Source organism: Trueperella pyogenes, assembly GCF_001070855.1.
In the GTDB taxonomy this organism is placed as follows: Bacteria; Actinomycetota; Actinomycetes; order Actinomycetales; family Actinomycetaceae; genus Pauljensenia; species Pauljensenia pyogenes_A.
On sequence record NZ_JVLH01000009.1, the window covers coordinates 57672 to 115342 of the forward strand.

The 57671-nt window shown below is 56.8% G+C and carries 40 protein-coding genes and 3 tRNA genes (2 of these 43 cut by a window edge); 13 read left to right on the forward strand and 30 right to left on the reverse strand.

The genetic code is table 11. The features are described 5' to 3' along the window. Positions 1 to 256, forward strand: partial view of a biotin transporter BioY gene (locus ADG72_RS03720; protein WP_048712351.1) — the 3' portion only. 359 nt of this gene lie to the left of the window's left edge; 256 of the gene's 615 nt are visible here — the last part of the coding sequence; its start codon lies beyond the left edge, outside the window; the stop codon is at positions 254 to 256. A gap of 101 nt (positions 257 to 357) precedes the next feature. Here ADG72_RS03720 and tadA read toward each other — a convergent pair whose 3' ends face one another. Next, on the reverse strand, positions 358 to 1218 hold the full coding sequence (tadA, locus tag ADG72_RS03725; RefSeq protein ID WP_048712353.1) for a tRNA adenosine(34) deaminase TadA: 861 nt from the start codon (positions 1216 to 1218) through the stop codon (positions 358 to 360). Positions 1219 to 1275: 57 nt separating this feature from the next. Between tadA and upp the strand changes: the two genes are divergently transcribed. After that, a complete protein-coding gene (gene upp / locus ADG72_RS03730; RefSeq protein ID WP_009407884.1) occupies positions 1276 to 1914 on the forward strand; it encodes a uracil phosphoribosyltransferase in 639 nt (212 codons plus the stop codon). A 143-nt stretch (positions 1915 to 2057) separates the two neighbouring features. On the opposite strand, the gene ADG72_RS03735 is transcribed toward upp, so the two are convergent. From ADG72_RS03735 to ADG72_RS03755, 5 genes are all read right to left on the reverse strand, one after another. Continuing rightward, positions 2058 to 2897 carry a MetQ/NlpA family ABC transporter substrate-binding protein gene (locus tag ADG72_RS03735; protein WP_009407882.1) on the reverse strand — a complete coding sequence of 280 codons (840 nt, stop codon included), beginning with the start codon at positions 2895 to 2897 and terminating at the stop codon, positions 2058 to 2060. 117 nt (positions 2898 to 3014) lie between these two features. Continuing rightward, the gene (locus tag ADG72_RS03740) at positions 3015 to 3737 is read right to left on the reverse strand and encodes a methionine ABC transporter permease (RefSeq protein WP_048712355.1); all 723 of its coding nucleotides are present in this window, start codon (positions 3735 to 3737) and stop codon (positions 3015 to 3017) included. Next, positions 3734 to 4819 (reverse strand): methionine ABC transporter ATP-binding protein, encoded by a 1086-nt coding sequence (locus ADG72_RS03745; RefSeq protein WP_048712358.1) that lies wholly within the window; start codon positions 4817 to 4819, stop codon positions 3734 to 3736. Before ADG72_RS03745 ends, ADG72_RS03740 begins: the two co-directional genes overlap by 4 nt. Positions 4820 to 4890: 71 nt before the next feature. Then, positions 4891 to 5268, reverse strand: a complete 378-nt coding sequence (locus ADG72_RS03750) for a fluoride efflux transporter FluC (RefSeq protein ID WP_048712360.1) — start codon at positions 5266 to 5268, stop codon at positions 4891 to 4893. After that, the gene (locus ADG72_RS03755; protein WP_048712361.1) at positions 5265 to 5843 is read right to left on the reverse strand and encodes a fluoride efflux transporter FluC; all 579 of its coding nucleotides are present in this window, start codon (positions 5841 to 5843) and stop codon (positions 5265 to 5267) included. The genes ADG72_RS03750 and ADG72_RS03755 overlap by 4 nt, the downstream gene beginning before the upstream one ends. Positions 5844 to 5866: 23 nt before the next feature. Here ADG72_RS03755 and gluQRS point away from each other — a divergent pair, with 23 nt between their 5' ends. After that, on the forward strand, positions 5867 to 6901 hold the full coding sequence (gene gluQRS, locus ADG72_RS03760) for a tRNA glutamyl-Q(34) synthetase GluQRS (RefSeq protein WP_192831727.1): 1035 nt from the start codon (positions 5867 to 5869) through the stop codon (positions 6899 to 6901). Between the two features lie 318 nt (positions 6902 to 7219). On the opposite strand, the gene ADG72_RS03765 is transcribed toward gluQRS, so the two are convergent. The 5 genes from ADG72_RS03765 to ADG72_RS03785 form a co-directional block, all read right to left on the reverse strand. After that, on the reverse strand, positions 7220 to 11200 hold the full coding sequence (locus ADG72_RS03765; RefSeq protein WP_048712364.1) for an endo-beta-N-acetylglucosaminidase: 3981 nt from the start codon (positions 11198 to 11200) through the stop codon (positions 7220 to 7222). A 512-nt stretch (positions 11201 to 11712) separates the two neighbouring features. Further along, a complete protein-coding gene (locus tag ADG72_RS03770; RefSeq protein WP_239667649.1) occupies positions 11713 to 13101 on the reverse strand; it encodes an extracellular solute-binding protein in 1389 nt (462 codons plus the stop codon). Positions 13102 to 13215: 114 nt separating this feature from the next. Next, positions 13216 to 14043 carry a carbohydrate ABC transporter permease gene (locus tag ADG72_RS03775; RefSeq protein ID WP_048712368.1) on the reverse strand — a complete coding sequence of 276 codons (828 nt, stop codon included), beginning with the start codon at positions 14041 to 14043 and terminating at the stop codon, positions 13216 to 13218. Between the two features lies 1 nt (position 14044). Then, entirely contained in the window at positions 14045 to 15115 is a 1071-nt protein-coding gene (locus ADG72_RS03780; protein WP_048712370.1) for a carbohydrate ABC transporter permease, read from the reverse strand. After that, positions 15108 to 17033, reverse strand: a complete 1926-nt coding sequence (locus ADG72_RS03785) for a sugar-binding domain-containing protein (protein WP_048712373.1) — start codon at positions 17031 to 17033, stop codon at positions 15108 to 15110. The genes ADG72_RS03780 and ADG72_RS03785 overlap by 8 nt, the downstream gene beginning before the upstream one ends. 141 nt (positions 17034 to 17174) lie before the next feature. Here ADG72_RS03785 and ADG72_RS03790 point away from each other — a divergent pair, with 141 nt between their 5' ends. Beyond that, a complete protein-coding gene (locus ADG72_RS03790; protein ID WP_239667650.1) occupies positions 17175 to 18278 on the forward strand; it encodes a LacI family DNA-binding transcriptional regulator in 1104 nt (367 codons plus the stop codon). Positions 18279 to 18372: 94 nt separating this feature from the next. Here ADG72_RS03790 and ADG72_RS03795 read toward each other — a convergent pair whose 3' ends face one another. The 10 genes from ADG72_RS03795 to pgm form a co-directional block, all read right to left on the reverse strand. Continuing rightward, entirely contained in the window at positions 18373 to 20214 is a 1842-nt protein-coding gene (locus ADG72_RS03795; protein WP_239667671.1) for a dipeptide ABC transporter ATP-binding protein, read from the reverse strand. 35 nt (positions 20215 to 20249) lie between these two features. Continuing rightward, positions 20250 to 21218: an ABC transporter permease gene (locus ADG72_RS03800; protein ID WP_048712376.1), complete on the reverse strand. Its 969-nt coding sequence runs from the start codon at positions 21216 to 21218 to the stop codon at positions 20250 to 20252. Beyond that, complete coding sequence (locus tag ADG72_RS03805; RefSeq protein WP_048712377.1) at positions 21211 to 22134, reverse strand: ABC transporter permease; 924 nt, start codon at positions 22132 to 22134, stop codon at positions 21211 to 21213. Before ADG72_RS03805 ends, ADG72_RS03800 begins: the two co-directional genes overlap by 8 nt. A 335-nt stretch (positions 22135 to 22469) precedes the next feature. Then, positions 22470 to 24056: a peptide ABC transporter substrate-binding protein gene (locus tag ADG72_RS03810; RefSeq protein ID WP_048712379.1), complete on the reverse strand. Its 1587-nt coding sequence runs from the start codon at positions 24054 to 24056 to the stop codon at positions 22470 to 22472. Between the two features lie 385 nt (positions 24057 to 24441). Then, positions 24442 to 25737 carry an App1 family protein gene (locus ADG72_RS03815; RefSeq protein WP_048712380.1) on the reverse strand — a complete coding sequence of 432 codons (1296 nt, stop codon included), beginning with the start codon at positions 25735 to 25737 and terminating at the stop codon, positions 24442 to 24444. Positions 25738 to 25742: 5 nt separating this feature from the next. Further along, positions 25743 to 27065, reverse strand: a complete 1323-nt coding sequence (locus ADG72_RS03820) for an MFS transporter (protein WP_048712381.1) — start codon at positions 27063 to 27065, stop codon at positions 25743 to 25745. Positions 27066 to 27140: 75 nt separating this feature from the next. After that, positions 27141 to 28562 (reverse strand): multicopper oxidase domain-containing protein, encoded by a 1422-nt coding sequence (locus ADG72_RS03825; protein WP_048712382.1) that lies wholly within the window; start codon positions 28560 to 28562, stop codon positions 27141 to 27143. Continuing rightward, on the reverse strand, positions 28559 to 29935 hold the full coding sequence (locus tag ADG72_RS03830; protein ID WP_048712383.1) for a hypothetical protein: 1377 nt from the start codon (positions 29933 to 29935) through the stop codon (positions 28559 to 28561). The genes ADG72_RS03825 and ADG72_RS03830 overlap by 4 nt, the downstream gene beginning before the upstream one ends. After that, positions 29928 to 31145, reverse strand: coding sequence for a hypothetical protein (locus ADG72_RS03835; RefSeq protein ID WP_048712385.1), 1218 nt, complete (start codon positions 31143 to 31145; stop codon positions 29928 to 29930). The genes ADG72_RS03830 and ADG72_RS03835 overlap by 8 nt, the downstream gene beginning before the upstream one ends. Before the next feature lie 153 nt (positions 31146 to 31298). Continuing rightward, on the reverse strand, positions 31299 to 32972 hold the full coding sequence (gene pgm / locus ADG72_RS03840) for a phosphoglucomutase (alpha-D-glucose-1,6-bisphosphate-dependent) (protein ID WP_048712386.1): 1674 nt from the start codon (positions 32970 to 32972) through the stop codon (positions 31299 to 31301). 176 nt (positions 32973 to 33148) lie between these two features. Here pgm and ADG72_RS03845 point away from each other — a divergent pair, with 176 nt between their 5' ends. The 4 genes from ADG72_RS03845 (at position 33149) to ADG72_RS03860 (ending at position 40945) form a co-directional block, all read left to right on the forward strand. Next, positions 33149 to 34513, forward strand: coding sequence for an AGE family epimerase/isomerase (locus ADG72_RS03845; protein WP_048712388.1), 1365 nt, complete (start codon positions 33149 to 33151; stop codon positions 34511 to 34513). Between the two features lie 76 nt (positions 34514 to 34589). Then, a tRNA-Ser gene (locus tag ADG72_RS03850) sits at positions 34590 to 34676 on the forward strand. A gap of 76 nt (positions 34677 to 34752) precedes the next feature. After that, positions 34753 to 34841 (forward strand) — tRNA-Ser (locus tag ADG72_RS03855). A 200-nt stretch (positions 34842 to 35041) separates the two neighbouring features. Next, on the forward strand, positions 35042 to 40945 hold the full coding sequence (locus tag ADG72_RS03860) for an SdrD B-like domain-containing protein (protein WP_048712389.1): 5904 nt from the start codon (positions 35042 to 35044) through the stop codon (positions 40943 to 40945). A 394-nt stretch (positions 40946 to 41339) separates the two neighbouring features. Here ADG72_RS03860 and ADG72_RS03865 read toward each other — a convergent pair whose 3' ends face one another. Continuing rightward, on the reverse strand, positions 41340 to 43265 hold the full coding sequence (locus ADG72_RS03865; protein ID WP_239667651.1) for a solute carrier family 23 protein: 1926 nt from the start codon (positions 43263 to 43265) through the stop codon (positions 41340 to 41342). 275 nt (positions 43266 to 43540) lie between these two features. Here ADG72_RS03865 and ADG72_RS03870 point away from each other — a divergent pair. After that, positions 43541 to 43613 (forward strand) — tRNA-Arg (locus ADG72_RS03870). 122 nt (positions 43614 to 43735) lie between these two features. Here ADG72_RS03870 and ADG72_RS03875 read toward each other — a convergent pair. The 5 genes from ADG72_RS03875 to ADG72_RS03895 form a co-directional block, all read right to left on the reverse strand. Further along, positions 43736 to 44416 carry an HNH endonuclease family protein gene (locus tag ADG72_RS03875; RefSeq protein ID WP_080978650.1) on the reverse strand — a complete coding sequence of 227 codons (681 nt, stop codon included), beginning with the start codon at positions 44414 to 44416 and terminating at the stop codon, positions 43736 to 43738. 194 nt (positions 44417 to 44610) lie between these two features. Continuing rightward, complete coding sequence (locus tag ADG72_RS03880) at positions 44611 to 46143, reverse strand: amino acid permease (protein ID WP_239667652.1); 1533 nt, start codon at positions 46141 to 46143, stop codon at positions 44611 to 44613. Then, positions 46140 to 46880: a trimeric intracellular cation channel family protein gene (locus ADG72_RS03885; protein ID WP_048712392.1), complete on the reverse strand. Its 741-nt coding sequence runs from the start codon at positions 46878 to 46880 to the stop codon at positions 46140 to 46142. The genes ADG72_RS03880 and ADG72_RS03885 overlap by 4 nt, the downstream gene beginning before the upstream one ends. A gap of 117 nt (positions 46881 to 46997) precedes the next feature. Continuing rightward, positions 46998 to 48146, reverse strand: a complete 1149-nt coding sequence (locus tag ADG72_RS03890) for a VIT1/CCC1 transporter family protein (RefSeq protein WP_048712393.1) — start codon at positions 48144 to 48146, stop codon at positions 46998 to 47000. An 18-nt stretch (positions 48147 to 48164) separates the two neighbouring features. Next, positions 48165 to 48455 carry a hypothetical protein gene (locus tag ADG72_RS03895; protein ID WP_048712395.1) on the reverse strand — a complete coding sequence of 97 codons (291 nt, stop codon included), beginning with the start codon at positions 48453 to 48455 and terminating at the stop codon, positions 48165 to 48167. 169 nt (positions 48456 to 48624) lie between these two features. Between ADG72_RS03895 and ADG72_RS03900 the strand changes: the two genes are divergently transcribed. The 4 genes from ADG72_RS03900 (at position 48625) to ADG72_RS03910 (ending at position 55424) form a co-directional block, all read left to right on the forward strand. After that, positions 48625 to 49404 (forward strand): alpha/beta hydrolase, encoded by a 780-nt coding sequence (locus ADG72_RS03900; RefSeq protein WP_048712397.1) that lies wholly within the window; start codon positions 48625 to 48627, stop codon positions 49402 to 49404. 45 nt (positions 49405 to 49449) lie between these two features. Beyond that, complete coding sequence (locus ADG72_RS03905) at positions 49450 to 54285, forward strand: DUF3418 domain-containing protein (RefSeq protein ID WP_342612637.1); 4836 nt, start codon at positions 49450 to 49452, stop codon at positions 54283 to 54285. After that, positions 54282 to 54803: a SprT-like domain-containing protein gene (locus tag ADG72_RS08530; RefSeq protein WP_080978651.1), complete on the forward strand. Its 522-nt coding sequence runs from the start codon at positions 54282 to 54284 to the stop codon at positions 54801 to 54803. Before ADG72_RS03905 ends, ADG72_RS08530 begins: the two co-directional genes overlap by 4 nt. A gap of 72 nt (positions 54804 to 54875) precedes the next feature. Next, complete coding sequence (locus ADG72_RS03910) at positions 54876 to 55424, forward strand: phosphoribosyltransferase (protein WP_009407838.1); 549 nt, start codon at positions 54876 to 54878, stop codon at positions 55422 to 55424. A gap of 86 nt (positions 55425 to 55510) precedes the next feature. On the opposite strand, the gene ADG72_RS03915 is transcribed toward ADG72_RS03910, so the two are convergent. The 3 genes from ADG72_RS03915 to ADG72_RS03925 form a co-directional block, all read right to left on the reverse strand. Continuing rightward, a complete protein-coding gene (locus ADG72_RS03915) occupies positions 55511 to 56569 on the reverse strand; it encodes an ROK family protein (protein WP_048712402.1) in 1059 nt (352 codons plus the stop codon). Positions 56570 to 56666: 97 nt separating this feature from the next. After that, complete coding sequence (locus tag ADG72_RS03920) at positions 56667 to 57515, reverse strand: hypothetical protein (RefSeq protein ID WP_048712407.1); 849 nt, start codon at positions 57513 to 57515, stop codon at positions 56667 to 56669. Next, positions 57512 to 57671: the final stretch of a low molecular weight protein-tyrosine-phosphatase gene (locus ADG72_RS03925; protein WP_048713011.1), read on the reverse strand. 311 nt of this gene lie beyond the right edge of the window; only the last 160 of its 471 coding nucleotides appear in the window; its start codon lies off the right edge, out of view; the stop codon is at positions 57512 to 57514. The genes ADG72_RS03920 and ADG72_RS03925 overlap by 4 nt, the downstream gene beginning before the upstream one ends.

The window sequence follows — 57671 nt, forward strand, 5'->3', positions numbered from 1 at the left end:
CTCTGAGCGCGCATGGGATCGTCACCTCTGGCTGTCTCTCGCGGCATTTGGTGGCGCAACACTAGTTCCCTTCCTGCTTGGCATCCCCTACATGTGGCTTATTGTCCGCATGGGTGGTGTCAGCATGTCTTTCGTGCAGACCATGAATGCAGGATTCACGCCCTTTATCGTGGGCGGAATCATTAAGGCGATCGCCGGGGCCGCTGTGATTGGAAGCCTGTGGAAGGCGGTCGGCCGGGTGGGACTCGATCGATAAAACCGACGTCGACAGTTTTGATGGGTGTGGCCCGCGCACAATGCGCGGGCCACACCCATATCGTTTAATGAGGAGCGCTCGGCGCTTTCCTCAAGGCCGAACTACTCCTGAGTGGCCCTTCCATGCTTTGACGCACGTGTACGAACAACGATCCCGGCCGTTCCGGGGACAAACTCAGCGGGCTTGAGCTGAGGAAGCACCAGAGGCTGCTTCGCTTGAGTAGCGGGCTGTGTAGCGCTTCGAGGAGCCTGCTGAGCCTGGGAGCTCGCCTGAGGGGCATCGTTCGTCGCCGCGTAAGAGCGCACTCGACGAGGCGGCACCGAGCTGTGGCCATTGTGCAGAGCTGCAGCGGTCGGGTCGGCGTCTGGGGTTTCCTGTGCGGCAGGGGCCTCGGGAATGGAAATTTCCGGCCGGGCATGGGAAGCGGCCCAGCCACTCAGGGTTTCAATTTCAGGTTCTTTAGATTCACGTTCACGCGGAGGGATTCCAACGAAGGGGTTGTCCGGGCGATCCCGACGCGTTTCGAAGAATGCACGAAGCTGGACGGTTGCTTCCTGAGCCAGAACTCCGGGAACGACCTCGACCTGGTGATTGAGGCGAGAATCACGAAGAACATCGCGCAGCGACCCAGCTGCTCCAGCCTTGGGGTCCCATGCGCCAAAGACGACGCGGTCAACACGAGATGAAACTATTGCGCCCGCACACATCGTGCAGGGCTCCAGGGTGACAACCAGCGTGCAACCGATGAGATTCCATCGATTCAAACGCTTTCCGGCCTCTCGCAGGGCCATGATCTCAGCGTGACCGCAGGGATCATGCTCGGCCTCGCGGCAGTTCCAGCCGCGGCCGATAATCCGTCCTACTGAGTCAATAACGACCGCACCCACGGGGACATCTCCCAATTCGCGTGCTTTATTCGCGAGGAAGAGTGCGCGAGCCATCGCTTCTTTGTACTGATCCATAGTTGCCACCCCTTCAGCCTATCGCGTAAACCCTACTTCGCGGGTTACTCTTGAACCATGCGCCTTCATATTGCTGATCACCCGCTCATTGCCCACAAGCTCACCGTTCTTCGTGACCGCGACACCCACTCGGCAACTTTCCGCCAACTGGTTGACGAATTGGTCACCCTTCTTGCGTACGAGGCCACACGCCACGTCTCAACCACTGAGATCGCAATCAACACTCCTGTTGCGCCTACCGTTGGCAAGCGCATCAGCGAGCCGCGCCCCATCGTAGTCCCCGTACTTCGTGCTGGGCTGGGAATGCTCGAAGGAATGACCCGTCTTCTTCCCACCGCCGAGGTTGGCTTCCTGGGAATGAAGCGCGATGAAAAGACTCTTGAGGTTGAGACCTACGCGAACCGTCTTCCCGAAGACCTTTCGGGCCGCCAGTGCTTCGTTCTGGATCCCATGCTCGCAACCGGTCACACCATGGTTGCCGCAACCAAGTACCTTTTCGACCGCGGAGCCAAGGACGTGACCTGCGTCTGCCTGCTGGCTGCTCCCGAGGGCCTGAAGGTTCTGGAAGACTTCGTGGGTGATCGTGCAGATGTGACCGTCGTTGTCGCTTCTGTTGACGAGCGCCTCAACGAAAAGTCCTACATCGTCCCCGGTCTGGGCGACGCCGGCGACCGCCTCTACGGCATCGTTGACTGAGTCTAACGACTGGTTTTAAACGCTCAAGGTGCCGCGTCCAAAAGGACGCGGCACCTTTATGCGTGTGGGACATGTGTGGGGGCGCGGCTTTGCCGCACCCCCACACATCAAAGTAGCGATCAGTTAATCGCCAGAAGCCTTGATCAGAAGGCCGGAATCACCGAGCCATCCTTCCAGGTGTCTTCGATGTACTTCTTCACCTGGTCAGAGTGCAGAAGCTCATCCAGCTTCTTCACGGCCTCAGCCTTATCGCCCGAAACACTGGTCTTCCACACCAGGACGTTCACCGAGGGGTTGTTCTCGGGGGACTCGACAGCCAGACCATCGCGCGAGGGTGCCAGGCCACCTTCCTGTGCGAAGTTACCGTTGATCACCGAGTAGTCAGTCTCGCCCAGGTTAGAGACCAGAACGGGTCCGTCAATTTCCTTGAAATCGAAGTTCTTCAGCTTCTTAACGGTGTAAACATTGACGTCACCGCTTGCGGGGATCTCAACAAAACCGTTTGCAGCAAGAAGGCGAAGTGCGCGCTCCTGGTTGGTGACATCGGAGATCACGCCAATGATTCCGCCCTTTTCGGGAAGCTCATCCAGGGACTTGTGCTTGGAGGAGTAGATAGCCAGGGGCTCGAGGTGAATGCCCTTACCGGGAGTGAAGTCGTAGTTGAACTGCTGCTTAGCCTTCTCCAAGTAGGGAACAGTCTGGTGGTAGGTGGCATCAACTTCACCCTGATCCAACGCACGGTTGGGCAAATCGTAGTCGGTGAATTCCTTGATGTTGATGTTGATTCCCGCGTCCTTTGCCAGGTTGTCCTGGATGTACTTGAGGATCTTCGCGTGAGGCGAGGGGCTGGCAGCAACGGTGATTGTGGTTGCACCGTTCGAAGATGATGAAGAGCCCGTGGAACCGCTGGAGCAGGCCGAGAGGACCAGTGCTGCTGCAACGCCAAGACCGGCAAGAGTACGAAGAGAACGAGAGTGACGCATGAGAGTAATTCCTTAGATTGTCTGTTTCCTACAAGCGGGGGGACTTGAGTGGCCCGCGATAATCCCGCGAATTTTTACTAATTACCAAGCAGAGTTCGCGACCCGGCTGGTGGATGCTCAGCGGTGATCCACCAGCCGGCTGAGCATGTCGCCAATCATTTGAATTAACTGAACGATGATGATGATCGCAACGACCGAGCAGACCATTGTGTCCGTCTGGAAGCGGTGATACCCGTATTCGATCGCCATCTTTCCAAGACCACCCGCACCAACGACGCTCGTCATTGCCGAGTAGCCCACCAGGGTAATCGCCAAAACCGTCACGGACTGGATGATGCCGGGCAGGGCCTCGCGAACCAAAATGCTCCAACGGATCCGGCGGTTTGAGGCTCCAGCCATGAGGGCGGCCTCGACCTTACCGTTTTCGACGGAAAGCAGGTTGGTTTCCACCAGGCGAGCAAAGAACGGAATCGCACCGATAACCAAGGGGAAGGTCGCTCCCTGCCACGTGATTGCACTGCGCATGACGAACTTGGTCACCGGAAGCAGCACGATGATGAGGATAAGGAAGGGGAAAGAACGGCCAACATTGACAATCAAACCAACGATCTGGTTGATGGTCTTGTTAGGGGTAAGTCCCGTCTTCGAGGTCTGGACAAGAAGCAGACCCAAAGGAAGGCCGATGAGCACGGTAAAGAGGGTGCCGAAGAAGACCATGAGCAGGGTCTCCCAGATTGCCGGGAGGAACTGCTGGGTGAGTGCGGGGTTGTCTCCCCACGTCGGGTCACCTTTACCCAGTGGAAGCAGCGTCAGGACTGTTGAAAGAGCCGAAAGGTTCACAGCGACCTCACCTCCACATGCGCGCCCTGGGCGCGAAGCTGCTCAATAATCGAAGAACGCTCGGCTGCGGGGATCGCCAGAGCCAGGCGACCAACTTGAACAGAACCCATCGATTCGAAAGTCCCTGCGGTCACATCCGCACCAAGCTTTGCGGCAAGGTTGAGCATATTCGAGCCAGTGGGAACACCCGGATGCGACGTGAAGATCACGTCCAGAAGGATATTTCCAGACTCCCAAGGCTGGGCTGAGGTTTTGGCCTCCGCTGAGTTGCTCTGTGCAGCGATTTCACGCGCGGTCAGCTCACGATTGAAGTCGGTGACATCCAGTTCGTCAACACTGGGTGCAGGAACCAATTCCTTTGCCAGAGGCGAACCCGGGTTAGCAAGAACTTCTTCGATCGTTCCGCTCTGCACGATTCCTCCGTCTTTCAGGAGTGTTACGGAATCACAGATTTCGCGAACGACCGACATTTCATGGGTGATGATGACAATGGTGACACCGGTTTCGTCGCGCACTTGACGCAGGAGTGACAGAATCGCGCGGGTTGATTCGGGGTCAAGGGCTGAGGTTGGCTCATCACAGAGCAAGACTCGAGGGGTATCTGAAAGTGCACGCGCAATACCGACGCGTTGGCGCTGGCCACCGGAAAGCTCTGAGGGGTAGGCACCGCCACGATGCTCAAGACCAACTAGCGCAAGAAGTTCACGAACGCGTCCTTTGCGTTGCTCGCGGGTGAACTCTTTCTTCGCGGCGACTTTCAGCGGGAATGCGATATTTTCTCCCGCGGTCTTGGCATCGAAAAGGTTGGCTGCTTGGAAGACCATGCCGATCTTGCGTCGCGCTTGGCGTAGTTCGCGCCCACGAAGCTGCGACAGATCAATGTCATCAACGATGATTGACCCAAAAGTGGGTTTTTCCAGAGCGGTCAGACAGCGAATGAGCGTTGACTTACCGGCACCCGATTGGCCCACGATTCCGTGAATGCTTCCTGCTTCAACGTGCAGATTCACGTGGTCAAGGGCAACGACATCATCACTTCCCTTCACGGGATAGATCTTCGAGACGTCGATCAGATCAATCACTGGGTCCTCCTTTCATGCACCCTTAGACTATGAGTCCATGACGGAGTGTCCAAATTTTTCGTTACACAACCTCACATTGCGAAACTAGACGTGAGAAGAAACGCGCAGATAGCCAGGACGCTTCCCCCCAACCAGACGCCGAAAACAAGACCGGCGGCAGACAAATACCGACGATGACTCAGAAGCATCACCGTGTCCAGCACAGCTGTGGAAAAGGTTGTAAATCCGCCTAAAAAGCCCGTTGAGAGCAGGAAGAAAACAGGAGCGTTAGGGGCAAGAAAACCCGCGAGCGCACCAGCGCATATGCATCCCAGTAGATTGACCATGCCGATCCCCCACTGGGGTGTTCGCTTTGCATGACACTTTTTGAGATAAAGATCCAGCTGCCAGCGACACAGAGCGCCCAGCGAACCGAAAAGGCACACGAGAAGAAAGAGCAGTGGGGTCATTTCTTTGCCCCCTGAGGGCCTGGCTCCTCATGTGGAGTAAGAGAGTACCCCAAAGCAGCAACCCCAATACCAACTACAAGCAATACAAGGCTTGCAAGCATTCCCTCGATAAGCAGAGGCAAGGAGGACAGCGCCGCAGCACTAAACGGAGAAGAGACAACTCCGGAAAGCTCACCCCCGGCAGCGGGGACTGCTGTCATTGCTTGGAGTGCATTATGGATACTGGCCATGACCATGGTGGCGTATGTGGTCAGAGCACCTGCGAAGCCACTTCCTGCGACAAGCATGACTTTTCTGCGTAGCGCATCCTCACGGAAATAGCTCTGTGCCCAGGCAGTGACAAAACCAAGAAAGAAGGCCCCAACAAGATTTACGACCACCGTGGACCAAGAAAAAACCGTAAGTTTCCCACTACCCGTAGCAGCAAGATCCAATCCCGCACGAATTGCAGTGCCAAGGAAAGCTCCGAAAGCAACACACAACCACGAGGGAATGCGCGTGAGCCAGCTCAGATGATGATGCGCCGATACGCCGACGTCCTGTTCATCACCATTCAGATGCGCTCGTGTCTCCATGCATCCAAGGTTAGTCTGGGGGTATGGCATTTGCGTCGACCTTGACATCCCAGGCACACGATGGGGCGGGAAACTCAGCTTCTTCCCCTGAGAACTCGGCCTCGGAAATCACAATCGGAGAAGGCCACCCTGAGCATGCCCTAGGCGCCGGACGCTTCGCGCCCTCCCCCAGCGGCGACCTCCACCTTGGTAATCTTCGCACCGCGCTGCTCGCGTGGATGTGGGCACGAGTGACCGGCCGAGGTTTCGTTTTGAGGATTGAAGATATCGACCGGGTGCGTTCGGGCTCCGCACAACGTCAGATTGACGAACTGAAAGCGCTGGGAATTGATTGGGATGGTGAAGTCCTGATCCAGTCCTCGCGCGCACACGTCCATGACGAGGCCGTCACCCGCCTATTCCACGAGGGTTACGCTTTCGAGTGTTTCTGCTCGCGTAAAGACATCCGTGAAGCTGCATCCGCGCCACACGTACCACCCGGCCATTACCCCGGGACTTGCTTGCACCTGAGCGCACCTGAGATCGCCCGAAAGCGGGAAGAATTCGCGGCCGAGGGACGCCGTCCCGCCTTGCGGTTGAAGGCTCCCGTATCGGAGTGGACGGTGCATGACGAATATTTTGGCCAATACACGGGTCCTGTCGATCACTTTGTCATCCAGCGTTCTGATGGAGCACCGGCATATAACCTTGCGGTCGTCATTGATGACGCATTCCAGGGAGTTGACCAAGTGGTTCGCGGCGACGATCTGCTCTCTCAATCGCCCGGACAAGCAATTCTGGCGCGTTTATTGGGCTATCCCACGGTCACCTACGCACATGTCCCCCTGGTTTTAGCGCAATCGGGAGCGCGGCTCGCTAAGCGCGATGGTGCGGTAACCATCGAGGAACTTGCGGAACGCGGGGTGACGATTGCCCAGATCATTGAGGTTTTAGCCCGCTCGATGGGGGTTGAAGGGGTTCATTCTGCCTCGCAGCTTCTTGAATCAATGGATGTTGAGAAACTGCGCGCGCTCCCCCAAAAGCCGTGGACACCAGACTTGGAAAGGCTCTTCGCTTGATCGATCGGCGTAACGCCTCAAGCCTCCCTCCTCCTCCGCCCGACCCCCACAAATGACACACGAAGTTGGCAAAAGACACAGGCCATAAGCTGTGTCATTTCACAACTTCGTGTGGAGGAGGCGCAAACGGGACGCAACGGGGGCGCAAACGGGACGCAACGGGGGCCGCAAACAGGGCTGCAACGGCAGCACAAACGCGAGCACGGATAGCCGCAACACTCACTCAGATATACGAGTGCCCGGGTTGGAGACCGCGTATGCAGCGGATGCGGTTTCCTTCCCGGGCACAAAGCTCTTCTCAATACTTAGAAGAGCCGCTCACCTTTCCTCGCGCTTGCGACGCAAAGCGGTGAGAGTCCCACCGGTCATCACCAGGATCAGTGCAATTGCGCCAATCACCGCGACAGTGACACCGGTGCCAGCGAGAGACGAGCCCGCCTTCTTGCTCGCGCTGTTCTTCGGGTTCGTCATCGCTGACTTGCCCTGATCATTCCCGGCTTGGCTCGCCTGATCCTTGCCGGGTTGCTGGCCGTTTGTTCCGGGGGCATTGCCCTGGGGATCATTCGGCACATTCCCAATACCAATCCCCGTATTTCCACCATTTCCAGCCTGGTTACCCTGGGTGCTTCCCTGGCCGTTGCCTTGGTCGCTATCGGACGAGGCCGAGGCGGAAGGCTGAGGTTGCGTGGTGGGCTGCTCGCTGGGCTGGCTTGGCTGAACAGTGGGCTGAGCACTGGGCTCAGCGGTGGCCTCGGCAGTGGGCGAGGCCGAGGGGCTCACTGACGCAGAAGGAGCAGTCGTGGGTTCTTCGGATGGCTGCGGCTGGGCCGAAGGCTCCGCGGTGGGTTGAGCACTTGGATCAGTCGAGGGCTGTGCACTGGGCTGCGTTGACGGCGCAGCTGTTGGCGTAACCGTAGGTGCTACTGTCGGCTCCGCAGAGGGCTCAGTCGTGGGAGTAGGAGTCGGCGTAACCGCTCCCCCATTCACCGTCAGCATCAGGCTCATTGTCGAAGCGTTGCCTGATTCATCCGTTGCAGTGAGGACCAGTTCTCGAGTCCCACTCCACGTCGGAGTTCCCGAAATGGTTCCACTGGCTACATCAAGCGAGAGACCCGATGCGGTCACTCCCGAATCAGAAGCTGCGCGGTCCATTGAGTGGTTATTCCGTGTATTCGCAGAGCGAGCTCCCCAATCGAAGATCGGCTCATCATCGTCATCCCAACCATCATTAGGACCGTGGGTGGGCGCTGCGGTTGGCTCAGTGGTGGGTTCATCGCTCGGCTCATTGGTATCGGGCAGAAGCATCGGGTCATTCAAAGCCTTCGGCCCCTCGCCCGTGGTCGGAATTGCCACAGAATTGCCTTCGGGTCCATCCGGATCCACCAGTTTGGCCGACAAAGTAACGGTCGAGAAGTTATCGCGAGCAGTCGCAACGATATTCTTCATTGACGCACCCGCAGCGATCTCTTGATCGTTCCACGGGCTGGCCCACAGCTCAGGCGCCGCACGGTCAACAATTCCCATTGCCCCGTCTTTTGCCTTCACAACCACTTGTCCCGAGGTGTTACCCGCGTAGTCGGTAATCGAGTAGGTTGCACCGTGGGTGCCCAGAGGACGTGTGCGCTTAAGCTGGCCGTTCTCATCCCGGTTACCCCAGTCGGAACGGTTGTTCTTACCACGGGTAGCGGTCCAGCTTTGGTCACCCATCGCATTGATCTTCTGCCAATCCTTTGTCGTTGGGTTAACCAGCTTGTACTTCGCACCGTCTAGTCCAACAAAGTCCTGTCGTCCCATCGGCCGCGAGTATGAATCGTTGTAACGCCCGCGCAATGCCAGAGCTGAAATCGCACCGGTATCGACACCCAATGGTTGAACCGTTGCTCGGAACATCAACCCCTCCGCGGGTGCAGGCAGAGATACCGAAGTATCTTCTGGACCGACCGTGTATTCGGCGTATCCGTGGTAGGGGTTATCCTCACCCGCGTACAACGTTTCAAGACGAACCTTGTATCCGGTGGGCGTCCCCGAAGCGGGTGCCTTCCACGACAGTTCGACCTGCCCTGAAGTCGCTGCTTGAGTGAAGTTGCCGTTAGCATCCTTTGCCGTTGCATAAGTCAATTCACTGGGAAGTGCTGAGCGATTAACGACCAGTTCGGCAGGCTGCGAAATCGATCCATCCTTGCCCACTGCTCGAAGTCGGAGCATATAGCTGCCCTCAAGATCAACCTTCTTGACGTAGCGCGAATCCCCATAGGCCTGAGCAAGATGACGCACATTGCCTGAGGCATCCACGGCCTCGAGAATGTAGGAATCGACGGAGGCAAAGTCTGCCTTCTGCCACGAAACGTTCATCTCACCATCGGTGGTCAGCTCATCGATCCTAAATCCAGCGGGGATCGCGGGTGTCGCGGACTCATCACTAACAGCAAGTTTGCCGACGTTCACCTGAACATCGCCGCTTCCCTCAACCTGCAGGCCCATCGTTGCAATTGTTCGGCCCTGGAAGTCAGAAAGATCAACAAGCGAATCCTTCCATCCATCTGTCGAGGCCGCACCCAAGGAGAGAGTGACAACTTCCCCTGGCTTGTCGGCAAAGACCAGTGCCAGGCGAGCCTTCGTTGACGCATCCTTTGCGCGCCACACAACTTCAGCGGTCGAGTTGCCCTTCACGTCCAGGTTCGTCTTGTACAGGCGAATGGTCTGCGCTTGCTGCGCTTGACCGTAGAGGACAAGAGAGTTTCCTCCCTGATATGCGCCGACTGGCGAATACGGCAAAGCCACTTCTTTACCCTGCAGATCGACTCGGGGTTCTTCGCCGTAATCGAAATCCGCCTTCAGGGTTGCCCCACCCTGGCCTGTAATCCACCACTGCCACGACGGCAAAATGGATTGGGCTCCCATGTCCGACCACTCGGACGTATTGCTAACAGCACCCTTTGTGTAGGAACGCATCCCTTTACCAGTCGAGAAATTCGTCCAGAAATTGCTTCCCTGAATGACGCTTCGAGCCGGGGCAAAGTCTGCAACTCCAACCCATCCCTTGCCCTTCACACCTACGGCAGGATTGGCCTGTCCATTGGCAGAGCCGGTCTGAGTCACGTCCTGCTTCATGCCAGAGAAGTACATGCGCTCACGCTGAGCGATCATCCACTGATAGGGCTGTTGCTGCATGAAAGGACGTGCCGAATCGGTGCGGCCGGTGATTTCCTGAATATTGTCATCCAGACCGCGTTGGTAGTGATCCGAGGGAGTAAAGAGAGCAATCGAAGTCAGCGGAGAGTGATTTTCTTTCGAGGCGTAGCCTTGGTCGACCCCGCCACTGGAGCGAAAACCGGTCTGGTTGGCTTCGATTCCAGCGAATACTTCCTTGTAGGGGTCATATCCATTCGCAAGCGCCCAGCTATTCATTCGCTTGCCGTTGTTTCCGTAGTTCACGAAGACAGAAGAGTGAATACGCCCGTGTTCCTCGTCGCGCAGCCACGCGGCCTTAGATTCGTTGAAGGAAGAGTTGGTGTCGTACCACTGAGTCCACAAACCCTGGCTGGTCAGATAGGACATGAAGGGCTTGAATTCCTCGTCGTCCCCCCATTCTTCTTGGTTGAGGAAATAACCGTCGAAACCGTAGTACTTGGCCATATCAACCAGTTTCTTGGCGATGATATAGCCCTGGGAGTTCGGATCTTTATCGAACATCTCGGTGAAGGTCAGGCCCGGGCGGAATGAGGGGTCGAAGTACAAGATCGCAATCGACTTCACACCGTTTCGGTGTGCGGCATTGGTGTATTCGGGACTGGGCAGGGTAAGAACACCGAACTCAAATCCGCGGTTACGCCAATCCGAGGTTGCTGGATTGTAGATTGCCTGCGGAACCCCCAAGGAAGCACCGCCGTGCCACGGTGACCAGTAGTCCGTGTACTGCCAGAAGTTCAAAGTATGGTCAGTGAAAGTGTTGTTAAAGGTTGTTGAGCCGAAGAAGGAATTTCCGTAGTCGCCCTGCATGAGCATGATTTCGGATTTCCCATCCAGTTCTGGCTTCACCTGGGTGTCAGGATTTCGATCAATTCGAGGCTGGAGAGGGACGGTTGCGCGAAGCTGACTTGCAAACGGGTCAGATTCGGGGGTCCAGTCACGCAGGTCTTGAACGCGGTAGCCCGAGACCACGGGCTGTGCACTTCCGACCGCAGAATCACCCTGAGGTGGGTAGGAGTCTGCAGCGAATGCAGCGGGGATTATCAACGCGCTAGCGGCGGTCAGTGCGCCAATGGCAACAAGGCGCCTCTTATTCTTATGTGTCGACATCTGCCAGGAGCTCCTTCGCCCTGTCGATTTGTGTGTAGTTGTGGGTACGCGGAGTACCAATGTGGCCCATGTGGGATTCCAAGAGTCACAGGCGGCGCCCGATCCGCTGCGATCGATTGCCGATGAGAAAAACCGGTTAAGTTCATCGGTTAGAAGCCATGGTACCAAAGCGCAATCGACACCAAAACCAGTTCTGACCACCGATGATAACGATTTGATAAACCGTATGAAGGAGCAACCTTCTCTGATTACATAGCAAGGAAAAGGGACGGGAACGCATTCTCATGGAACACGTTCCCGTCCCGATTATTTAGCCGCTCTCTCGCAACTAGCACGGACTTTTGAGATATCTCAGCGAGCACTCTTTCCGACACATCACTGGCATTAATTCACGTGTCGGCCCCTGACCCCACTGGAATCGAATCATGGTCTCGCGCTAACAAGCGGCTGTCACCGTTGAGGGAGCAGCAAGAGGTCCCTCAACGAAGTACCCCATAGGGAAATACACACTCCTACTTCAGTGAAGAGCTAGCAGTTTCCTGCAGCTTGTCCAGAGTCGTATCAACTGCAGCTCCGTTCAGCCAGGTGGCCTCAATCTGCTCCTGAATCTGGTCGGCAATCTTCGGCCAGGCCTCGACACGCGGAGCCATACGAGCGTAGGTCGTCGCGGTCTTCAGGTACTGCGAGCGGTGCGGAGCATTGAGGTACTCGCTAGATTCCAGAGCCTTCTGGGTTGCAGGCATGTGACCGGTCGCGATCGCCCAGTCCCCGGTGTGCTCATTGAGGAACTTCGCAAACTCGAAGGCTGCGCGGTACTTCTTCGCATCGGGCTTGGCCGAAACGGGGACGGTCCACACGTGGGAGTTCGCCCAGGTTGCCTTGTCCTTGAAGAGCATGAGCGCATCGCTGGTCTCGTACTTGAAGGGAGCTTCAGCGGTGAACTGGTTGACCGACCACACACCGTTGTACATGACGGCCGACTCGCCGCGCAGGAAGCCCTGAACCGAGGCATCGTAGTCGTGGTTGACGGTCGTGTAGCCGTCCTTAACCAGGGTGTTGATAAACTCCAGTGAAGTCTTTGCCTCAGCCGAGTTCATATTCGCCTTGGTGCCGTCTGCGGAAATAATGTCCGAGCCCTGCTGCTGGACCAGAGTCATCCACAAGCGCTCGCCCATCGGGTCCTTTGACAGGGCGATATCGATGTAGTTCTTTCCGGTCTTTTCCTTCACGGCCTTTGCGTGAGCAAGGAGCTCATCGGGCGAAGTCGGAAGCTTGTAGGTACCGTCCTCACCGACCAATCCGGCCTGGGAGAGGATATCCATATTCAGGTGACTGATGATGGCGTGGGTGTCGAAGGGAACGCCCCACTTCTTGTCCTTGTAGGTCACCGCGTCCAAAGCCGGCTTCGTCGAGCCGGACAGGTCGATGCCCACTCCATCAGGCACCTCCATGAGCAGACCCTTGGCAGCATAGTCGGGCAGGTTGGAGCCGTGCATGATTGCCACGTCGGGGCGATCCGACGAGGCCAGAGCGGCATTGAGCGAGTCATAGTAGCTGTGCCATGAGGCACCGCCCATACGCTCAACCTTGATTCCCCACTTGTTCTCTGCATTGAACTTGTTGGTGAGGATCGAGATGGCCGTGCATTCACTGTTGGCCTTGGACAGGTCAGTGACGCCATCAGTCTTTTCTTGGCAGTCGCCAAAGAAGCGAGCCATGGTGATAGTGGTTCCCTTAAGGTCGTCATCGCTGACGGAAGCAATTGCCGCCCCATCAACAGTCTTCGAGGAGGAGGCGGAGTTCACTCCACATCCGGTGAGTACAAAGAGCGCGGTCGTAGCCAGTGCGCATGCACCGATTCCCGCGTGACGTGTCAGTGCGCGTCCTTGTCGCATTGTCATGCCTTTCGTTGTGTGGTGAATGGTGAGTTTTCGTGGGAGTAAGATCCTCATTGCCGAGGCCGGGTTTCCCTTTCCCAACAGTGACGATCAGGCGTGTGGCGCAGGTGGCGATGCCTACTTATCGCCACTGGATAGTGAGATTCCTCGGATCAGATACTTCTGAAGCAGCAGGAAAACAATGAGCAGGGGTGCCGCACCGACGATTCCTCGGGCCATGAGCGAGCCCAATTCCGTCGATTGTGCGAATGTTCCCTGCAGGGAGGCCAAACCGGTCGTCACCGTGAACATTTCGGGCTTCGTCGCCGAGACCAATGGCCACAGGTAGTCATTCCAGGTTTGAACGAAGGAGAAGGTCGCAAGCGCGATCAGAGCCGGCCGCGCAAGGGGCACCATGATGGAGAAGAAGACTCGAATCGGAGAAGCCCCATCAACCTGCGCGGCTTCCTCCATTTCGCTGGGCACCTGCGAGAAGAACTGAGTCATGATGAACACGCCCAAGGGGAAGGCAACCCGGGGGAAAATCAGCGCAATGTAGGAATTTGCCAGCCCGGCCTCGGAGAACATCATGAAGAGGGGAACGAACATCGCTTCTTTGGGAACCATCATTCCAGCCAAAGTCAGTCCGTAAACAATGGTTCGCCCCGGGAAGGGAAGCTTCGCGAATGCATAACCGGCAGCGGCGCAGATGATCACCGTAATGACCGTGGCAGTGATCGACACGACCATCGAGTTAAGGAACCATCGACCAGCCAAGCCAGTTCGGAAAACATCGGCATAGTTCGACAAAGTCGGTTCTGTGGGCACAAGGATCTGCGAGTTCGTCTTCAATGACGAGTTCGAACTCAAAGAGATCACCAGCGTCCACAGCAGCGGAATAAGCCACAGCAGAGCAAGTGCCATCATGACGACGTGGTAGCCGCACGACTTGAGTTTCTCGCGCATGTCAGCGGCTCCTTTGCCGTGAGATCAGGAATTGGATCAAAGAGATGAAGACCATCAGAACGAAGAGCACCAGGGACATTGCCGAGGCATAGCCAAGCTGAGTGTCTCTAAAACCTGTCTGGTAGATATAGCGGACCAAAACATCAGTCGTGCCACCCGGGCCTCCGGCCGTCATGATGTTGACCTGGCCGAAGATCTGGAACGAGGCGATGATCTGGGTGACGAGGACCAGTACCGTTGCGTGGCGCAGACCCGGAAGGGTGATGCTGACAAACTTTTGGAAAGAGTTCGCGCCGTCCAAGCTTGCGGCCTCGTACAGCGTCGGATCGATATCCTGCAATCCCGCACCAAAGAGGATGAGGTTAAAACCGACGGTCCACCACACGGTTGTGACAACGATTGCGGTCATTGCCCATTTGGGATCTGACAGCCAAGCGATGGTTCCCCACCCCATGTGTTCGGTGAAGCGAGCCACGATTCCTCGTGAAGGGTTGAGCATGTAGCCCCAGATCAGTGTGGCCACCGAAACCGGAAGAACATAGGGGACGAAGAACGCTGCGCGATAGAAAGCTGAGGCTTTCCCACCGCGCTGAAGAAGCAGAGCGTAGATCAGGCCGAGTCCAACGATGATGGGGGTCGACACCAAGGTAAAAACCGCGGTGTTCATCATCGCGTTCCAAAAACGCGGATCAGACCAGGAACCGCCATCTCCCGGGTGGATCCCCAAAAGAATCGCGGCTCCGACCAGAGTGACGATCAACAGAATGCGTCCTGAGTTCAGGTCGCGTTCGCGCACCGCCTTGATGGCTACATACACTCCGCATGCCAAGCAGATCAGTCGAGCAATCCACATGGAGCTGATGTCCCAGACCAAGCCCGTTCCACCCAGCATGTGGGTGTAGTTCTCAAGCCCGATCCATTCCCGGGTGCTACCCAGCAGGTCCCAGTCAAAGAAGGACATCAGAATCGCTTGGACCACGGGAAAGAGGATGAAGATCCCATAGAAGATCAGAAAGGGCAGAGTGAAAGCAAAGTTAGTTGCCCACCGGCGAAGTACGCGGGCTTTAGGCATCGCGATCACCTTCAAAGGCCCGTGAAACGGCGCTTCGCTCATCGGTACCAAGCACCGCACTGGCCTCGACAATCGTGCGAGGCCGGATTTGCCCGCTTTGGCGAGCAGAACTGGTGACGAATCCTCGGATAACCTCTAGTGGCAGCTTGGGATTGCGATTTTCGTCGGCGAGGCCGTTGGTTTCCTGACGGGTATCCGTCAGTTGCGTGTAGCAGAAGCCAGCCAGAATGGGCGAGGATTCAAGAGCATCGAAAAGTCCACTCACGCGCTCCTCATAGGCCTCGACAGTGGGGACAACGGCGTAGCCCCAGGCGTCCTCCGCATCCAGGGGCAGCGAGATCCCACCGAACTCCGTGACCATAACGGGACGATCATCACTCCATGGCTGCCCCAGAAGGATCTTGCGTCCTTGCGGGCCGACTCCGTTAACCAGCTCTGCAATCGATTCACGGTCGGCGTAGTTGACTCGGAGCTGCTCGCCATAAACCCCGTAGTCGTGAGTTGTCACAATCGGAGTTTCGAGCTGCTCCCACCCGTCGTTGGCGATGACTGGGCGAGTTCCGTCAAGCGCATCGGTCAGGGCAACGACCGAGCGGACGAAAGCCTGCTGGCGCGGTGAGGTGACAATCAGGTCCACTCCCCAGCTTTCATTGAAGGGCACCCAAACGATCAGACTGGGATGGTTGCGATCACGCAAAACCAGATCGCGCCATTCCTGCATCGTCACACTGACTGCTCGATCGCTGAAGGCATAGGCGGATGCAGATTCCGCCCACACCATCATTCCCATGCGATCGGCCCAGGTCAGTGTGCGTCGATCCGCACTTCGCTCGTGGATACGGACGAAGTTGAAGCCCATATCGCGGGCCAGTTCCAGATCCGCCTTCAGGGCCCGCGGGCTGGGGGCGGTGAAGTAGGACGAGGCCCAGTAACCCTGATCCAGAACACCGCGCAGGTAGGTGGGCTGGTGGTTAATTTCCAAGTAGCGGTGCGAGAGGCTAACATCGCGGATACCGACGTAGGAGACAACTTCGTCATCACCAACACAGATCCGCGCATTGATGAGGTTGGGGTGGGCGGGGGACCACAGTAAGCGCCCCCATTCCTGCCGGTTTGCCAGTCCGGGGATTTGAGCAACGAGGCGCAGCGAGCGTGAGCGCATCCGGACCATACTTGCAGCCAAGGTTTCGCCTGCAAGTTCAAGGGTCAAACTGGCCTCAATCGGATCGATGTCGCCGCTGGCTTCACGCAGACCCGACAGCGCGATGTCGCAGGTAACTTGAGCATTCTCGATATCCCAAGACCAAGTCAGCGACTCAATGTAGCCTTCGGGGACAACTTCCATCCAGACATCGCGCCAGATTCCAACGACCGAGTGGTACCAAATACCGTGGGGGTTTTCCTGCCAGTCTTGTTTGCCGCGCGGCTGGTCCACAGCGTCAAGACGATCCTGTGCGCGGACGACAAGTTCAAGGCCATCATCTAGATAATCGGATGAATCAACGGTGATGGTGAAGGGCGTGTACCCACCTTCATGATGCATATGGTGACGGCCGTTAATCCAGACATCACAGGTGAAATCAACCGCTTCGAAGTGAATACGCAGGTGCTGGCGCGCAGAGCTGTCATCGGCGCCTGCCTGCTGAAGGTCGTCGGGGGTAATGGTTCGCCGATACCAGACAACATCGGATCGTTCCCCGCTCCAGCCACTGTCCGGGCTTCCGGGCGGGAAGGGAACGGTGATCGTCTTAGAGAAGGTGACTCCGGGGAGGTACCACCCCAGGGTGAGTCCCTCATCGCTTGAATCCGTGGCGAAGGACCACAGGCCATTGAGATTCAGCCAGGATTCACGACAGAGATCCGGGCGCGGATAATTCGCGTCGCACCATGCATCGAAAGTGTCTACGTTGACCTTCATGGGATTATCATGCACGATTCACCCCATAATTGCAACGTAGCAAATTAAGTACAATTCCTCAGCGATCAACCAGAATATTCAGTAGACTGAAGCAATAATCCCTGATGACATCGGTGTTAACAACACTTTTTGGAGACGCACATGAAATCTTCACGGCCGAACATGCGCGATGTTGCGCAGCTTGCCGGTGTTTCACAGCGCACCGTTTCAAACGTAGTAAATAATTTCCCACACATCTCCCCCACTACTCGGCGTGCTGTCGAAGACGCAATCCGTCAACTTGGCTACCGCCCAAATATTGCGGCACAACGACTTCGCCAAGGTCAGACCCATACCTTGGCGCTCGCTATCCCCAATCTCGCCTGGCCATATTTCGGAGAGATCGCGCACCTGATTCAAGACGAGGCGCGACGCAACGGATACTCAATCATGGTTGTCGAAACCGCCGGAACTCGCGAACATGAAGTTTCAGTCCTGCGAGATTTCAGAACCAATCTCATTGATGGCCTGATTCTCTCCCCCATCGAATTGGACCGCGAAGGCCTAGCTGAACTTGCCCTTGACGCTCCCCTTGTTCTGCTGGGCGAACGAATCCAAGACGCCGGCATCCCCCACTACTCAATGGATAACGTCTCTGCGGCCTCGGAAATGGTTCACCACCTCTACCAGCAGGGCGCGCGCAGCTTCCTGATTCTTGGCTCGACACATACTCGCGCGACCTCCAGCGCAGGGGCCCTTCGCCAACGAGGAATTGAGAAGGCTCTATCCGAGCTCGGCTTAGATTCATGGGCCTGGCGTAGCGTCGAAGTCTCTCCTTGGACCGCCGAAGGGGCTGAATCAGCTCTTGGCCAGTGGCTGGAATCAAATACGCTTCCCGATGCGATTTTCACGATGAATGACCTTTTGGGGGCCGGTGCTCTACGTGCACTTTCTCGCGCACAGATACGCGTCCCCGAAGACGTCTTGGTTTCTTCATGGGACGACACCGTCCTCTCGCGCTTCTCAACACCCGCACTAACAACCATTTCCCCGGATACGCACGCAATCGCGCACGAGGCCGTGGCTGGCCTGATTGCGCTCATTGAGGGTAGCGGCCGGGCTGGAGACCCGCGGGGAGCAGCAGAGACGGACGTGGACGCCGCTGAAGCATCAAACCCGGCCCACAACAATCAGCCGTCAACGCAGGTTTCTGACGTCACGGTCTCTTATACGTTGACCGTCCGCGAATCTACGAGGCGCGTCTGACACGGTTGCGAATCCTGCGCAGCGGTTAACTTCGCCCAGATACACGTGTGGGCAGACCCGAAGGCCTGCCCACACGAAAAGCTGGAGAAAACTCTCAGAGGTTGAGCTGGATCTTGCGTCCGGGGACGGCCTCGATCAGCTCGCGAGTGTAATCCTGAACCGGGTGGTCGAAGAGCGCATCGGTCGTGTTTGCCTCGACCAAGCGTCCCTTCTCCATAACCACGACATCATCCGCGATCTGGCGGACAACGGCCAGGTCGTGAGTAATGAACAGGTAGGACAGTCCAAGCTCAGCTTGCAGGTCGTTAAGCAGGTGCAGAATCTGGTTCTGAACCAGCACGTCCAGTGCGGAAACGGCCTCGTCAAGGACAATCACCTCGGGGTTGAGCGCAAGAGCACGCGCAACCGCGACGCGCTGACGCTGACCACCGGAGAGCTCATTCGGGTAACGACGCATAGCGCTACGCGGCAGAGCAACCAGATCGAGCAGCTCGGCGACGCGAGCTTCGCGCAGCTTCTTCGGGTTGAATTTGCGCTTCTCGGCGGCGGTTAGTGTGCGCTTTCCGTCGGAGGCCTCGACGAGGACACGCATCCATTCCTCGGGCTCGCGGCCCGTGGCCTCGGCGCGCTTGATTTCGGCGCGCGCGTACTCCAGGGTGCCGTAGCCGTGAATCTTCAGCGGCTCTTCGATGATTCGGTAGATCGAATACATCGGGTCGAGCGAACCGTAGGGGTTCTGGAACACGGCCTGGAGGCGACGACGCAGGGCGAAGAGCTGTGCCTCGCTGTACTCCGAGGTGTCCTCGCCGTCAAAGAAGATCTTGCCCGAGGTCGGCTCCAGCAGGTGGAGGATCATGTTCGCGGCAGTTGACTTACCGGAACCGGATTCACCCACGACCGCCAGAGTCTTTCCACGGCGAAGCGTGAAGGAGACATCGTCGACCGCGAGAAGCTTCGAAGCCTCGCCCTTCGCACCGCGGATGTGGAACTCCTTGGTGAGGTGCTCAACGCGAATCATTTCCTCGGAAGAGGCATTCTTGGCTGAGCCAGTAAGTTCTTCTTCCGTGTGCGTGATGCCGCGCGCGTGAGCGGACTCGATACGTGCCGAGGCCAGTGAGGGGGCCGCAGATACCAGACGCTTCGTGTAGGGGTGCTGCGGGTGCTGGAGGATCTCGAGTGCCGGACCAGACTCCACAATGCGACCGCGGTGCATAACGACCAGCTGTTCGGCGCGCTCAGCGGCCAGACCCAAGTCGTGAGTAATGAAGAGCACTGCCGTGCCCATTTCCTTGGTCAGCGTCTCGAGGTGATCGAGAATACGACGCTGAACGGTCACGTCCAGTGCCGAGGTGGGCTCGTCAGCAATGAGCAGCTTCGGACGAGAAGCAAGACCAATAGCGATCAACACGCGCTGACGCATACCGCCCGAGAACTCGTGCGGGTACTGCTTTGCGCGACGTTCACCATCGGGAAGGCCTGCCTGCTCAAGGAGCTCGGTGACGCGCTCTCCGGCCTCGGAACGAGGAACAATATTGTTCGCCAGCAGAGCTTCCTTCACCTGCGTACCAATGCGAAGAACGGGGTTCAGGTTACTCATCGGATCCTGGGGAACCAAGCCGATGCCGGATCCACGCAGTTCGATCCACTCCTTGGAGCTCATCGTCGTGAGCTCCTTACCGTCGAACTCGATGGAGCCGCCGGTGACCTTACCGGTACCCGGAAGCAGGCCAATAACGGCAGCAGCGGTGGTCGACTTACCCGAACCGGACTCGCCCACGATTGCGACGGTCTGACCGGGGTAAATGGTCAGGTTGGCTCCGCGAACGGCGGGAACGACACCGGTCGAGGTCGTGAAGGTGACCTCCAGGTCGGTGATCTTCAGCAAAGGGTTGGCGTCGTCCGGGTGGACTTCGGCCTTCTCAGCACCTTCGAGGATGACCTCGGTGACAGTCTCTTCGAATTGTTCTTCGTTCACTTCTTCGCCTTCGGGTCAAGGGCTTCGCGAACGGCGTCACCCATCGTGATGAAGCTGAGCACGGTCAAGGCCAGTGCCATAGCGGGGTAGAAGAGAACCATCGGTGCCTGCCTCAGGTTATCCTTCGCCTGCGAGATGTCAGCACCCCAAGACACATCTGTCGTGGGAAGACCAATACCCATGAAGGACAGCGAGGCCTCGGCGACGATGAAGGAACCCAGAGCAACCGTCGCGTAGACGATAATCGGTGCTATCGAGTTCGGGATGATGTGGGAGAGCAGGATGCGCCAACGCGATGCACCGGTTGCCTTCGCGGCCGTCACGAATTCTTCGTTCTTGGCGCTCATGACCGAGCCGCGTGTAATACGTGCGATCTGAGTCCAGCCGAACAACGACAAGACCAAGATGACCATCCAGATGTTGCGGTACTGCTTGAACATCTGCATGAAGACAATGGCTGCGAGCAGCAGGGGAACTGCAAAGAAGATGTCGGTGACACGTGAGATCACGGCGTCGATCCAGCCGCCGAGGAAGCCGGCGATGGAGCCAAGAGTTGCACCGATCAAGACGACGCAGATCGTCGTCAGGACACCGACGGAAACCGAGGCGCGTGCGCCGTAGATGACGCGGGCGTAAATATCGCAGCCTTGGAAGGTGTAGCCGAAGGGGTGTCCGGCCTCGGGCTTGCCCAAAGAGTGCGAGAGCTCGCAGAAGCGAGGATTGGTGCTCGTGAAGAGCTGCGGGAAGACAGCAACCATGAGGGCAACGAAGATAATGACCGCAGCAATCCAGAACAGGGGACGCTTGCGCAGATTCTTCCACGCTTCCCCCCACATTGAGGCGGGTGCGGATTCATCGGCGACGGCGTCAACTGCACCCAAACCGGTCTCATCGATATCCGAGACGTAGTGATCCTGTCCGGCACGAGTACGCGAAATAGCTTGCGAAGGAATGAAATCACTCATAGCGAATCCTCGGATCAAGAACGGCGTACAGCAGGTCAACAAGGAGGTTTGCTGAGATGTAAACCATGACCAAAACTGTCGTGAAGGAAACAACGGTAGCTGCCTCACCGTGAACGATCGCCTGCCACAAGGTACCGCCAACGCCGTTGATGTTGAAGATACCTTCGGTGATAATTGCACCACCCATGAGGCCACCCAAGTCGCCACCGAGGAAGGTTGCGACAGGGATCAGTGAGTTACGCAGAATGTGGCGCGTCATTACGGTGCCCTCTTTCAGGCCCTTAGCGCGTGCGGTACGCACGTAATCGGCAGAGACATTTTCGGACACCGATTGGCGCGTGAGTCTGATGACGTATGCGAGAGAGGTCGCGCCTAGCACAATCGCAGGCATCGTCAAGGATTTAAAGGAAACCGTACTTGCCGTAGCAGGAAGCAATCCCCATTTGATGCCAAGGAAGAACTGCATGAGGAAGCCGATAACGAAGGTCGGCACAGAAATAACAACCAGAGAGAGGACTAGGACCGTTGAGTCGAAGATACCTCCGCGACGCACACCTGCAATAACACCGAAGAGGATACCGAGGATTGCCTCGATCAACAGGGCGTAGATGGCAAGTCGGATGGTGATCGGGAATGCGGTTGCCAGCACCGTCGTTACCGGTTGCTGGGAGAAGGTCTTCCCAAAGTCAAGGGTGAAGATGCCCTTGAGGTAGAGCAGGTACTGCAGCCAGAAAGGCTTATCAAGGTTGTACTCTTCGCGGATTCGAGCTGCCGCAGCCTCAGTTAAGCCCTTATCGCCTCCGAGGGCCGCGACGGGATCACCTGGCATCAGGTGGACCATCGCAAAGATCAGGAACGTTGCTCCAAAGAAGACCGGGATGGTCTGCAGGAGACGTCGTCCGATGTATCGCAGCATGGACAGGTCCTTTATTACATGTGTTTACGAAGAATTTCCGTAAACGTATCGGGGTTCATCATCATGAACGGGGTTTTCACATACGCCTGTAGCTACAAACGGATCAGTGAGATACCGCAAGAGATACACACAAACGCACGCGCACTATCGCTCATAGTAATGCAAAGAAGTGGTAAATGGTCAATCGTGTGTCTTTAATTACGTAGAGAAGACTCTGAAGAATCCCCCATTGAGAATTCACTGAAAGACACACGCTCAATGCGTGTGGGGTGGAAGTCGAGAGACTTCCACCCCACAGCCATTCCGCTCAAGTATTTAGCGGGGAAGAACTATTTTCAGTTCTTGGTAATCGCGAAGTACTGCACGTTCGAGTTCCAGGTGAACTGAACGTTGCTCACCTTGGTGGACCATGCACCGTTGGTGTTGGCGTACCAGGTCGGGATGACCGGCATGTCCTCGAAGAGCAGCTCTTCGGCCTTGTACTGAAGGTCAAGTGCCTCGGTAGGCGAAGCGGACAGCGAGTCGCTCAGGTACTTGTCAAACTGACTGCTCTTCCAACCGGAGTAGTTGGAGGAAGCGCTCGACGAGTAGGTCGGGAAGAGGAAGTTGTAGAGCGAGGGGTAGTCACCCTGCCAGCCCTGACGGAAAGCACCCTTGGTGGTGCCGGCCTTCATATCGCCAAGCAGCGACTTGAAGTCTGCGTAGGCATCGCCTTCAGCCTCGATACCCAAGGTGTTCTTGATGGAGTTGCAGGTTGCGTCAACCCACTGCTGGTGGCCACCATCAGAGTTGTAGGAGAGGAGGAACTTGCCGCTCCACGGAGAGATCGCGTTGGCCTGCGCCCACAGTTCCTTAGCCTTCTCGGGGTTGTAGTTCAGAACCTCAGAGCCCTTCAGGCCTTCCTTGTAACCGTCAATTGCGGGGGAAGTGAAGTCCTTGGCGGGGGTACGGGTGCCAGAGAAGACCGTCTTGACAATCGAGTCACGATCGATAGACATTGAGATGGCCTTGCGACGCAGCTTGCCTTCTTCACCGGAGAAGTGCTCCAAGCGCTCAGGAATAGTGATGTACTGGATGACGGCTGCGGGCTGGTTAGCAGTACGCCCGGACAGTTCCTGCTGGTAGCTGGAGAAGACCGAGGAGGGCACGCCATCGAGGACATCGAGGTTATCGGAGCTCAGGTCAGCGTAAGCAGCATCGAGGGACTGGTAGAAGACAATCCTCAGACCCTTGTTCTTAGCCTCACGGGGACCCTTGTAGTTGGGGTTCACGGCCAGATCGATCTGCTTGGAGTGCTGCCAAGCGTTCTCATCCTTGGGCATGTACGGGCCGTTACCCACGGGGTGCTCGCCACCCTTCTTGGGGTCTGCCAGAGTCGAGTCGGGAAGCGGAGAGTAGGCGGTGTAGCCCAGGCGCTTGATGAAGTCCGACTCAGGGCCCTTCAGCTTGACGACGAAGGTGTAGTCGTCAATGATCTCCAGGCCACCTTCCATGTCGCCAGCGCCGTCATCGTCGGTACCGATAACGCTAGCGAAGAAGCTTGCGGAGCCCAGGTTTTCCTTCGTGGCCATCTTCCATGCCTCAACGAAGTTCTTTGCCAGGACGGGAGTGCCGTCGGAGAACTTGCCATCGTGACGCAGCTTGATGGTCCACTCAGTGTTGTCAGCATTGGGGGTGATGGACTCCGCAGCGTCCAGCTGAGTTGAACCGTCGGCCGCGTAGTAAGCGGGGGACGAGAAGATGCTGGAGACAATGCGGCCGCCACCGGTCTCATTGGTGTTAGCCGGGATCAGCGGGTTCTGCGGCTCAGAACCGTTAACGGTAACAAAGTTGTCCGAAGAACCAGTGCTGCCAGAAGAGCAAGCGGTCAGTGCCAAACCAAGGACGGCGGGCACTGCCAGCCACGACCTCTTAAGATTCATGAGATTCCTCCTGTAGGAATTCTGTTCAGTCATATGTGCTGATGTCTCGGAAGCATAGCCCACTTTTTTCCCGAAACCTTCACATGTCCATGATGTAAACATTACATTTCGGTTACGATTACAAAGATTTGGTAAAGAGATATCTGTGACAAGCTCTCAAATTTGTCAACCTATGCCACAAATCACATCGTGGCAGATTTTGCTTCCTCGTCAACCATTCATACCCGGTCCGATCAGGCTTATTGCCTTGTCAACAGCCCCATAAAAGGCGCGAAATTTAAGCTAAAGGTACGAACTAAGCACTGCCGATATGAAGCGAAACAGACTAATCTAAACAATGCAGGACTCGCCGCCTCGAGGACTGAAGCCGGATATTTGGCTAGCTTCAGCGATCCAAATATCCGGTTAGACGTTGCGGGTCGGGCGGTTGTGGCACCAGAGCCGCAACCGCTCGACCTAGCCTAAATCCATCCTCACCGTACAAACGAGGTATTTGGTCGGGGATTTTTTCCAGTTCTCCCAAGGAAATTGGATCAAGAGTGCCGTGTGCCATCAGCTGTTCGAGCTGTGACAGAGAGCGAATTGCAATCAGCGCGACATTCTTCGGGAACTCGCGTGCGAACTCCGCATAGATTTCCGGATCATGCTGACCATCATCACCGACCAAAATCCACTGAATATTTGGGAAGGTACGCACAAGGCGTCGCAATTCGCGCTTCTTATGTTCAACACCCGAGCGGAACCACCCTGTATTCGACGGCCCGAAATCCGTCATCAAAAAGGCACCCATAGGAAAGTCTGTTCGGCGCAAGAATTCGCGCAAGCCGGGTACCAGGTTCCACGGGCCAGTCGACAGATACATCACCGGCAAGGCATTCGCCTGCCTTCTGTGCGCGGCCGAAGAAGACTTCTTGCGTTCAGTGTGCTTCTCCTGAAGCAAAGGATAGAGGTTGAAACGTGCCACTCGACGCAAGAATCCTGCCATCCCTGGCACGGCCTCGCGATCGGAAACTCTCTCCATCAGCGCATGCTTTGCCGCGGTCAACAAACGCGGAATCATCGAGACAATGATCGTGTCATCAATATCTGAAACAACACCGTAGCGTTCATCATCACCGATCACTCGTAGCGGGATATCAACAGATTTTGCCGCACGGATACGGCCAAGAACGCGGCCTTCTTCTGCCCTACCCACCCGTAAAAGAGACTCTCCCGCAGCGCTAGCCCCTTCAACATCAGAAGAGGGATACAGGCGATCTCCTTCGCGAACACCCATTCGCTGAACATCCACGGCGTTCAGAGGCTGAATCGAGGCGACCTGCCAACCCGGCTGCAAACCGTGCCCAACAAGTTCAATATCGACGTATCCACCACCATCGGTGAATACGACCTTCTGGGCTTGACCACAGGTCACCAGAACTGGTTGAAAAGGAACCTGAGCATCAAAAAACTGACGCCATCCTCGCCGCTGGGTCAACCACGAGCGCTCCCCCACTCGATCTTCCATGACGACGCGAGCCAGAACGCGCGCACGAGTTTGCGAGGCATAGCCTCCGAAGCCGACAACACCCGGGTAGAAGCCCGCCCATCCCAGCACTCGGGCAAGCCCCGTCGACGTGGCCTCGTCAAGGCGAGAGGCAACGGAAAGCGCAAGGGAGGGAAGGTTCTTTCGGGCGAACACCAATTTCAGCCCTCATTCAGAAGATCGCGCTGATGCTGCGCTTCTTCCACAGCAGACTTCTCCAAAGAACGCTTCAGGGGAGGAAGCCCAACGAGCATGATCAGAACCATGACCCACGCAAAGATTGCAATCATCACGTAGGCACCGCCCGAACCATAACGGTCAGCAGCGGGACCCGAGGCAGAAGATCCCAGCGAAACACCCAGATTAATGGCGGTACTCAACCATGCCAGGCCTTCAGTCTGACGATGCCTGGGAACAGATTTGGTGACCATCATGTTGACGTTCGTCATGGTGGGGGCACAGGCAATACCGCTGATCAACATGATGACAGCCAGGGCGATGATCGTATGCGCCAGCAGGTAGGCGGTCATACCAATTGCCAAGGCGACAACACCGATTGCAAAGAGCTGCCACAGGGGACGTCGCCAGCTCCGAGCACCGTAGATCAGGGCGGAGATAAACGAACCCACCGAGAACATTGCAAGGAGAACACCCGAAAGAGCGGGAACCCCAAGTTCCTTGGTGAAAGCAACAACAGCAATGTCATTCGCACCGAATTGTGCGCCCATTCCCATGTAAGTCAGCATGAGGACGATCATCGCGGGAAGAAGAAGCAGGGATCGCTCACGCGGTGATGCCGAGGCCGCCGCGCCCTTAGCATCCGCGGCTGCGTCCTTCGAACCCTCAGTTTCGTCACTAGCTGCCCTCGCGCCGCGACCAGCCTTCCCCAATGGAATGGGTTCCGAAGAACGCTGGGACAAGAAGAGCGCGGCGCCGACAGACAGGAAAATAATAGAGACCGCGACGCCGGTCGTCGGATGCAGAACCGTTCCCAAAACCGTTGCAACGACAGGCCCAACGATGTAGACGAATTCGTCGACAGCGGCCTCGAGAGCAAATGCACTATTGAGCTGTGACACCGTGTCGGTGCTGCGGATCCACCGAGCTCGGACCAATGCACCGGGAGACCCCCAGGTTGCACCAGCAATTCCGGCTGAGATGAACAGGATCGACGGCGAGGCCATCTGAAGAGTCGCCACGAACAACACGATGGTTGCAACTGCCGACACCGCAAAAACCGGCCCCATGACTTTGAGCTGTCCGTAGCGGTCAACAAAGCGTGCCCACATCGGCGCAGTTACTGCCAAAGCGATGATATTAATTGCCGACACCGCACCCGCAAGGGTGTAGTTTCCATAAGCCGCCTGAATCGACAAGATGATCGAGATCGGCATGATGGACATGGGTAGGCGCAAAATGAAGCCGGCGGCTGAAAAACGCCATGCCCGGTTCAGACGAAGAATTTCCCCATAGGTCGACAGCACTGTGCCAGTTTATGCGTTCTTAGGCGCCTTTGGCACTCCCCACGCTTATGGTGCCGCGCACCAAGCAAAAGTGGGTTAGTTCGTCACTTCAATCTTTCCGTGAGCCCCGGCCTCGGCAAGGCTCATGATGTGGTTAACGAAGGTGTAGGTACCCGGTTCCTTAAAGGAAAGCTCCACGAAACCACCCTGCGCGGGAAGCATAGGGAAGGTCTGAGATCCCCCTCCCCCGCGACTGATAGCGTTGCCTCCGTCGATGAGCGTGTAGCCACCCTCATCCCAGACGGTATCGAATTGCCCACCGACGATATGGAAGGACATGGCGGTATTTGGCCCCGAATCCATCAGCCAGAAACGCACGCGCTCGCCGACCTTCACTTTGAGGGGGTGCGCATCGTACTGGAAGGGGCGCCCGTTGAATGCCTGCAGGTCAGGCATCATCGAGGCGATCTTCGTTGCGTTTGCAGTACCGCCGTTATCCCCCAGGTACAGCTCGGTCGCAACCATCGCATACTCGTGATCCACTGGGCGCAGATCACTGGGGTCAATAATCACCGCGCCGGTCATACCGTTGGCAATGTGCATGGACATGGGGTGCGTCGAGCAGTGGTACATCCAGATACCGGCTGCCTTCGCTGTGAAGGTATATTCCAGCGTCTGACCGGGATCGATGGTCTTCATGGCCTCATCTGGCGCGATATCGCCCGCATGGAAGTCCAGAGAATGCCCCATGGTTCCTTCGTTTTTGAGGGTGATGTGGAAGGTATCGCCGATCTTTCCACGAAGGGTCGGAGCAGGAGTGTTCCCGTTGAAAGTCCAGACCGTCCGACTGACATCGTCGCTCAGGTTCTGCACGATATCGTCGCGGGCAACCAGGGTGTAGTAGTGGTCTTTTTCTTCCGAGGCCGGTGCAACTTCAGCGGGATAGGGATCGACTTTCGCCGCGTAGGCTCGTAGTTGGTCTGCAGTTGGGATTCCCGTCCCCGTTGCGACCTCGTGGTTGTGGGAGCCGCTGCCAGAGTGCGAGCCTGCTGAGCTGCCGCTGCTTGAGGCACCATCAGCGACAATGCTGAGCGTCATTCCCATCTCACGGTGTCCCGGCAGCGAGCACCAGCCTTCAGTGTTGGCAGTGATCACTCCGGCGTCCAGTTCCGCGCTTGCACCAGGGGCCAGAGAACCTGTTGTTTGCCCATTGGCCAGGACCAAATCGTGGCGTTGTTCAGCCGTATTCGTAAAAGTAATGTGCAGTCGGTTTCCCGCAGGAACATGGATGACAGAGGGAGTAAAGGACATCCCTTGGACACCGATTTCCACGTGGGTAGTTTCACCGGTTTCTTTCACCTGAGTCGACGAGGCCACGCTTGAGGTGTTCCCCACCGCTGAGTTTTGCGTTGCGCTACTTCCGCCAGCTAGGACACTGGCAAGAACAAGGGCGACAACAGCGCCAAGGCCAGTGAAGACCATTGCTGCCCGCGAGGGACCAGTGGTTTCTTCGCTCATTGAACCTGCCTACTTTCACTCATCTCTTTGATGCGTTCTCGACGCGCTCGTGCTTGATTTTTTCCCGCGCGCGCAAACATCACGATGTCAATTGCGAAGGTCATGATCACGACCAGCCAAAGCGCGTATCGAAGAGTAGTAACCGCTGTGCTTGCGGCAGCACAGAAAAGGACAACTTGAAGGAACAGGGCTCCGTTTCTCAGCGCCACACGCAGCGCGAACTGCCAGTCAAGAATTGCGATACCAATTCTGACAACCGAAGGACCGCCTCCAATGACAACTGGCATCAGATAGCTCAGTGCTCCCACAAAGAGCTGGGCGAAGCCGCCCGCGCCAATAATCGGAAGCCACATCATGGTCAGTGCTCGAATTTCGCTCGGAGTACTGACAAAAAGCGCCGTAATCCCCAAGAAAAGAATGCCTAGAGCAATCCATCCCAATCCGATCAGGAATGACCATGCAGAATACTCTTGAGGTTTCTTTGCTGCTAAAACACGCGCATAAGGGATAAGAATCCCCATAATCCCACAGGCGGCCGCACCTAAAATTCCGGCACCGACCAGGGGCATAACTCCTAAGAGAGCTCCGCATACCGCAATCAGCAAACTGACGCACCAAGGCGGAAGAACTTTAATCCCCCAGGAAACCGCATCGGGAGACATCCGTGTACGCAAGATTGTCGGCCCCAAGGTAATTGCGGTGCCACCGATGCTCAGGCCCAGCCATCCGCCAACACCGCTGAGAGCGTGTGCAAAGGTCAGGCGATCACGCATCGCAAGCAATGCCTCGGGAATGGAAGAAGAAAACATTGTGGTGGTGACAAAACCAGCAAGAAGCGCGGTGAGTACAAAGAAAGCTGCCGCGCACACGTAGTAGCGCACAACAACGACAAAGCGCGAGGCCAAACGCTCGCGAAGAACCGACAGCATCGCGGCTCCATGCCAGGCGGCAATTACCGCAATGCCCGTTGCCGCGAGGATAGTTCCGATGAACCAGCCAAGCCACATCGAAACTAAGAGCAATGCAAAACACGCATTGAAGCTCAGCATCCGACGCAGGTTATCCGAGTGGGCTCTACGGTCATCGGCTGCCAAGCGCGCAAGGGAACGGGCAAAGAACCATGACCATTGGAAAATTCCGTTGCTTAAGACGCCTAATGTCACCAGGTGGATCATGGTCCACAGGGGCTGCGGCATGCGGCGGTGAAGGAAAAGGGTCACTACCGCCATCAGAACCGCGATGATCATCCACGTGGTTCCCAAGCGATCGATACGCATTCGGGAGGGGCGTCCGCGCCCCGGGGCGCCGGTGGGAGCACCTGTCGGTCCCCCGCCGATACTCAGTCCCGCCCTGGGAGAAGAAATCTCAGGCATGAGCACTCCGCCCACGTCGCGTGTTCACAATTGTCACGCTCGCAGTCGTAACGACGAAGAGAAGGAACGCACACACTCCCAGCGCTCCGCCAAAACGCCAGGGAAGTGCGGCCTCGCGCGCGCCAGAAAGGAAACGAATCAGCAAGCTCAGGTGGAAAAGAACCAGAGGGACCCACATCGAGAAGTGGTAGGGAACCTCGCGACGAATGACCGAGGGGATAATAACCGGTGCGTGCGCAATGACCATGGAGACTGCGAAGCCAACCGTTAGGGCATGAACAATCGCATCGTAGCCATAGCCGGAAAAGGTCGGGGGCGCGGTAATCCACAGAGCGGCAGGGAGCATCGCCCACCCGTATCCAGCGAGCATAGCGACCGCGGAAAGACGCGGAATTCCAGGGATATTGATGGTTTTACGAGCGACGTCGTGATACCCCATATCGATTGCAAGTGCCGCGAGAGAAATTCCTAAAAGAGGGTAGGCCACAAGGGGCACAATCAGCGTCAGCGCCAAGGAAATGAGCAGAGCTCCGACCCAGACCAAAATTCGCTTCTCGGTTACCTCATTGAAGGCAAGCCGCGCCAATTCCAAGCGCTCGCCAACGATTGTGAGAAGCAAGAAGAAGAGCCACCACGGCATGATGAGGGCTACTTCCAAGCCTCGCATCCACAAGAGAATCCCGCACAGGCCTACACATGCACCGATCAATTGGATGAGGACTGCGTACGAGGCTTGACGCTTTTTCCACACATGCCGGTAGATCATGACCAGGGTGACCATGGAGATTGTCCACAGAACTGCCGGAAGCATTCGCTGGGATTGGTAACCGGGAAGAACCCTGCTTAGGAAGGCAGGAAGCGGCGCTGCAGCAAGAAAATTGGTGACCGCGCGACTTTGAGAGATGACGATCGCCGCAATTCCCGCGAGCGCCGAAGCAGCCGGGGAAAGGTATGCCCAGCGGGAATTAATTGCTACCGCGCGTTCTAAACAGATCGCTGTTCCCAAGAAGCCATAGACCATGAGGATTCCATGAATCGTCCCCAAGTCCGTGGAGTTTACGGGAGCAAGAGCTCCCAAGCGAACAAGAGCCGCATCGAGCCCCGCAAGAAGTGCAATAGCCGCACCCATGAGGAGGATCATCCGAGGCCACGGAAAAGGAGGACGCGCAGGACTTGAGCTATCTGCGCGGTCGTGTGCCTTCTCCGCCATTTTTACCGGGCCTCTCCTGCTTTAATGAAGTCTCTTCAAAGGTACCGGTCAGAAGGATCTTTTTCCACCAAAGCAGCAGACCCGAAGGTGAATAGCAGTGGGGTGCGGCGCCGCAACGCGACCCCACACCCCACAATGCTTTCTCTGAGAAACTCAGCCTTTCAAGGCCTCGCTCACCAATTGCTTCGCCGCTTCCTGAACCTGAGCAAGGTGCTCGGCTCCACGGAAGGACTCGGCATAGATCTTGTAGACGTCCTCGGTGCCCGAGGGACGAGCCGCGAACCATGCGACATCGGTCGTGACCTTCAGGCCGCCGATCGCAGCGTCATTACCCGGAGCGCGAACGAGCTTTGCGGTGATGGGATCACCGGCCAGTTCGGTTGCGGAGACATCCTCGGGAGACAAAGCAGCGAGCTTCGCCTTTTCCTCACGGTTCGCGGGCGCATCGATACGCGCATAAGCCGAGGCGCCGAAACGTTCGACCTGTTCTTCGTGCAGCTGCGAGGGGGTCTTGCCGGTGACGGCCAGAATCTCAGAGGCCAGAAGGGCCAGGATGATTCCATCCTTATCGGTGGACCACACGGTGCCATCCTTGCGAAGGAAGGATGCTCCTGCACTTTCCTCACCACCGAAACCAAGCTCAGCGCTGACCAAACCTGGAACGAAGTACTTGAAGCCCACGGGGACCTCAACCAGTTTGCGGCCAATCGAATCAGCAACGCGATCGATGAGTGCCGAAGACACCAGGGTCTTACCGACCGCCGCATCTGCGGGCCAGTTCGGGCGGTGCGTGAAGAGGTACTCGATCGCAACAGCCAGGTAGTGGTTCGGGTTCATCAAACCGTCGGGGGTTACGATTCCGTGACGGTCCGAGTCGGCATCGTTACCGGTCGCAATGTCGTAGGGAGTATTCCCGTTCTCATCCGGAGTCATCGCATCGCGAAGAGAAGCCATTGCATAGGGAGAGGAGCAATCCATACGGATCTTTCCATCCCAGTCCAGGGTCATGAAGGACCATGCGGGGTCAACCTTGGGGTTCACAACGGTCAATTCCAAGCCGTAGCGCTCGGCAATCGCGCCCCAGTAGTCCACCGATGCTCCACCCAGCGGATCGGCGCCGATGCGCACGCCGGCCTCGCGAATCGCATCAATATCGATGACCTGGTCAAGCTGATCAACGTAGTAGGCCAGGTAGTCGAAGCGATGGATGCTGGGGTGATCCAGCAGGTCCGAACCCAGCACGCGATCAACGCTGCGCCAACCCTTTTCGAGGATTTCGTTGGCGCGCTTAGCGATCCACGAGGTCGCATCGGAGTCCGCGGGGCCGCCGTGAGGGGGGTTGTACTTGAATCCACCGTCACGAGGCGGGTTGTGGCTGGGGGTCACGACGATACCGTCGGCCAGCCCATCCCCCGTCGTGCGCAGGTGCTTGGGTGCACCGTTTGCACCGAGAATCGCCACAGAAACCGCAGGGGTCGGAGTGTAGGAACCGCGTGCGTCGATGCGAACATCAACGTTATTCGCGGCCAAGACTTCCAGAGCGGTGCGCCATGCGGGTTCGCTGAGCGCGTGAGTGTCGCGGCCAATGAAGAGCGGGCCGTTGAAACCCTGCTCGGCTCGGTAGTCAACAATCGCCTGGGTAATCGCAACGATGTGTGCTTCATTGAACTTGCCATCGAATGCGCTACCGCGGTGACCGGAGGTACCAAAAGACACCCGTTGATCGGGGTTTGAGGGGTCCGGCTCAATGTCGTAATACGCAGAAATCAGCGCATCAATATCAGTAAGGTCTTCGGGAAGGGCAACAGTGCCAGCTCTTTCATGCATGCTTTCAGTCTGCAATGTTTCCCTAAACCGTGCAAGGCATTTCACGATAAGGGACAGATTCACTCCGCAAGCAGATTGGCCTACTCACACGCTTTACTCCCTTGCGTTAAACTCAATGTGAATGTCGCCCCGGCAACGACGCAGCGCGACATGCATGGAAGACAAAGGAGAACCCCATGGGCTGGTTGGATTCGATCGAGCACAATCGCTGGCTGTCAGCACAACTTCAAGCACTGATTGCAGAAGCAAAAGTTAGTACGACACCTTCGGGGTTTAGCGAAGGCCCAGACGGTGAGGAACCCAGCGAACGCGATCAATTCACCCTCAGCGCTCGAATGCTCGACGCTTTTTCCTTGGGAACACTTCTTGGTCTTCCCGGTTCACGACGCTATGCCGACCACGCGACTAAAACTCTTCGCCGCGTCATCCATGATCATCTTCAAAAGCTTCCCGAAGCGACTGCCACCGACGATCCGGAAACCATTAATTCCGATGAATACAAGGCTGAGGTGCGCAGCGGGGAGATCGACTACCAGCTTGATAACGCGCTGCTCATTAGCGCGAGCGCGGCCGCAGCGGTTGCCAATCGCCCCAGTGCCCACGAGCTCCTCCTCGATGCCCTCCACGAGCAAGAGCGCCGCTGGCTTGCCCCCAACGGACTGGTCTACGGAGCCATCGCTTCGGGAAGCACGCAGCACAAAGCACCAATTATCTCTCTTGGAACCCTGGCCTCGACGACCGAAGCGTACCTAGCTGCCGCCGAGGCGACCGCCGACCCCGTATGGATCGACCGGGCCGAATCCATCACCCGCGCGGTCGTGCAGATGGGAAGCGAGGCCTCGTGGAGGGTAGGCGAATACATCGATATCGAGGAGCTCTCCCCCGTTGTCCAAACCGAAGCCGACTGGTCGAAGAAATGGGAACATTGGTCTGCAACTCCGGTGCTTGAAGGCGTGCAAATCGGCAGCTTGCTGCGCTGGTCGCGCCTGTGTATTCAAGTTCGCGCAGCCTTAAGGTCCCTGGGACGTAAGAGCGATGACACGCTTCTCGAGGCCGGTCAAGATTTCTTCGAACGAGCACGCGTTGATGGATGGCGTAAGAAGGGCTACGCGGGATTCGTGACCTCGGTGGGCTTCGAGCACCACGAGGCCGAAATTCTGGACGACCGCCACTTCATGTGGGTCGCCTGCGAAGGCGTCTGTGCGGCGGTATCACTGGCGCGAGCACTGCGCGATGACGGTGCCAGCGAAGGTGAAGTCGAGCACTACGAACACTGCTATCGCTCGTGGTTAGACTTCATTAACGATGAGCTTATTGTCCAGCCTGGACAATGGTTGCATGCCTTGTCCTTTGACAATGAGCGGATTGAAGATTCGAGGCCTCGCAGCGGGGATATTGCCTGGGCAATTCAGTGCGTTTTGGTTGGCCGAGTGCCGATGTGGCCTCCGTTTGCTTCCGCGATTTCCCGAGGCCTGTTGGACCATCCGGAAGAGGCTCCAGCCGACCATCGTTCGTGGGTTCCTTTCCGTCGCCACCGCTGAGAAATAAAGGGATCGATGGCATATTTGGGAAGACGAATGTGCGAATAGACCAAGATCCGCTATGATTGGCGGGTCTGGAGGGCTGACCGAGTGGCCGAAGGTGACGGTCTTGAAAACCGTTGTGTCAGCAATGGCACCAGGGGTTCGAATCCCTTGCCCTCCGCTGTACCGGCAATGCTGAGCGTCCCAGCGTGCGCATTTCGCGCGCGAAGGGAAAATGTCTTAGAGTAGTCGGCACTGGAGACGTCGCATAGTCCGGTCGAGTGCGCCTCCCTGCTAAGGAGGTAGGGGTTCACGCCCCTCGCGGGTTCAAATCCCGCCGTCTCCGCAAACAGCCCCGCGGTTCCCTTGGAATCGTGGGGCTTCCTTTTACCCAGAGCACGCAGCATACAAATGGCTATTAGTCAACCACTTTTTTGAAAGAAATAGCTTGAAATGACTAATTCCACAAGCAATTGCCCGGCGATTCTTCGAACTGTAGATTAGACACTGAATCCCTGTAAATTGTGCGATTGAGAGAGATTTTCGATGTCACATCCCAAACTCTTAAAAACGCGCGCGCGAGCGGCGGGTGTTGCAACTCTTGCAGCAGCCTCGCTTCTGTTGACTTCCTTCACTCCGTTTAACGGTAGTGTCGCGGCAGACAACAACAGCGCAAGCGAAACCACCCAGGCCGCCTCGGCCTCGGGAACGGAGAACACTAGCGACGCTAGCGCCTCCGCATCCGAGCAGACGGCAGCCTCCAACTCTGAGACTCCTGTAGCAGGCGGAACTGAGGCAAACGCCTCGGACACCTCCGCTCAGGACGCAGGCACTTCTGCAGAGGCCAACCAGCCTCGTTCACGTCGCGCGCGTGCGACCAGCTCGAAGCCGGCAACCCTGGCAATGACTGTCACGAACGACAGTCCTACCCTTGCAATTCGCGACAAGCAGATCACGACGATCAACTACGCATGTTCGTCGGTGACCACTCCCTGTGAAGGCGCTGCCATTGAGGTACTGCTTCCTGCACCCGTTACCCCTGCGGGTACGGCGCTGACAGACAAGCTCTACACTGCAGTCGCAGTCACCGGTTCGACGGTTCTTCGCACCGAGCAGACCATTGTCGCAGGCAACCCAAGGATGAAGCGACTTCTCTTCCCTCTACAGAAGTCGATCCCCGCGGGTACCTCGGACCGTATCCAGATCACCTGGAACTACGACGGTAACGATGCGCCGAACAACTCAACGACCACCCAACAGGTGAACTTCACGGCTCTCAACGCTGACTCTATCGATGACTCAAAGACCACCAAGTGGACCGCGGACACCGATATCGCCATCGAGAAGAGCGGTGCGACAAACCCGAATGGCTACCCTGCTGTCGGCGGGGAAACGACCTATAAACTGCGTTATGGCTACCAGCAGATCGACCAAACCAACCCCAATAAGGTTGGTGCCCGTTGGATTGGTTCCGCACTGAAGAATGGCGTCCTCGGCACCAACTTCGTGCAGGTCCAGGACATTAAGGTCGTCGATCCGCTTCCTGCAAAGGCAGTATTCGTCTCCGCTACCAACGGCGGCGTTTACGATGCAGCAACCCACACTGTTACTTGGTCCTATGACAAGTGGGCTTGGCAAAACCCCATCGAGTCCCTCGTTACCGTGAAATACCCCGAAGGTTCGGTAACGACGGCCGACACGGTCACAAATAAGGCCACCATCACGGCTGCGGTTCAGAATGACCCCACAACCGTCATGACGAAGAGCTCTGAAATCACCCATGGTTTCGCCATTCGTAAGCCTGGTGGTCGCGTGAGTAAGACCGGCAACGACTGGCAGTACCAGGTTCGCAAGGGCCTCACTCCATGGCGCCTCGGTGCTGCCAACACCGGCAATACGACGACACACGTTCACTTCGATGACACCCTGCCGTGCACATGGTCCACTCAGGACGCAAAGGCTGCAGGTGGCAACTGTGACCAACCGACCATGGTGAGCCCGTACCGCTTCACCATCTTCGGCAAGTCTGGCTATGAAGATAAGGGCGGCTGGACTTTCGAATATTGGACCAATAAGGGTAATCACGTTGTCGCCAACTACACCGAGACGGCGAACATCACCCTTCCCGATGGCGAGTGGATCACCCGTTTCACCATCGATAGCGATATTGCTCCTCAGACCAGCGCATCTATTTGGTTCCAAGGCACGATTCCCGATTCCCTCCCCAAGACGGAACCCTCGGATTTCGCCAGCCACTACAACCCGGTCGCTCCGCCTGAGAAGTACTTCAACTATGTGGCTTCTCCGGACTACGTCCGCTTCCAGAACTGTGCAACCGGCACTCTGACGGATAAGGACACCGGCGCTGTCCTTGCTTCCAGTGATGACCTGTGCTCCTGGATGCGCGTGCGTGACGACTTCCCCAGCGTGGGAGTAGCTAAGGTCGTCAGGACGAATCCCGTAGTCGTCGGGAAGAAAGCATCTTTCGGTGTCAACGGCACTGCTCGCACTGCTGCTCAAGGCGGCAAACCCACACCGTTTACCATTGCAGATCTTCTTCCTGAAGGCTTTGACATCGACGATGCATCTCAGGTCAGCATCTTTCCTGGTTCACCTCTGACCAACCCTGATGGAAGCAAGTACGACCTCAGCAAGGTCCAGATCGAGATCACGAAGAACTACAACGGTACCGGACGCACCCTGCTCCGCATGATCGTCCCCGACCCGGTTGAGGGATCGCTTTACACAAGTTTCGACACGACTGTGAAGAGCACCGCACCTGCTGGACAAACCGTGAACCAGGCAATGACGTACATGCCCGGTGACGGCGCCAAGGACGTTGCTGTAGACAAGAGTCTGCGCAACACGAACTACTGCTCCAGCGGTCGAGACAAAGACACCTTCGACGTCAATGGCAATGGTTCAACTGAGGATTACCTCTGTTCCGCCAATGCCAACTTCAACGTTGCGACCACCCCCGCAATGAACATCACGAAGGAAGTCAAGGGCAATAAGGACGCCGATTTCGTTCCTGCCGGTGAGGTCGCAAAGATCGATCCGGGTTCGGATGGCGCATACCGTTTCACCATTTCAAACGCTGGTAACACTCCCCTGACGAAGGTTGTCGCCTATGACCTCCTCCCCCACCAGGGTGACGTGGGCGTTGGCCCTGCCTCTTCTCAGGCACGCGGCTCCTCTTGGCAGCCCTACCTGAACTCGACCAACTGGACCTTCCAGTCGATCAAGGAGAAGTCAGGTCAGGACCCTGAGACCAGCGAAATCCCCGCCTCCGATATCACGATCCAGTACACGACGGTTGAGAATCCCTGCCGTGGTGAGGTGATGAGCGTCGGTGGCGCAATGAACGATGGCCCTGCGGGATGTACACCCAACGCTTGGGGAGCAGCACCTGCAGACCTGAAGACCGTTAAGGGCTTCCGCCTGGTCATGAACCGCGATATTGAGGTCGGCGAAAAGATCCAGTTCGTTGCTACGATGACCTCTCCGGTCAACGCGAACCTGATTGCTTGGAACTCCGTTGCAATGGCTGGCGGCGTTACCGAAAACGGTAAGGTCTCCTACCTGCAGCCGAACGAAGCACCCAAGGTCGGCATCAACGTCTCCACTGACGTTGAGGTCAACAAGTCGGTTTCCCGCGTCAAGATGAACGGCACCGAAGTTGCCCGCGATGCCAACGGTATCCCGGAGACCATCGAGTCGACGGATCCCGTCATGCCTGGCGACTACATGCTCTACAAGGTCAGCTTGAAGAACAACGGTCCGGCTGTTGCCTCGGGTATGAACGTCGCAGACGTGCTTCCCTCCGGCGTGGAATTCATCTCCTCAGAAACGCGTATCTGCCAGACCAGCGGAGATGTTCCCTGTGTCAATGGAACGGTTGCAGCCGACCCTGGCTACCATGTTCTTGACCCCGAGTGGATGGCTATGGAGTCGGGCAAGCTCGACGTCAACCTCCACGTTGGCGGAGTGGAAACCCTCTACGTGCTCGTGCAGGTCCAAGAGGGCACCGAAGGTAAGACTCTCACGAACACCGCAACCTTGGGCGATTATGACCAGGTTGATTCGAACAAGGACAACAACACCTCGAGTGCTTCCTTCACTGTGGGCGGCTCCATTTCGGGAACCATCTACAACGACAAGGATGCCTCGTGGACGAACGATACAGATACCGATAAACCTTTCGAGGGTGTGACGGTTCGTCTCCTCGACGCAGATGGAAACCCTGTGAAGGATTCCACCGGCGCAGAGATCACCACCAAGACCGATGCCAACGGTAACTACACCTTCAACCGCCTGCCCTTGGGTGACTACAAGGTTGAGGTTGTTCCTGACCAAGCAACTGTCGACGGAAAGAACGTAAAACTCTCCGACTACAAGCAGACCTACGGTTACGAGACCTCAACCAGCCGCACCGATGCCGGGAAGGGCAAGCTCACGACCCCGGCAATCTCGCTGACTGCCTCCAAGGCAAACGTCACGAAGGTTGATTTCGGCTTTGTGAAACCTGCTGCGGTTGGTAACTACGTATGGTTTGATGCCAACAAGAACGGCATCCAGGATGCTGATGAATATGGCGTTCCAGGCGCGCGTATTTCTCTAGTTGACGCCCTTGATAGGCCGGTTCTCGATGCGAACGGAAATCCCGTCAAGCCCGTCCTAAGTGATGAAAACGGCCTTTACAAGTTCGAGAACTTGCTTCCGAACACGGAGGGTGACAAGGGTAGCAAGAGCTACACCGTGCGCCTCTGGCCTCCCGATTCATACGGGGTAACTGTGACGAACGCGGGTACTGACACGGATAAGGACTCCAACGGTCCTGTACCAAAGATCACTCTGACTGAGGGTCAGGAAGACATGAGCATCGATCTCGGTCTGGTCGCTAGCGGCTACATCGGTGACACCATCTTCTGGGATATAGACAACACTGGCGGTTTCAATCCCACGGAGCACGACAAGGAGCTGGCAGGTGTCATTGTCAAGCTGACTTTCAAGACCCCTGCAGGTGTTGAAAAGACGCTGACGACCACCACTGATGCAAATGGTAGGTACTCCTTCGAGGATCTGGCCCCCGGTGACTACACCGTCTCCGTGGATCGCGATTCGCTGATGGCAGCCTGCCCTGATTGCATTGCTCAGAGCTACGCGCCTTCCGGCAACATGAAGGCATCGGCGAACCAGACGCTCTCCTTGACCTCTAATGTCACACTTCGTCGCGGTTCGATGTCCAATGACTCGCAGGACTGGGCATTCACCGGTTTGGCTGACACCGCCATCAAGAAGGCGATCACCGATCCCGCTGAAGTCGACCAGGCAACCTTCGAGTTCGCTCCCGGTAAGGTCATCACCTACACCCTGACCGTCACCAACAACGGTCCGAGTGCAGCAACCGGTGTCAAGGCCGCCGATCAGCTCCCCGCGGGCGTTGAGTTCGTCAAGGCTGAAGGCGATGGCTCCTACGATTCGGCAACCGGCGAATGGGATCTGTCCGAAGAGACCATTGCCAAGGGCGACGTAAAGACCATGAAGATCACCGTGAAGATCACCGGTGAAGGTGCAGGCACGCTCATCACGAACGTTGCACGCATCACCCACCAGGATCAGGCCGGTGACGACCCGACGAACAACGAATCCTCGGCTTCCTTCAAGGGTGGCTTCAACATCGGTGGAACACTCTTCCGTGACTCCGATGCAAGCTACTCCAAGAGCGATACCGAAGACCGCTTCTCGGGCGTGGCCATCGCTCTGCTCGATGCTGACGGCAACCCCATCCTCGACAAGGATGGCAAGCCCGTCACCACCGTGACCGATGCCGACGGAAACTACCAGTTCACTGGTCTTCCCAAGGGCACCTACCGCGTGAGCATCGTCGACCCGAACGCGGGCGACCTGGCTGGCCTCACCAACACCCAGGCCTACAAGGGCCGCGGCGCAACCCTGGCAACGGTAACCATCTCCGATGCCTCGGTTCAGGGTGTGGACTTCGGCTTCGTGAAGCCGGCGACCATCGGTGACCGCGTGTGGAACGATCAGGACCACAACGGTGTTGACAACGGCGAACCCGGCGTCCCCGGTGTCACCGTGATCCTCAAGGATGCATCTGGCAACGAAGTTGCTCGCACGACGACCGACGCAAACGGTAACTACCGCTTCGAGGGACTCCTCCCCGGCACCTACAGTGTGTCGATTGAGGTTCCCGCCGGTTACGAGGCAGTGGCAACCTCCAAGGATGTCACCGTGGCAGAGGGCGAAGTCAACCTTGATATGGACTTCCCGCTCACCCAGATCCCGGCCGCCCCGTCACCTTCGAAGCCCGCGAAGTCGATTCTGGCGAAGACCGGTTCAGATGCGCAGTGGATCGCCATCCTCACCTCCATGCTGCTGGCAGCAGGTGTTGGGGCTGTCGGTGCCGCTCGCAAGCGCCGCGACTGATCGCATAACGCGAATGCGCTTCTAAGCGCAAAGCACAAGGCCGGGCCCCGATGAAAATCGGGGCCCGGCCCTTTTGTATGGCTTATCAGTTAACGCGGTGGTTTAGATCGTGGAGGCATGCGTTAGCTCTCCCCTTCCTGCTTTGGCTCACTCACCCACCGCCTTAGAACAGCAATAGACCCAGAATGGGTGAGCCAAAACAGGAGGGAGGACTAAATGGGTGACGATTGGCAGTCGGCACATAATGCGCTGGCCCCTCGAGAGACAGGGAGAAGAGCGCATCCTAGAGCATGTGCGCAGGCAGTAATCGCATTTCCCACGAGACAAAAGTTTGCCCCCGGGTGCTCACGCACCCGGGGGCAAACGCTATTCAGTATTCCTCAGTGGCGAAAGCTTAGTCCAACTGGTCGAAGGAGTGTGCCCACGCCGAATGGATGGGGTTCGCGTCGGCAACCATGGCCTCGAAACGGTTTTCGGCGATCTGCATGACTTCGTTCAAGGTCACGCGGATCTCTCGCAGGTCAGAGCCCTCGACCCGGCGCCAGCCATCAGCAAGAAGTTGATCGGCTGAATCCACACGCGAGACGCATACGATCAGCGGGCGGTTAAAACGCTCGTGGTATGCCTGGCCGAGCGCGCGCAATTCTTCCTGCTTCTCCGAATTAAAGTCACCCAAGAGGGTCGATCCGGTGTCCAGCAAGGCCTGTTCATCGGCTTCGCTGCCCAGAATCAAATCAACGATGTCGGCGTAGCCGGAAATCAAGGCTTCCTGTTCTTCACGGTCAGCCTGACCAACTGCATCCTGGAAAGCATGGCGCAGGTCAGCGACGGAGTCGAAAGGAGCGTGTGTCCACGCGCGTTCAACCGGCCACGTCACTCCCGAGAACATGGGAGCGAAGGCGCGAGTGAACTGTGCTTGATCAAGGCGGTTAATTGCATCCAAGTCCAGCGGACGTCCGTCAACCATTGAGACGACCGGAGACGGCTTACGACCAATGTGGAAGAAGAGCAGGTTGAGGATGATGGCACAGATTGAACCGATCGTCACGCCGGAGCCGAACAGAATCTGCATCCACGAGGGTACGTAGCTAGCAAGTTCGGGCTTCAAAGTGACCAGCAGCCCCAAGCCAAGCGAAGTCGCAACGATCACCGAGTTACGGGTATCGCGCATATCGACAGTGGAAAGGGTCTGAATACCGACAACAGCAACGGCTGCGAACATTGCCAGAGACGCGCCACCGATAACAGGCTTCGGAATCGAGGCGACGATCGCGCCAGCCTTGGGCAGGATTCCAAGAATGATCATGAAAACGCCCGCAGCAGTAACGACCCAGCGAGACTTCACGCGCGTGAGACGAACCAAACCAACATTCTGAGCAAAGCAGGTGTAGGGGAAAGAGTTCAGGACACCACCCAGTGCGGTTGACAGGCCATCGGCGCGAAGAGCATTCGCAATGTGCGCTGGAGTGATGCGCTTACCCACAACCTCACCGGTCGCAAAAACGTCACCGGTGGTTTCGACGGCGGTAATTGCCATGACGATGAGCATCGAGATAATCGCTGCAACTGAGAACTTTGGAATTCCAAAGAAGAAGGGAGTGGTCACTCCGATCGGCGCCGCCTGAGAGACCGCAGAGAAGTTTGCATCCCCCAGAATCCACGCAACAACCGTTCCTCCAAGCAGACCCAAGAGGACGGCAATAGTTGCCATAAAGCCAGAGAAAATGCGCTGGATAATGACGATTACAGCCAAAGTGCCCAGAGCGTATGCAAGTCCGCGAAGAGTTCCGGGAATGGGATCACCGCCAACCTTCGCTGCCTCAGTTCCCCAGTACACGATGTCGTTTGCGGCAACCGAAATAAGGGTCGTTCCCATAACTGTTAGCAGCGTGCCGGTGACGACAGGCGGGAAGAAGCGCAGAAGCTTCGCAAAGAAGGGAGCGGCAAGGAAGGTTGCAATACCCGCAACGATAATCGAGCCGTACATCGTCGCGAGGCCTTCGACTCCCCCACCAGCAGCCAAACCGACTGCGATGAGAGGTGAGACTGCCGTGAATGTCACGCCTTGAAGCAAGGGAAGACGAACACCAATCTTCGGGCCAAGACCCGCAGATTGGATGATTGACGCGATACCACAGGTGAAGAGGTCCGCATTGATCAGGTGAACAGTAGTAGCCGAGTCAAGTCCCAGACCAGTTGCAATTACCAGCGGAACGACAACTGCCCCGGCGTAAAACGCCAGGACATGCTGAAAACCGAGGATTGTGAGCTTGGGAAAAGAAGGGACCGCATTGACCGGGTCGATTCGAGTGGTGGACATTTTTGGATGGCTATTTGCCATTGCGCTGCTCCTGCATGTCGCTCAAAAATGGACCTCTTAATTCTCACCCATCCATAAGACGCAAGGAAAGCACCGTTTCACGGAAACTTCGGTTGCATCGATTGACACACTCGCATAAGTTTTCTTTCTTTTCCGCAAAATTCTGCGACTTTCTCTGCAACAAAAAGAGGCCGATGTGATTGATGACGCATTTATGAGTTTGCTTGTAAAGGCGCGTTGTGCCTAAACTATTTCTCGGCCAATCAAACGGCAATGCGCTCGTAGCTCAATGGATAGAGCATCTGACTACGGATCAGAAGGTTGGGGGTTCGAGTCCCTTCGAGCGCGCAAGCGGCCCCGCTCGGTGCGTCCCACCGGTCGGGGCTTTGCTATACCCGCCTATCCCCACGTTGGCGTACAGATCTGGGCCTCACCCGCCCAGACACACACTTCTGTCACCCCAGCATTATTCATTCACAGTGATCGAGCACCGCTTTCATCGCTTTCTTTTCCCGCGGTGTCACCCCCAATCCCCAGGAGCTCTTCACGACAATTTGCCGCTGTACATACGCACAGCGATAGCGACTATTCGGCGGAAGCCACTGATCCGCTCTGCTTGCGCCTTTATCTTGATTTGCGTTGCCGTCAACAGCCAGCAAGTTTGCTGGATCATTCGCAAACTCTTGTCGACGCGTAGCATCCCACTGCCATGCACCGCTTCGCCATGCATTGGCAAGTGCAACGACGTGGTCGATTTGCACCTGATCTGAGGATTCTTCGCCCTTGCGGAAATCAATCGTTCTCCCCGTGTAGGGGTCATCAAGAATCCCCCCGACGACCACACAGTTCGGAGAGGAAGTCTTCATCTGCAGGCTGCGCAAATCTCTTCGAAGAATGTCATTTCGAGTATCGCAGCCGTTATGGTCGATATCCGCCCATCGCTGACCAAACTCATCACGCGAATAGCGTGGAACAGACCCACTGCGCGTCTGAAGCACGGGAAGCTGATCCAGGGATTTCGCGCTGTCATCCACGCTTCCTAAGGAAGAATCGGAAGGACCGCTGGAACTATTGAACCCTGCGCCCCATACGCCGAAAGCACCGCCGATAATTCCACCGTGGACCAGCGCAAAGAGCACACCCACAACCATGCATATAAGAAGAGCCCCCATCAGAAGCCGTGAGCGTCTGGGACCTTTTCGGCGCGTCAACACTTACCTCCTTCTGAGAGCTCTTCAGCCACTTTGGTACAGAGAACACACCTAGACACAAAGAGGCAAGAATATGTGGAAAACGCCAAATAAATTCATCCTGTGGAAAAAGCCGCTGCACAAACAACAGCGGCTTAATCACCACTCCCGACGACCTTCGCAACCGAAGCGCGTGCAGCTTTGCGATTTCGAAGATTCTCACGCACAAAGTACAGGCACACCAGGATCAGGGTCAGCGATCCCATTGCAACCAGCTGTGCACGTCCGGCAGCGTTAAACATCATCAGAACCGCTATCGACACCAATCCGATAACAGCGAACCACGGCAGCCAGGGCCAACCCGGCATCCTCAGAGACAAAACTCCCTCGGCCTCGAGCTTCGAGTGCAAGCGGATCTGCGAAATAACAATCATCACCCACACAATCAACAGCACCATGCCCACTGCATTAATGAGCACCTGCATGATCGACGATGGAAGATACCAGTTCAAGGCGACTGAAATAAAAGCCAGAGTCACAGAAACCGCAACCGAGCGACGCGGGGTTCGTCCGTCCTCAATGTCACCGTGAAGCGCAGTTACTCCAAGGGACTCGTCCCCCTCATCGACAGCTTTGCGCACGCGTGCACCCAGAATCCACGTCGGTCCCATTCCGCGTGCCGACAGCGAGTACGCGATTCGGGAAGACGCGTAGATATTTGCAGAGAAGGCACTAATCAGTGCGGTGAAAACAATGATCTCCATGATCATTCCGACCGCGGGAATTCCCGCCATGTTCAAAACCGCGGCAAAAGGACTGGTCTTCATCTCATCCGAATTCCACGGCAGCAGGCAGATCAGCAGAGCGACAGAGCCCACGTAGAACACCAAAATGCGCCAAATCACCGAGCGAATCGCCTGCGACATTGCGCGCCTCGCATCATCGGCCTCGGCGGCGGCAATGGTAACAATCTCAAGCCCACCAAAGGAGGTAATAATCGCAAGCAAACCAACCGCGACTCCGGGAAGGCCAGCAGGAGCAAAACCACCATTTCCAATGAAAGCCTGATGCAGGCTCTGAGCGCGCCCGGGAATAATGCCCATCAGAAGGCCCAGTCCAACGACCAGGAAGAAGATAATTGCCGCGACTTTCAATCCTGCAAGCCACGCCTCAACACGACCGAATTCGCCGGCCGCCAGCAGGTTAATCCCACCCAAGACAACAACGATGACCAAGGTGACAACCCACTGATCAACACTGGGGAACCAAGCTGTAAAGATCTGCGCTGCGCCGGTCATTTCCAGGCCAAGCACCATGATCAGCATGAACCAGTAGAGCCAGCCAGAGGTGAAGCCTGCCCACCGGCCGATGCCTGCCTCGGCGTAGGTCGAGAAAGATCCAGAGGAAGGAATCGCAGCGGCCAACTCAGCCAGCGCATACATCACGGTGACGACGATGAGTGCGGCAAGGATGTAGGACACCAAAACGGCCGGGCCGGCCTCGGAAACGGCGACACCGGTACCCAGGAAGAAGCCGGCACCAATCGCGCTTCCCAGCGCCATCATCGACAGGTGTGCAGCCTTGAATCCTTTTGACCGAGGCGTGCCATGACCCGGGGATGCCATCTGCGGTCCGCGGGCACCTTCCACTGTAGATCCTGCTCCGCTCTGAGCCTTGTCTGCACTCATTGATCCGAATTGTCCTCAGTAATCTTCTTGACGTCACGTTCATCAAGCGAACGCAACCGAAGGAGTGCCCGCAGCTGCGTTGCCGTCATGGTCAATGTCCAATCATTATGTGAAGGAAGCTGCCACTTTCTCCAATGCGCAAGTACTGTGAAGCTCGACCCGACAATCGTCGCAACCAACATGCCAATTTGTTCCAGGCCCGAGTGGCCAAATGCAGCCATGATCGCCGCTGAAACGAATGCAGGAGTTGCGTAGAGATTATTTCCGCCAAATACCTGCGGGACCATCCCAGCAGAAATATCTCGAATCATGCCGCCACCGACTGCGGTCATAATTCCCAGTAGTATTGCGGGCCCTACTCCCAGTCCGGCATTCAAGGTCTTCAGCGCTCCAGTAGCCGCCCAGCATCCCAGAACGGTTCCATCAGCCAGCACCAGCGCAATCCGCCAGAAGCGAGAATCGAGGCGCCAGAGCATAGCGATCAGTGCACCGACAAGTGCAGTCCCCAAGTAGAAGGGATCGGTCAATGCCACCGGTGGGCCTTGGTCCAACATAATGTCCCGGAGCATTCCACCGGCCAACGCGCACATGATGGCCAACACCATAAAGCCAACAGCATCGAAACGTTTAATACGCGCGATACGTCCGCCGAGGATCCCGTTCAAGAGCACGCCAAGAAGATCAATGACGCGGAACAGGTCCGGCAAAGTTTGATTAAGAGTATCGAGCACGCTCACTATTGTCTTCCCCCTCTCAACAGAATCCAAGGTCGTGGACGCGCAGTCTCAGTACCCAAGATCAAGCGCGAGGCCATTCCCCTCCGCAGCGCAGCACAGTCGCGCGACTGCCCCCGATCAGGAAACGCTGGTACCGAAGAGAAGACCCAGCAGGTAGGTTGCACCGGCCGCACCAAAACCAACCACCAGCTGACGGAAAGCACGCGGGGCGGGTGAACGACCCGAAAGCACACCAACAATTCCACCGGTAAACATGAGCGCAATACCGACAAGGACAACCGAAATTCCCGCGGCAAACAATCCATCAAGCCTGAAAATATAGGGAATCAAGGGCAAAAGAGCGCCGAGAGCGAAACAAATGAAGGACGAGGCCGCCGCACGCGCCGGAGTACCGATCTCTTCGCTAGCTCCCGCATCTTCATCCTTGTACGCTGAAAAGATCGGGCGTCGCTCTGTGCCATCTGTACTTGGAGCGGCATTACCACCCGAACGACGATCAGATTTTGCAAGTTTCGCGAAGACATCTGCTGCGTGTGCCTTCGCGCTTTCTTCATCTTCCCCGCGAGCGCGGAAAAGCAGTGCCAATTCATTGGCATCAACGTCAACTGAATTCAGAGTGTTGTCGACATCGGGATCTGGAATCGATGCATCCAATAGCTCGCGCTGAGAACTCACGCTGACCCATTCACCGGCAGCCATGGACATTGCACCCGCAAGCAGACCAGCAACTCCCGTCGTCAAAATCGCTTGCGAGCTCAGTCCCGCACCAACGACTCCCAGAATCAACGCAAGGTTTGATACCAAACCATCGTTCACCCCAAAGACCGCAGCCCGGAAAGTACCCGCTAGGGATTCACGGGAACGCTGTGCAAGTGAACGAACAACCTCGACATGCAGACGCTCATCGGCAGCGATCGCCGCTGGAACGTCAGCGTCGTCACCATAAGAGGAACGTTCCTCGGTTCGTTGGGCCATCGCCAGAATAAAAATCGTCCCGAACATGTAGGCCAGTGCAGATGAAATTCGGGTACGAAGCGGAGGATGCGGCGCGGGAAGCGCACGCTCCCCCAGCAGGGACAGCCAGTACTCCTCATGGCGCCCCTCGGCCTCGGCAAGGCCAAGAAGTACCTGACGTTCCTCGCCCGTCCGACGTTCGGCAAGCGCACGATAGGTACGCGCCTCCATACGTTCTTCAGCCAAGTAGCGGCGCCAGCGGCGAATCTGCGCGCGCGAAGCTTGCTTTTCAGCGTGATGGGAATCAGTCATTGTGAATGCGTCCGTGCCTCAGCCCGCGTAGGTCGGTAGATCGTCTTCGGTAATCTCGGGTTCAGCAGCCGGCATGCGGAAGAGTCGTTCCTTCACCGCATCGGCAACTTTATCCGTAACCTTCTCACCCTGGGTGCGCACAAGCGCAGACATTTTTTCACCGGCAGCATCTAGAGGACGAGCGATCAACGGGAAGCGACGGAGCTTTCCCGCGCACGCGCAAATTCGCGCGTATTGTTCACGCCCCGCTCGGGTCCCCAGCACGTAGCCAATCCCGAAACCAACGGCGATTCCCATTTTCGTTCCCATGATGCGTCTTTCTTGTGCGTTCAGGCGCATATGCGCCGGTGTGCGATGGTGACTATCGAATAAAAACAAGCCTAGTGGTTCCCCAAAGCGACACGCTACTTGTTTACCTTTTCGCACGTTGTGAGATGGGGTATTTCGCATCTTCTACGAAACCAGTACCGTTAAAGGTATGAGCGAAGTACGTATGAACACACCCCGAGGAATTACCCTGTCGGGAACTTTCGTTCAGCCCGTAGATTCACGGGACGCCGCTGTCCTGTTTTCGCATTCTTTTCTTGCAGATCAGCACTCGGGCGGACACTACGACCAACTCGCACGCGCCTATCGCAAGGCCGGCTACGCAACGCTTCAATTCGATTACTCGGGGCATGGGCGCTCCGATGACGAAGTGATTACGCGCGAGTCTCAAATCGAGGACCTCCAGGCCGCATCGGGCTGGCTCGCCGATCAGGGTTTCACCCACCAGATCATTCACGGTCACTCTTTTGGCTCGGTCACTGCACTTGCCGCTCACCTGATTCATGCGACCGCACTGTTTCTTTCTGCTCCGGTACTTGGCCCGCTCTCCTACGACTGGAGTGCAATTTTCTCCAATAGCCAATTAGACGAATTGGAACACACCGGCCAAACCCGGATTCCGGATGATTCCGATGGGCCTCGCGAATTTTTCACGATTTCCAAGCAGACCCTGGCCGATCTCTCCATGGTCGACTCTTCAATCATCGATCCGAAGGGTGCACCTGCATTCATCCTGCATGATGCCGATGACATCGATTTGGGCCTGGTTGATCTGACGCGCGATGCTTTCCACCGTCTTCCCGACGGATCACGGGTTGAAATGGTTCACGACACCCGCTTTGGTGCCGGCGAACATCCGGAAATCCTTCTCGAGGCCGCGCTTGAGTGGGCGCATCTGTGGGCAGAGCCCAGTGGGGAGTTCCGCCAGTAACGTACACACCCAGCTGTGGCGAAAGTTCTTCGTTACCCTGAAGGGGTGTCCACTTCATCGCAGCCAAGGCGCCGGCGCGCACATTCACGCAGGGGTCGCTCCCCTCATGCATCCGCGCCCTTCCGCCCTTTCACACCCGAACAGCTTGCTGCTCGGGCCGCTGCGATTCCACTGATCTCTTTCCCCGATCTTCCGGTCAGCGCAAGACGTGACGAAATTGCGCAGGCAATTTCGCAGCATCAGGTTGTCATCGTCTCCGGCGAAACCGGCTCGGGAAAAACCACGCAGATCCCAAAGATTTGCCTCCAATTAGGCCGAGGCGTGGGCGGCATGATCGGGCACACCCAGCCTCGCCGTATCGCAGCGCGTTCGGTTGCAGAACGCATTGCCGCTGAGCTTGGCCAAAAGGTGGGCAAAGAGCCTGGCGAGGTCGTCGGCTACCAAGTGCGATTCACCGATGAGGTCGGTCCCACCACTTTGGTCAAACTCATGACCGACGGTATTTTGTTGGCAGAAATTCAATCGGACCCAATGCTGCGTCGCTATGACACCCTGATCATCGACGAGGCCCACGAGCGCAGCCTAAACATCGATTTCATCTTGGGCTACCTTGCGCGTTTGCTTCCCCTGCGTCCCGACCTCAAGGTCATCATCACTTCAGCGACCATTGATTCGGATCGTTTCGCGCGCCACTTCGGTCGATGGAACGGTCCGATTGGACAGGGCACGCTCATTGAAGCAGCACCGGTTATTGAGGTTTCGGGTCGTACTTTCCCGGTTGAAATCCGCTACCGTCCCCTTGCTGCAGATAACCCGACTTCCTATTCCTCCTCAAGTAGCTCCCCCGATGCTCAGCCCGCTGAAAGCAGCCCGGCCACGGCCTCGGCAATCGAGGAAGAAAGCACTGGAATCGGCGTTGAACAACTGGTTTTAGAGGACCCAGATGATCCCCTTGCTCTTGAGGGCTACGGCGCGGGTCAAGACATCGACGTCGAAACCGCAATCTGCCATGCGGTCGATGAGCTATGCAGCGAGGGCCCGGGGGATATTTTGGTATTTCTTCCCGGTGAGCGCGATATCCGTGATACAGAACAGGCGTTGCGTGATCACCTGGGAAATCGCGCGCCCAAGGATATCTCACACTCGAAAAACCCCGCAGATATCGAAATTTTGCCCCTATTTGCGCGCCTCAGCTCCGCGGAACAACACCGGATTTTTGAGGAACACAGCCATCGGCGCGTTGTTCTGGCGACAAACGTTGCTGAAACCTCGCTGACGGTTCCGGGGATCCGCTACGTGATCGATCCGGGACTGGCACGAATTTCGCGCTATTCCAATAAGACCAAGGTTCAGCGCCTACCCATCGAAGAGATTTCAAAGGCCAGCGCGAATCAGCGTTCTGGACGTTGCGGACGCGTTGCGGACGGTATCGCGATTCGCCTGTATTCCGCTGATAATTTCGCATCGAGGCCAGACTTCACCGAGCCGGAAATCTTGCGTACCTCGCTGGCCTCGGTCATTTTACAGATGAGCGCTTTAGGGCTGGGAGACGTTGCTTCATTCCCCTTCGTCGATGCGCCGGACTCGCGAGCGATCCGCGATGGCATCAACCAGCTCATTGAAATCGGGGCACTGCGCCCGCTGGAATCATCAAAGAACTCCGATTCTTCCGCGCTAGCACAGGGAAACCAGGGACTTGAGCTCACACGCATTGGTCGCGATTTAGCTCGGCTTCCCATCGATCCGCGCTTGGGCCGCATGCTGATCGCCGGGCATGAATCAGGATGCGCCTCGGAAATTTTAGTCATCGTCGCTGCGCTATCGATTCAGGATGTCCGCGAGCGCCCACTGGAACACCAGGAAGCAGCAGATACGGCACACGCGCGTTTTGCTGACCCCCACTCCGATTTCTTGACCTACCTCAATTTATGGCGCTACCTGCACGTCCAACAGCGCGATCTTTCAGGTAGCGCGTTTAGACGTATGTGCCGGGCAGAATTCATTCACTACCTGCGTTTCCGCGAGTGGCGCGATATCGCCCACCAGCTGCGCGATATGGCCCGCAGCATCGGCATCAACACCGAGCCACTGGGGATGCCTTCAGCAGGAGATGTGGTCGAGCAGGCATCACGTACGGGAATTGCGGACGCCGCAGCGAAGGCTGCAGTTGCCTTCACGCGCTCAACCAGCGCGGTCGACACCGACGATATTCACCGTTCGATCCTCGTTGGTCTGCTCTCCAGTCTGGGCGCGTGGGATCCGGCAACTCGAGACTATACCGGTAGCCGAGGCACTCACTTCACCATTTGGCCTGGTTCGGGAATCACTGGCCATCCCGATTGGGTGATGACCGCGGAATTGGTTGAGACCTCGCGACTCTTTGCACGTACGGTCGCCCGTATTCGCCCCGAATGGGTCGAGCCATTGGCAAAAGACCTACTCAACCATGTCTATTCCGAGCCCACGTGGAATTCTTCACGGGGCGCGGCTTACGTTCAAGAAAAAGTGATGCTCTACGGGCTGACATTGATCGCAGACCGCTCGGTGTTGCTGGGACGACTGGGATCTACTCCCCTGGGGTCAATCCGAGGTGCTGTTCCAACAGATTCTCCTTTTGCGATCGCCCAGCAAAGCCCAATCACCGCTGCCGAGCTCGCTCGTGAAATGTTCATCCGCCACGCGCTGGTTCAGGGTCAGTGGCGTGAGCGTCATGCCTTCCAACGTCGCAACGACGAGGCGATCGAGCGGGCAAGGGAAACCGAGCGTCGCAGCCGCACCCACGGCCTCGTCGCCGATGAAATGGCGTTGGAGCGTTTCTTTGACGATCTCCTCCCCGCCTCGATCATCTCTGCCGGGCACTTTAATCGCTGGTGGAAGAACGAAAAGCGCCAGAATCCTCATCTTTTGGATTACCCTCCTGAGCTTCTGCTTCCCCGAGGCCTGGGCCAGACCGGAGAGGGCTTCCCCGACCATTGGCAGCAGGGAGAGCTTCGCCTTCCCCTGTCCTATGAGTTCCACCCAGGTTCCCCGCGCGACGGCGTTTCGATGTCCATTCCCGTCGAGGCCTTGGGTCGCGTGAGCGATGCGGGTACCGATTGGTTAGTGCCGGGTATGCGCGAAGAACTCATCACCGAGGCAATTCGTGCGCTTCCCAAGGCCAAGCGCCGCCTGCTTGCACCCGCTCCCGAAGTCGCAAAGAGCGTTGCCGCGTGGATTGATGATTTCCGAAGCGGCCGCGTGAGTGCTGACAAGGAGCTTGATCACGCACCCTCTGGTGGTGCTTCCGCTGACGTTGCGTCCTCTGCCTCTACACCCGATGAAGATCCAGCCTCGCTGAGCGCTGCTCTTGGGCGCTTGGCGGCATGGGGACAAAAAACAGGTCAGGGCCGCAGCGATAAGCGCCTGTCCAAGGCCAGTACACCCACCCAAGACGAACGGGGTAAAGGCCGCGATCTTTCTGCGGTTTCCTCAGCTCAAACCTCCGATAGGTCCGCGAAGTCTTCCACCCAGAATCACGATGGAGCCCACACCGCTGCCACGCAGGCTGACTCTACGTCCTTCGACGAACTTTTCACTCGCGCAATCCGTGAGCTCCGAGGTGTTGACCTGAGTGATTCCGATCTCCACACCATGCACGATGCGCTTCCCGATCACTTGCTCATGACCTTCGTTGTCTACGATCGCGAGGGACGCGAACTGGGAAGCGGGAAAGATCTGGGGTATCTCAAACGAACCTTGGCCGGTGCGACCGATAGCGCGTTACGAACGGCCGTTCGCCAGGCATTGACTGAAGCCCAAGAACGCAGCGCACAAGGCAAGCATCGCTCAGGCGCAGAAGCTAAGCCTGAGTCTGGGAAACCTTCAAATCCTGCAGCCAGCGACGCAAAAGCTCGCACGCAAGGGAAGGCAGCGACGGCCTCGGGAGCGATCGACGCTAGTGAGGGCACTCCTGGAAGCGAACTTTTCGCAGATAATCTTGAGGATTTCCCAACCACTCCTTTGCCAACCTCGATCGAATCTCAGGCACAGGGGCTCACAATTCGCGCGTTCCCCGCACTAGTTCCCCAAGGGAAGCCCGCGAATCCCTTGGCGGGCGTGCGCGTCATGGCAAATGCTTCGCAGGCAAGAAGCGAGCACGGCTTGGGGGTGGCGAACCTCGTCCTGCGCCGCGTTCAGCTATCGACCAAGCGCGTCTCGACGCGTTGGAGTGGACGCGAGGCACTCATGCTGACCTCAACTCCCTATCGAAGCAGCGAGGCTCTGATCGCAGATGCACAGTGGGCAAGTGTGCGCACGCTCACGGTGTCTCTGAGCGGAAATCAGGGAGTGTGGGCGGTACGTGATCACTCGAGCTTTGAGGACCTTTCCCAGCGCGTGAGGGATCTGCACGAAGATCAGGTCTATTCGATTATTGAAGTCGTTGTGCGTGCGATGGAATCCTGGGCGCAGCTTCAAGACACCCTTGCGACTGCAGATGCACAGGCCTATTCCTCCCTTCGCGGGGATGTCGAAAGACTCGCGAATTCCCTGGTATTTGATGGATTCATTGCCGCAACACCTATCGAGCGTCTTCGCAACCTTCCGCGATACATTCAGGCTCAATCTTTACGTGTCCGTAAAGCTCTGCGTTCACCTTCCGATCTTGCGCGTGACGAGCGCTCTGCGCAGGCCTTGGCACAGGTCGATGATGAGCTAAATGAACTTCGAGAGCTCATGGATACGCGTCCTTTCGACGCACGCCACGCCAGCGCATTTGAGGAACTTTTGTGGATGCGTGAAGAGCTGCGCGTTTCTCTATTTGCACAAGAACTGGGGACCGCGCGCAAGATTTCACCTCAACGCATGTTGGCAGCGATCGATCGTCTTCACGAGGCCATATGAAGCGTGAAGACGCACGCGCAATGGCACGTGAGTTGATGGATCACCACGGTTTAAGAAACTGGTCGCTGCGATTTGATCGTGCGCGTAGACGCGCGGGAGCATGCGTCCACACGCGACGCGAAATTCGCCTTTCGGGGCCGTTGGCTGACCTCTACGACGCGGAAACGGTACGTGGAGTCATCCTGCACGAAATTGCCCACGCACTGGTTGGTGCCTCACATCATCACGATGCGATCTGGCAGGCAAAAGCTCGCCAACTTGGTGCCCCCGATAGCGCGCGCTTATCGGCACACTTACCCTCGCCTCAGCCATCATGGGTGGGGGTATGCCCAGTGTGCGGAACACAGCGGGAACTCTATTCGGCTCCCCGACGGGTCACCTCTTGCGGTGTGTGTTCACGCACTTTTGATGCCTCGCGGATCTTTATCTGGTCCTACAAAGGACAACCTCGTCAACCCGGCGGACAGTACGCGCGCCAACTACGCAGTTTGACACGACTTCGACATCCAAATGAATGACGATGCGTAAACGTACTGACGAGCGTTACCATATGTCCATTCACCCGATCACTTTTGCTGAAGGACGTATAGATGTCTGCTTCCACCCCATTCGATGACGGCGCAACGACCAATACTGGCGAAGAACGCGAAAATCTGACCTGGCAAGAGTTCGGCGATGCCGCACGCGAGCTGGCACAGCAGATCGTGAATTCCGGATGGAAGCCCGACCTGATCGTTGCAATTGCGCGCGGAGGTCTGATCCCCGCAGGAGCAATTGCCTACGCAATGGGTGTGAAGGCTATTGGAACCATGAACCTTGAGTTCTATACCGGTCTGGGTGAGACCCTAGATGAACCTCAAGTTCTGCCTCCGCTGATGGATGTTTCGGCTCTGGACGGCAAGAAGGTATTGGTCGTCGACGATGTCGCAGACTCGGGTAAGACCCTGAAGAAGGTCATGGAACTGATCGACGAAGACGGGCTGAGCCTTGATGGCAAAACCCACGCAAAGGTCGACGCTCGCTCGGTTGTTATTTACAAGAAGCCCGTCTCGATCATCGAACCGGACTACATCTGGCGCAAGACCGCTCTGTGGATCAACTTCCCCTGGTCGGTCTTGCCCGTGGTCGAGGCTGAGTAACACTCAACTTCGAACACAAATATACGGGACTGCGCGCTGCTCGCAGTCCCGTTTTTAAACGACCGGTGTTTTCCAATCGATGCCGGCTACACCGCAATGAGTGGTACATAACTCCCGCTTAAGTCACCCCCCGACACTTTTGGTCTTCCGCGATCGCAGGTCTCAAACAGATGCGCTGCTGCCCCACACGCCCAGCGAGAATCCTCACTGGCACGCCGAATCACTACCGGAAGCACTTCCCCCGGAGAGCCCACAGTAAAAAGCTCGTCCTCAAAAAGGACCGCCCATTCCGAGGAAAGAATCCGCACCGCGCTTCCATCAAGAACGATGTGATCAATTTTGGTCATTTCGCTGAGCTGCTCCAGACACATCGCAAGGTTGCGAACGAAGCCCAGAACCGCCTTTCGACAGGCCAGATCGCCGCCCTGTGCCATGCGAATCAAATCTTCGATATCACGTGGCTGGTCGGGATCCCCAGTGCTCATACGGGCGGCACGTGCCTGCCCAATAACGGCCGAAGGAACCAGCGAGCCGCTGGCGCATCCGAAATGTCCCTGTGCACATACCCCATTGCTTCCCTCAAGACGAAGGTGAGCAATTCTTCGGTAGTCCCCAGCGGGATCAGCACAAATAGTGCCATTCTTCACTTCGACGTGACAGACGTTTTCCGCGATCTGAACGATCATGAAATTATCAATACGCTGTCCGACACCGTATATGGCTTCGTAGGTTGCCAATCCTTCAAGACTGTTGATGAGAGAAAGCGGAAGTCCGCCCTGACCAGAGATCACGTCGAGGAGCGGAAAGTCCAGCCATCCCAGTTCTTCGACCGTACACCTTCGGCCATCGATCACTTTCGCACCGAGGGATAGGCCGATTCCCTTGATGTCCCCATATGAACGAACGCTTTCTGCCATTTCTCTGCAGAGAGTGTTAATCGTGGCAAGAATGGCATTCGCGTTATTTACAACGATTCGCGCACGTTCTTCACGCACACGCCCAGAACGATCCATGACAACGGCATGAACCCTTCCAGGTAACAGCGCAATTCCAACAGCACACTCATCAGAGCGTTTGAAATGCGGTATGTGAATCGGTGGCCCCGGAGGGTCAGCAGTCTTCTTATGAATATCGTATGGCTCCATCGCGCACCCCTTGGCAACTTCTTCGTCACCTGGACACGAGCGTATCCAGCGCGCTCAGTGTATACCACGACCACCTACAATTGCCCGGATTTCAACATCATTGGGCAAACCAAGCACGCATATAGCCATAAACATTCGCGTTGCCATAAACCGAGCAATCATTACCGTGCCCCGCAAGCGCCCCCTGGTTGGGAACATAGGGCGTGTAGTTGTACAAACTGGCGGTTGCACGATTAGCCGGAGTGATCTCAACGGAGGTGCATTCTTCAGCGGGACCGTAGCGGGCCTCGACCCTTTCTCCCGCACGGAAACGGAAACGCTCAGGCTTTACTCGATAGATCGCAAACTGACGCGCGGCGTAATAGACCTGCCGCTGAAAACCTGCATAATCCGGATCACAGGTCGAGTTATCCGGGCAGGCATATCCCATCGCGCTGGGATAGCTAAACCACTGAAACATTCCACCCGACGCGTAGATCAGACCCTGCTCTTTTTGCAGCGTCACCAACAAAACTTGCGGGTTTACTCCACATGAACGTGCCGACTGACCAATAATTTGCGCAGCGTTTTCCTCTTCGCCGCCCTGGTATCCCCATGGGCAATACTCATCAGCAGGGAAAGTCTCGGTGACGGCTTTGAAGTCCTTTAGACACGGAACATCCTGGTCGTTCACCCGTCCCGCGCGGCAGCCCTCCCCTTTTTCGTTGATAAAAGCAGCAATCTGCTCGTCATTCATAGCGCGCGAGTCATCCAGCACGGCATCAGACATGATGTTTTCCGGGTCAAAACCCGAGTAGTCCAAAGGGATTCCGCGAGGCGCCTCAGAAGCTGTTTCTTGCGGCTGCTCTTGCGGCGTTGTGTCCGTACAGCCGGCTATCCCGATTGTCGAGGCCGCCGCTACGCAAAGTGCGACAAGCGCGCCTATGCGCTTGTTTCGTTTCGTCACCGAGTTGTGCTCCTCATGATGTACTCAATGATGGCTGGAGTGCAGTTCTCAATGGTCTCACGAGTGGCCTCAAAATCAGAATAATCTCCGTACCAGGGGTCGGGAACATCGAGATTGCGCACGCGACCGAGTTCTCCTGCGTCCACCTCGAATTCA

Bases quoted from the DNA above. Each gene is read 5' to 3' on its own strand.
- tadA (WP_048712353.1), bottom strand. From the start codon at position 1,218: ATGGATCAGTACAAAGAAGCGATGGCTCGCGCACTCTTCCTCGCGAAT.
- upp (WP_009407884.1), top strand. From the start codon at position 1,276: ATGCGCCTTCATATTGCTGATCACCCGCTCATTGCCCACAAGCTCACC.
- ADG72_RS03735 (WP_009407882.1), bottom strand. From the start codon at position 2,897: ATGCGTCACTCTCGTTCTCTTCGTACTCTTGCCGGTCTTGGCGTTGCA.
- ADG72_RS03750 (WP_048712360.1), bottom strand. From the start codon at position 5,268: ATGACCCCACTGCTCTTTCTTCTCGTGTGCCTTTTCGGTTCGCTGGGC.
- ADG72_RS03755 (WP_048712361.1), bottom strand. From the start codon at position 5,843: ATGGAGACACGAGCGCATCTGAATGGTGATGAACAGGACGTCGGCGTA.
- gluQRS (WP_192831727.1), top strand. From the start codon at position 5,867: ATGGCATTTGCGTCGACCTTGACATCCCAGGCACACGATGGGGCGGGA.
- ADG72_RS03765 (WP_048712364.1), bottom strand. From the start codon at position 11,200: ATGTCGACACATAAGAATAAGAGGCGCCTTGTTGCCATTGGCGCACTG.
- ADG72_RS03770 (WP_239667649.1), bottom strand. From the start codon at position 13,101: ATGACAATGCGACAAGGACGCGCACTGACACGTCACGCGGGAATCGGT.
- ADG72_RS03775 (WP_048712368.1), bottom strand. From the start codon at position 14,043: ATGCGCGAGAAACTCAAGTCGTGCGGCTACCACGTCGTCATGATGGCA.
- ADG72_RS03780 (WP_048712370.1), bottom strand. From the start codon at position 15,115: ATGCCTAAAGCCCGCGTACTTCGCCGGTGGGCAACTAACTTTGCTTTC.
- ADG72_RS03785 (WP_048712373.1), bottom strand. From the start codon at position 17,033: ATGAAGGTCAACGTAGACACTTTCGATGCATGGTGCGACGCGAATTAT.
- ADG72_RS03790 (WP_239667650.1), top strand. From the start codon at position 17,175: ATGAAATCTTCACGGCCGAACATGCGCGATGTTGCGCAGCTTGCCGGT.
- ADG72_RS03800 (WP_048712376.1), bottom strand. From the start codon at position 21,218: ATGAGTGATTTCATTCCTTCGCAAGCTATTTCGCGTACTCGTGCCGGA.
- ADG72_RS03805 (WP_048712377.1), bottom strand. From the start codon at position 22,134: ATGCTGCGATACATCGGACGACGTCTCCTGCAGACCATCCCGGTCTTC.
- ADG72_RS03810 (WP_048712379.1), bottom strand. From the start codon at position 24,056: ATGAATCTTAAGAGGTCGTGGCTGGCAGTGCCCGCCGTCCTTGGTTTG.
- ADG72_RS03825 (WP_048712382.1), bottom strand. From the start codon at position 28,562: ATGAGCGAAGAAACCACTGGTCCCTCGCGGGCAGCAATGGTCTTCACT.
- ADG72_RS03830 (WP_048712383.1), bottom strand. From the start codon at position 29,935: ATGCCTGAGATTTCTTCTCCCAGGGCGGGACTGAGTATCGGCGGGGGA.
- ADG72_RS03835 (WP_048712385.1), bottom strand. From the start codon at position 31,145: ATGGCGGAGAAGGCACACGACCGCGCAGATAGCTCAAGTCCTGCGCGT.
- pgm (WP_048712386.1), bottom strand. From the start codon at position 32,972: ATGCATGAAAGAGCTGGCACTGTTGCCCTTCCCGAAGACCTTACTGAT.
- ADG72_RS03845 (WP_048712388.1), top strand. From the start codon at position 33,149: ATGGGCTGGTTGGATTCGATCGAGCACAATCGCTGGCTGTCAGCACAA.
- ADG72_RS03860 (WP_048712389.1), top strand. From the start codon at position 35,042: ATGTCACATCCCAAACTCTTAAAAACGCGCGCGCGAGCGGCGGGTGTT.
- ADG72_RS03865 (WP_239667651.1), bottom strand. From the start codon at position 43,265: ATGTCCACCACTCGAATCGACCCGGTCAATGCGGTCCCTTCTTTTCCC.
- ADG72_RS03875 (WP_080978650.1), bottom strand. From the start codon at position 44,416: ATGGTTGTGGGTGTGCTCTTTGCGCTGGTCCACGGTGGAATTATCGGC.
- ADG72_RS03880 (WP_239667652.1), bottom strand. From the start codon at position 46,143: ATGAGTGCAGACAAGGCTCAGAGCGGAGCAGGATCTACAGTGGAAGGT.
- ADG72_RS03890 (WP_048712393.1), bottom strand. From the start codon at position 48,146: ATGACTGATTCCCATCACGCTGAAAAGCAAGCTTCGCGCGCGCAGATT.
- ADG72_RS03895 (WP_048712395.1), bottom strand. From the start codon at position 48,455: ATGGGAACGAAAATGGGAATCGCCGTTGGTTTCGGGATTGGCTACGTG.
- ADG72_RS03900 (WP_048712397.1), top strand. From the start codon at position 48,625: ATGAGCGAAGTACGTATGAACACACCCCGAGGAATTACCCTGTCGGGA.
- ADG72_RS08530 (WP_080978651.1), top strand. From the start codon at position 54,282: ATGAAGCGTGAAGACGCACGCGCAATGGCACGTGAGTTGATGGATCAC.
- ADG72_RS03910 (WP_009407838.1), top strand. From the start codon at position 54,876: ATGTCTGCTTCCACCCCATTCGATGACGGCGCAACGACCAATACTGGC.
- ADG72_RS03915 (WP_048712402.1), bottom strand. From the start codon at position 56,569: ATGGAGCCATACGATATTCATAAGAAGACTGCTGACCCTCCGGGGCCA.